Source organism: Nonomuraea sp. NPDC050783 (genome assembly GCF_040802095.1).
Lineage (GTDB): Bacteria > Actinomycetota > Actinomycetes > Streptosporangiales > Streptosporangiaceae > Nonomuraea.
In genome coordinates this window covers 785,102-841,991 of the sequence record NZ_JBFAHK010000001.1, presented here as the reverse complement: position 1 = coordinate 841,991, position 56,890 = coordinate 785,102, and the positions used below count along the sequence as shown (strand labels likewise).

Below are 56,890 nucleotides of genomic sequence, written 5' to 3'. Positions count from 1 at the left end.
CGTCAGTTTGAAACATGAGGATCAAGGCCGCGTATTCCCTGTTCAGAGCGGGTAAGAGGGCATTCGTGATCGGAGAGCACGTGATCGTCGGCTACACCAGCGAGCCGGGCGGCCGGGACGCGCTGGCGCTCGGTGCCGCCATCACGCGGGTGACCGGCGGCGAGCTCACGGTCGCGACGATCTACCCGCCCGGCAGCCCCGGGCTGGCGGTCGAGGCACAGGCCAACCTGGCGCACGCGGCCGAGGAGCTGGGGCCGGTCCCGGCGGAGTACATCACCTACGAGAGCCGGGGCAGCGGGCGCGGCCTGGCGGTGCTGGCCAGCCGGATCAGGGCCGACCTCGTCGTGGTCGGGTCGGCGGACGGCGGGCAGCACGGGCGCATCGCCATCGGCGCCACCTCCGACCACCTGCTCCACCTGTCGCCGGAGGCGGTCATGGTGGCGCCCGCCCGCTACGTCCCGGCCGAGGAGCCCGCCCGGCTCACGCTGGCGTACGTGCACCGGCCGCAGTGCGACGCGGCGGTCGAGCGGGTGGCGCAGGCGGCGCTGCGGCTCGGGGTGCCGTTGCGGCTGATCACGTTCGACCTGCGGACCGAGGACCAGGGCAGGCTGCGTGACGACCTGGCGCTGGCGGTCCGGCTGGCCTGGGAGAGCACCGGCATCGAGGCGGAGCCGGAGGTGGCCGAGGGGCACGACCTCGCCGCGGCGATGTCCGGCGTCGAGTGGCTGCCCGGCGAGCTGCTGGTCTGCGCGGCCAGCGAGGACGCCCAGCCGCACCGGGTGTTCCTGGGCGAGCTGTCGATGAAGCTGCTGCGCGCCTCCCCCTGCCCCGTCACCGTGCTGCCCCGGGGTTTCGCCTAGCGGTGGTCACGGGTCCGGTTCGCGACGGCCTCGGGCCGGGCCGGGAAGCCGACGGCGGAAGGCCGCCCCTGGGATCCCGGGGGCGGCCTTCCTGAGTGGGATCCGGCGGGGTCAGGCCCCGCTGAGGACCTTCTCGTACAGCTCCAGGTACTTCTCCCCCATCACCGACGGCGAGAAGCGGCGGCGGGCCTCGGCCCGACACTCCTCCGGGTCGATCTCGTCGACCCGCAGCAGCCACTCGGCCAGCTCCTCCTCGGTGTCGGCCAGGAAGCCGGTACGGCCGTGGTCGATGATCTCCGGCAGGCAGCCGCGGCGCAGCCCGACCGGCGGCACCCCGAGCGCCAGCGCCTCGACGACGGCGGTGCCGCCCGGCTCGTCCCACTGGATGGGGAAGAGCGCGGCCCGCGCCGAGGCGTAGAGCCGGTCGCGCTCGTCGCCGCCCACCGAGCCGACCCACCTGACCAGGTCCTGGTCCAGGTACGGCGCGACCTCGTCGAGGTGGTAGCGCACGTCCGGGTGGCCGTGCAGCGGGTGGTCGGGGTCCTTGGCCACGGCGTCCAGCTCGGCCTGGCTGTCGCGCCCGCTCACCGGCCCGGCCAGCACCAGCGGCAGCCCGAGCTTCTGGCAGACGCGGGCCGCGATGTGCTGGCCCTTGAGCCCGCAGACCCGGCCCATGACGATCATGTACTCGCCCCGCTCGGCCTCGATCCGCCGGTCGGCCAGCGGGGTGGCCAGGTGGATCGCGCCCAGCGAGGCGGCCCGCAGCGCGTGCGGGGCACGGGCGAGCTGCGAGTCCGAGACCCCGTTGACCTTGATGGAGGAGGGGAACGCGCCGTAGAAGTGGGGATGCTTGCGCAGGTCCCAGTGGAGGGTGTGCAGGACGGGCGGCCCGCCGTACGCCGCCAGCACCGCCGGCCCCACCACCTCCAGGTGGTCGTGGACCAGGTCGATGTCGTCGCGCCGGCGCAGTTCCTCGACCAGCCGCGCCTGGTGCGCGTGCGCGATGCCCATGACCTGGTTGTACGGCTTCTGCAGCTCGCTGAACTGGCCCTCGTCGAAGACGCTGATCAGCTCGTCCACCTCCAGGTCGCTGGCCCCCACGCCGGCCAGGACCACGTGCACCCCGCGCTCGCGCAGCGCGGGGACCAGCGTCGCGACCACGTTCTCGATCCCGCCGTAGCCCGGGGGCGGGACCGTGAGCCACGGCCCGGCGTTCATCAGGACCTTCATGCCGCGTCCCCTTCCAGCACGAGGGAGGCGAGCGGGGGCCGCTCCGCGACGGCCACGTCCACCAGGTCGGCGTCCCCGTCGAGCCCCCATTGCAGCAGCGTGTGCGCCGGCGGCTCCGACGCCATCACGCGTCCCTGGCTTTCTAAGCGGGACCAGGCGGTGAGCATGATCTGGCCGGCCATGCGGCCGAGCGCGGCCATGTCCTGGTGGGTGTGGGTACGGTGGCCCAGGTCCACCTGGGCCATGGCGTCCAGCCCGACGAGGTCGAGCAGGTCCACCAGGAGCCCGAACTCGACGCCGTACTCGGTGACGAAGGGGAGCTGTTCGAGCACGGCGCGGCGGGCGGCGTACTCGCCGCCGAGCGGCTGGGCGAACCCGGCCAGCTCGGGCCAGAACATGTTGATGAGCGGCCGGGCGACCAGCTCGGTGACGCGGCCGCCGCCGCCCCGCTGGGGGACGCCGTCCGAGCCGATGTAGGGCCGCTCGTAGGTGGCCTTGACGAAGTGGATGTCGGCGTCCGCCAGCAGCGGCCCGACCAGTCCCGAGACGTAGTGCGCGCCGAAGCTGCGCAGGTCGGCGTCCACGAACACGACGACGTCCCCGCTGCTCGCGGCCAGGCCCTTCCACAGGGCCTCGCCCTTGCCCGTCATGGGCGGCAGATGGGGCAGGACGTCGTTCTGCGCCACCACGCGCGCGCCGGCCCGGCGAGCCCGTTCCGCGGTGGCATCGGTGGAGTTGGAGTCGACGACGAGGATCTCGTCCACGAGCGGTACCTGCTCGACGAGTTCCCGGCGGATGACGGTGACGATGTCGCCGACCGTGCTCTCCTCGTTACGAGCAGGCAGGACGACGCTTACCGTGGTGTTTCCCTTGGCCAGCATCAGGGCGTCGACGGGCCACTCGGCTGCGGTGCTCGAGTGAGGGCCGTACCACTCCTTTACCCTGGACAAGGCGCGCACATCTGTCTCCATGCAGTCAGCCCCGTTCTCATGAGGTCATCACACTGCCCGATCTATGTGCTTTCGAACATGTTTGTTTGATAGCAACGAGATGTGGCATATGCGAGGTTGTGTCCCCACTGACCCGAGTCGGCATCGTAGGTGCCGGAAATGTCGCTGCTCGCCATGCAGAAGTCCTGTCCGGATTCTCCGACGTCGCGATCGCCGGGATCGCCGACACGGACTTGTCCAAGGCCCAGGCGCTGGCTTCCCAGCATGGCTCCCCCGCCTATGCCAGTCACGCGGACCTGCTGAGTGCCGGTGGTCTCGACGCGGTCTACGTTTGCGTGCCTCCTTTCGCGCACGGTAACCCCGAACTGGATGTTTTGTCCTCCGATCTACCGCTTTTTGTGGAAAAACCGCTGGCTCTGGACCTCCAGACCGCGGAATCCATCGCGACCGAAATAGAACGGCGATCCCTCCCGTCCGCCGTCGGCCACCACTGGCGCTACCTCGACCTCGTCGATCGGGCCAGGGAGCTGCTGGACGGCCGCCCGGTACGCCTCGCCCTCGGCCACTGGCTCGACAAGGTGCCGCCGGTCAGCTGGTGGCTGCGGCGGGACATGTCCGGCGGGCAGATCGTCGAGCAGGCCGTCCACGTCCTGGACCTGGCGCGGGTGCTGGTCGGCGAGGTCCGGATGGTCCACGCCGTGCCGGCCGCCGACCCCGCGGGAGGGGGCGACGAGGGTGAGGTCGACAAGGCCACGGCCGCGGTCATGCGGTTCGACGGCGGCGCGGCCGGGCTGCTGGCCACCTCCTGCCTGCTCACCCACAAGCACCGGGTCGGGCTGGAGGTCTGCGCCGAGGGCATCGCGCTGGAGATCACCGAGACCCGGCTGGTCGTGGACGGCGAGCACGTGATCGAGGACGACGGCCGCGCCAAGACCCGCGTGGACCGCGAGTTCATCGACGCCGTGCAGGGCAAGGACGCGGACGTGCGCGCCACGTACCGCGAAGCCCTGCGCACCCACCGCGTCGCCCTGGCCCTCGCCCGCTCCGCCACCGAGCAGAGACCGGTGATGCTCGATGAATGAAGTGCTCACCATCGAGGCGCCTGGAGAGGTGGCGCTGGTCGAGGAGAAGGTGTCCGAGGTTCCCGAGGGCGGGTTCCTGGTGGCGACGACGCACAGCGGTGTCTCCGCCGGGACCGAGTTGACCTACGTCAAAGGCGACAACCCCTACCTGAACGCCACGTTCGACCGCGACCTGGGCCTGTTCGTCCCGGGGACGCCGTCGATCGAGTACCCGGTGCGCGGCATCGGCTACATGCAGGTCGGCCGGGTGGTGGAGAGCCGGACCGACGCCGTGCGCGAGGGCGCGCTGGTGGCCATGACCTACGGGCACCGCACCGCGTACGTGGCCGACCCGCTGGCCGACCGCTTCGTCGCGCTGCCCGGCGACCTGGACCCGCTGCTCGGGATCTACGTCGCCCACATGGGCCCGATCTGCGCCAACGGCCTGCTGCACGCCGCCCACGACCTGTACGGCCCCGCCGTGCAGCAGCTCGGCGACGGCGTGCGCGGCCGCCGGGTGGTGGTCGTCGGCGCGGGCGTGGTCGGGCTGCTGGTGGCCTGCTTCGCCATGCACGGCGGCGCGGCCGAGGTCGTCGTCGTGGACGAGACCCCGGCCAGGCTGGAGGTCGCCGCCGCGCTGGGCGCGAACGTCCTGGCCGTCCCCGACGCCGGCACCGGCACCGGCACCGGCACCGGCACCGGCGACCCGGCGGTCACCCTCAAGCGCCGCTGGCGGCACGCTCCCCAGGACCGCGGCGCGGACGTGGTGTTCCAGTGCCGCGGCCGCACCAGGGCGCTGGCCCTCGGGCTGCGCCTGCTGCGCCCCCAGGGCACGCTGGTGGACCTGGCCTTCTACACCGAGGGCGCCGGGGAGGTGCGGCTCGGCGAGGAGTTCCACCACAACGGCCTGTCGGTACGCTGCGCCCAGATCGGACGGGTGCCGCGCGGCCTGGCCCACGCCTGGGACCGGGAGCGGCTGTCGTACGAGACGATCGGCCTGCTCCGGGAGTACGGCCCGCTGCTACGCCGGCACGTGATCACCGACCTGGTGGGCTTCGCCGACGCCCCCCGGTTCCTCGCCGATCTTGCCGCCCGGCGCCGCCAGAGCATCCAGGCTGTGCTCTGCCACGACGTCGAGGAGGAGGGCCGCTGACCAGCTGAAGTCGGAGCAGCCGTGGCCGCGCAGCGTGGCGGGGTCGACGTACTCGCGGAACCCGGAGCGGGACACCGCGCGTACCATCCCCTCGGCGAGCAGCGCGGCCAGGTCGGGGCGGCGCTTCTTGAGCCCCTGCCAGACCAGCCAGCTCAGGTTGACCCAGCTCGGCCCGCGCCAGTAGCGGACCGGGTCGTACTCGGGGGCGACCGGCGAGAAGCTGGGCAGCACGCCGTCCTTCAGGGCGAAACGGTCGAGGGCGGTGCCGACCAGCGTCTCGGCGACCTCGGCGGGCAGCCCCGGCAACATCAGCGGGGTCAGCCCGGCGGCGCTGGCGGAGGAGATCGTCGTGCCGGAGACCAGGTCACGGGGCTGGAACAGGGCGCCGTCCCACAGGTGCTCGACCATGGCGGCGGTGACGGCGGCGGCCTCGCGCTCGTGCGGCGCGGGGTCGAGGCCGAGCACCGCCGCGATCTGCGCGAGCACGTGCTCGGCCACCACGTAGGCGGTGTTGAACAGCGGATCCTCGATCTGGAACGCGCCAGGGCGGCGGTAGCCGGAGTCGCGGTAGTCCTGGGCGAGCGCGACGTAACGCTCGTAGTCGCGGTCGGTGGGCCGCTCCTCGGCGCTGACCGTGGCGAGGTCGCGCCGGACGAACCCGGCCGGCCGCTCGTGCACGGCCCGCAGCGGCGCGTCCCAGGCCGGGCTGTTGTCCATACCCGACTCCCAGGGGTGGACGATCGAGATCAGCCCTTCCGGGGAGCGCCGGGCCGCGCGCAGGAACTCCTGCTGGGCCACCAGGCGGGGGTAGATCCGGCGCAGGAACGCCGGGTCGGGCTCGGCCAGGTGCGTCTTCCAGGCGGCCAGCGCGTGGACCGGCGGCTGCACGATGCCCGAGGTCGCACTGCCGGACGGCGCGCGTACCTGCCAGAACTCCGGCCCGGGGAAGTAGGCCCCTTCGGGGACGATGGGGTTGAACACGATGTGCGGCACCCGGCCGTCGTGCCACTGGGCGCCGAACAGGCTGGCCAGCTCGGCCCGGGCGCGGCGCGGGGACCAGCGGGCGTGGCCGATCGCGATGAACGCGGAGTCCCAGCTCCACTGGTGGGGGTAGAGCCGGCGGGAGGGAACCGTGTAGCTGCCGTCCCAGTTGGCCACCAGGACGCGCACGGCGTCGCGAAGGATCATAGGTATTTCCTGACGAAGGCCGCGGTTTGGGGGAGGACCAGCTCGGGCTCGCCACGCAGGCGGCATTCGAGGGCGAGGTAGCCGTCGTAGCCGTAGGCGTCGAGCGTGGCCAGCTGGGCGCCCCAGTCGAGGTGACCGGTGCCGGGCTGGTTCCTGTTGGACTCGCTGATCTGCATGTGCGCGATGTAGGGGGCGGCCTCGGCCAGCGCGCGGCAGGGGTCGTCCTCCTCGATGTTCATGTGGTAGGTGTCGCCGACGATCCTGATGGAGTCCATGGCGCAGTAGGAGACGGCGTCGGCGAGGGTGTTGACCATGTGGTTCTCGTAGCGGTTGAGCGGCTCCAGCATGATCAGCACGCCGTTGCGCTGCGCGTGCTCGCCGAGGACGCCGAGCGCCTCGGCCAGCACCTCGCGGTCCTCGGCCGCGCTGCGCGGCGGCTCGAACGGCGGCAGCCGGAGGGAGAACTGGCCCCAGGAGGCGGGCGTCATGACCCCGACACCGCCGAGCTCGCCGATGACGGACAGCTGCGAGCGGAGCTGCTGGATGGCGTCCTTGCGCTTGGCCGGGTCGAAGTCGCCGATGAAGTGCGGCATGTCCACGCAGACCGTCGGCATGACGACGCCGTCGGCCAGCGCCCGCTTGAGCTCGGTCAGGCGGCCGGCGAAGTGGAAGTCGCCCTTGCCGCGCAGCTCGATGGCGTCGTATCCGGCCTCGACGGCGAAGGCGAACTTCTCCTGCAGCGAACGGCCGGGCAAGAGCTGCTCCTGGACGGCGAGCTTCACGGTCACTCCTCGAAGTGGAAGACGAGCTGGAGCACCTCGGATTGGTGCTTGTCGAGCAGGTCGAACGCCTCGGCGGCCCGCTCGACGGGGACGACGTGGGTGATGAGCCGAGAGACGTCGATCTCGCCCCGGTGCACGAGCTCCATGAAGGTGCGCTGCAGGCGTTCGACGTCCCAGCGGTGGGCCAGCCAGGAGGCGACGCCGCCGATCTGGGAGGAGACGAGCTGGACCTGGTTGTGGTGGAACTCCTCGCCCAGCCGCAGCCCGACGCCGTCGCCCTGGTAGAACCCGGCGGCCACGACCCGGCCGCCCTTGCGGACGGTCCTGATGGCCTCGTGCAGGCCGAGGTGGGTGCCGCTGAGCTCGATGACGGTGTCGGCGCCCTCGACGCGCTTGCGCATGAACTCGGCGACCGAGCCGGCGGCCACGTCGAAGGTCTCGGCCGCGCCGAACCTCCTGGCCAGCTCCAGCCGGTCGGGGATGGCGTCGGCGGCGACCACGCGGGCGCCGCTGAGCACGGCCAGGCGGGTGGCCAGCAGCCCGATGACGCCCTGGCCGAAGATCGCGACCTGGTCGCCGAGGTGCACGTCGGCGGCGTGGACGGCGTTGAGCGCGATGGCGCCGACGCGGGCCATGACGCCGCCGAGCGGGTCGGCGCCGGGGGGCAGCACGTGGCCGACCAGCCTGTCGGCCGGGAGCACGGCCTCGGCCCGATGGCCCCAGATGCCCCAGACGAGGCTGCCGAGCGGCGGGTCGGCGACGTCGGGCGCCGCCTCCACCACCTCGCCGACCTCCTGGTAGCCCCAGCCGCTCAGGGGATAGGCGTGGGTCCGGCCGTCGACGAACAGGCGGCGCTCGGTGTCCCACTTGCGGGTGAGATAGGGGTTGGTTCCGCGATAGGCGGTGAGCTCGGTGCCTGCCGAGACGCCTGAATAGATCGTCCGCACCCGGACGGAGCCGGGGACGATCTGGGCGGGAGTTTCCAGGCCGACGCGGACATGGCCCGGCTCCTCGAAGGTGATGACGCGCATTCCCCACACTTACGCTTAATGATCAAACAGAAGTCGAAGATTTATTGGTTGTTTGCACACGATAGTTGCGCCCGTAACCGTCTTAAGTCTACGGCTTCCGTCGGATGGAACTGATGAAATTGGGGTTTCTGACCGCGTGTCTTGTGGAAAGCGACCTTACCGAAATCAGGGCGTTCCAGAGGTGGCACAGGGAGAGAACAGACCGGTCTCGGTATCGCGAAGCGGACGTTGCGGCAACCCCTCGCGGGGTAAGGGCGGCATATCCCCAACCGGAGGAGCGTGCAATGCCGAAGAAGGTCACCGCCGTCCTCTCCGTCGCACTGCTGGCGACCGCCACGCTGACGGCCTGCGGCGACGACGGCGGCGGCGAGCAGCAGGGCGCCGCCAACAAGATCACCGTGTGGACCGAGGAGAACCTCGAGGACCGCATGGCCGTGCAGAAGCAGATCGTCGCCGAGTTCACCCGGAAGACCGGCATCCAGGTGGAGCTGGTGGGCGTCGCCGAGGACCAGTTCAGCCAGACCATCACCGCCGCGGCCGCCGCCGACGACCTGCCCGACGTCATCGGGGCGCTGCCCCTCTCCTCGGTACGCGAGCTGGAGGCCAACGACCTGCTCGACACCGAGACCCCCGGCCGGATCGTCGACCAGCTCGGCCGCGGCTCGTTCTCCCCGCGGGCGCTGGAGCTGGACACCGCCGGCGGCAAGCTGCTCGGCGTGCCGAGCGACGGATGGGCGCAGCTCATCCTCTACCGCAAGGACCTGTTCGAGAAGGCCGGGCTGCAGCCGCCGGACACCTACGAGGCGCTGCAGGCCGCGGCGCGAAAGCTGAGCACGGGCGGCATGGCGGGCATCACGCTGGCGATCGCGCCGAAGGACTCGTTCACGGCGCAGAGCTTCGAGCACGTGGCGCTGGCCGACGGTTGCCAACTGGTCGACAATTCAGGAAATGTAGTTCTTAATTCGCCACAATGCGTCAAAGCATTCGAGTTCTACGCCGACCTGGCCAAAAACTACTCGGTCAAGGGCAAACAGGACGTTGACACCACCCGGGCTACTTACTTCTCCGGCAAGGCGGCCATGATGATCTGGTCGTCGTTCATCCTGGACGAGCTGGCCGGCCTGCGTAAGGACGCCATGCCGAGCTGCCCCGAGTGCCGGAGGAACCCCGAGTGGCTGGCCGAGAACACCGGCATCGTGACCGCGCTCAAGGGCCCCGACGGCGGCGCCCCCGCCCAGTACGGCGAGATCGTCTCGTGGGTGATCACCCGTGACGCCGCCAAGGACCCGGCCGCCACGTTCGTGTCGTACCTGATGAACGAGGGTTACCCGCGCTGGCTCGGCATGGCCCCCGAGGGCAAGTTCCCGACCAGGACGAACTTCGCCGACCAGTGGGACAAGCTGCCCGCCGGCGTGGACACCAAGAAGCCGCTGTCGGAGGTCTACCCGGCCGACGTGCTCACCGCCCTGCGCAAGAGCCCTGACACCTTCGCCCGCTGGGGCATCCCGCAGGGCCAGGGCAAGCTGGTCGGCGCCACGATGGGCGAGCTGCCGGTGCCCAAGGCGCTCAGCTCGCTGGTGGACGGCTCGCTCACCGCGCAGGCCGCCGCCGACCAGGCCAAGGCCGACGTCGAGTCGATCAAGCGCGGGATCCGGCAGTGACCCGCGCCCCCGCCCGCACGGCCGCTCCCCCGCCACCCCGACAGCGCCCGCGCGGCCGGACGCTGCGGGCGCAGGAGGGGCGGGCCGGGCTGACGCTGATCTCGCCGACGCTGGTCATCACGCTGGTCGTGGTGGTGCTGCCGCTGCTGTGGGCGATCATGCTGGCGTTCCAGGACGCGCGGCTGATCAACATCCGGCGGGTCGGCGTCTTCGGCCACTACACGCTGGAGAACTTCTCCTACGTCATCTCCGAGCCCGGCTTCTGGTCGTCGCTGGTCAACACGCTGATCTACACGGTGCTCGGGACGGGCCTGTCCATCGTGATCGGGCTGGTGGCGGCGCTGGCGCTGCGCGACCGGTTCCGGGGCCGGACGCTGGTGCGGGCCTCGATCCTCATCCCGTACGTGGCGCCGGTCGTGGCGGTGGCGTTCCTGTGGGAGACGATGCTCAACCCGCAGTACGGCATCGTCAACACCTGGCTGAGGGAGCCGATCGCCTTCCTCACCCAGGCCAGGGGCGAGTTCCTGGGCGTCCAGGTGCCGGTGGCGCTGCTCACGGTGATCGCGTTCGAGGCGTGGCGGTACTTCCCGTTCGCGTTCCTGTTCATCCTGGCCCGGCTGCAGGCGCTGCCGGGCGAGCTGGACGAGGCCGCGGTGGTGGACGGGGCCACGCCGTCCCAGCGCTTCCGGTACGTGATCATGCCGCAGCTCTGGCGGACGATCGCGTTGCTGTCGGTGCTGCGTTTCGTGTTCACCTTCACCAAGTTCGACGACGTCTACCTGCTGACCGGCGGCGGGGCCGGCACCGAGGTGGTCAGCGTGCGCGTCTACAACTTCCTGACCTCGCGCGACGACATCGGGGCCGCGGCCGCCCAGGCCATCGTCCTGGCCGTGTTCCTGGTCGTCTTCCTGGCCATCTACCTGCGGTTCTTCGCGGGAGGCGAACGTGAGCAGAGATAGGTTCGAGCGCGGGCTGCTGCGCGTGCTCAAGCCGGTGGTGATCCTGGTGCTCTTCCTGGCCACCGCCTTCCCGTTCCTCTACATGGTGATGTTGTCGGTCCGCGACATCCAGGAGCTCATCCTGGAGCCCGGCTCGCTCTGGCCGCGGAACTTCACCCTCGACACCTACGTCAACGTCCTGACCAAGCAGGGCTTCCTGACGTTCATGCGCAACAGCGCGATCGTCGCCGTCGCCTCGGTGGCGTTCACGCTGCTGATCTCGATCCCCGGCGCGTACGCGGTGGCGCGGCTGCGTTTCTTCGGGCAGCGGCAGGTGCACTTCCTGTTCCTGGCGGTGTACCTGTTCCCGGCGATCGTGCTGGCCATCCCGCTGTTCGTGCTCTTCACGATGCTCGGGCTGCGGGGGTCACTGATCGGCCTGATTCTGGTGTATATCGCGCAAACCGTGCCTGTCACGGTATACATGCTCCGCAACTACTTCGAGACCGTGCCGCAGAGCGTGGAGGAAGCGGCCGCGATCGACGGGTGCACGAGACTGTCGACCATCTGGCGCGTGGTGCTGCCGCTGTCGAAGCCCGCGCTGATGGCCACCGGCCTCTACGCCTTCATGATCGCGTGGAACGAGTTCCTGTTCGCCCTGCTGTTCCTGGTGGAGAAGCGCGAGAGCTGGACGGTCTCCCTCGGGCTCTCGCAGCTCGCGGGAAGCATCGAGATCCCGACGACGGTGCTGATGGCGGGGTCGGTGGTCCTCACACTGCCGATCGTGCTCGTGTTCTTCGCCGGCGAACGCCTGCTGACCGAAGGACTGACGGCAGGAGCAGAGAAGGGGTAGCGCACCATGCTGACGGCAGGTCAGATCCTCCAGCTCATCCGGAACGGCACCTGCCGGACACGCAAGGAACTCATCGAGTTCACCGGCCTGTCCCGGTCGACGATCACCGACCGGCTGGACCGGCTCATCGACGCCGGCTACATCCACGAGTCCGGCGTGGGAGCGTCCGGGGGCGGGCGCCCGCCCTCGGTGCTCGACGTGGACGCCACCAGGCGCCTGATGCTCGTCGCCGACCTCGGCGCCAGCCACGTGCGGGCGGCCCTCACCGACCTGGCCGCCCGCCCGCTGGCCGAGGAGAGCGCGGGCCTGCGCATCGACCGCGGGCCCGAGGCGGTGCTGACGTGGGTGCGCCAGGCGTTCCAGCGGTTACTGGACCGGGCGGGCCGGCCGGCGGGCGAGGTGTGCGGCGTCGGCCTGGACCTGCCCGGCTCCGTCGATCACGTCAGCGGGCGGGTGATCCGCTCCTTCCTCATGCCGGGCTGGGACGACTACCCGGTGGGCGAGGCCGTCGGCGCCGACTACGACGTGCCGATCCTGGTCGAGAACGACGCCAACGCGATGGCGCTCGGCGAGTGGTGGACCTCCTGGCGCGAGACCGACTCGCTGATCCTCATCAAGGTCTCGACCGGCATCGGCACCGGCATCGTGCTGGACGGCCGGATCTACCGCGGCGTCGAGGACGCCGCGGGCAACATCGGGCACGTGCGCATCCGCGAGAGCGACGACCGCGTGTGCACCTGCGGCTCGCGCGGCTGCGTGGCCTCGCTGGCCGGCGGGCACGCCCTGGCCGTCGACCTCGGCCAGGGCTCCAGCCAGGACGTGGTGCGGCTGGTGCAGGCCGGCGACCCCACGGCCATCGCCCGCGTCCAGGAGGCCGGGCGCACGCTCGGCGTGGTGCTGGCCACCGCGGTCAGCCTGCTCAACCCGGGCGTGCTGGTGCTGGCCGGGGACATGGCGGAGACCAGGGAGCACTACCTGACCGGGATCCGGGAGATCGTCTACCGGCGCAGCCTGCCGTACACGACGCGGAACCTGGAGATCGTCACCTCGTCCCTGGGCGACCGGTCGGGGATCGTCGGCATGGCGGTGATCGTGATGGAGCACGTGCTCTCCCCCACCGCCGTGGACGCCGCCCTCCAGGCCAAGGCGGTCAGCTAGGCCGTTCCCAGGTCGCGCGGGAGCGTGCGCGCGGCCTCCAGCAGGGAGGGGCCGTACCAGGTGAGCAGCCGCCCGCTGACCAGGGCGCACTCCAGCCCGGGGAAGCACTCGGGGCCGTCGGTGGCGGAGAAGGCGTAGGGCTCGTCGGGCAGGACCACGAGGTCCGGCCGGCGCGCCACCAGCTCGGCGAGCGGGATCCTGGGGTAGCGCTCGGCGTGGCCGGCGTAGAGGTTGTCCACGCCGAGGCGGCGCAGCACGTCGCCGGTGAAGGTGTCGCGGCCGGCCACCATCCAGGGCCGCCGCCAGATCGGCACGACCGCCGTGCGCCGGCGGGCGGGGGCGGGCCGGCGCCAGGCCGCCTCGGCCGCGTCCAGCCAGGACGGGCGGTCGGTGCGGCAGGCGTGGACGAACATCTGCGCCAGCGAGGCGAACGCCTCCTCCAGCGTCTCGATCCTGGTCACCCAGACCGCGAGGCCGGCGGCGCGCAGGGCGGCCAGGTCGGCCGGGCGGTTCTCCTCGGCGTTGGCGAGGACGACGTCGGGCCCGAGCCGCACGACGGCCTCCAGGTCGGGGTTCTTGGTGCCCCTGACCCTGGTCACGTCCAGGTCGGCGGGGTGCGAGCACCAGTCGGTCGCGCCCACCAGCGCCTCCGGGAGGGTCGCCGCCACGGCCTCGGTCAGGGACGGGACCAGGGAGACGATGCGCCGCACGGGGTCCGGGATCATCACTGGTTCGCCAATGTCATCCATAAAGCTCCTTATTGTCAGCAAATATCCGTAGAATCTGGACTGTTGATGATCAACTCCTGATCGGGGGTATGGCGGTTGGAGCAGGAGTCCCTGGGCTTCGATCCGAACACGCCCAACGTAGCCCGGCTCTACGACTACTATCTCGGCGGCAAGGACCACTTCCCGGCCGACCGCGAGGCGGCCGAGCGCATCCTCGCGGTGGCGCCCGAGGTGCGGGCCGCGGCGCGGGCCAACCGCGCCTTCCTCGGCCGCGCCGTGCGCCACCTCGCCGAAGCCGGCATCCGGCAGTTCCTCGACATCGGCACGGGGCTGCCGACGCAGGAGAGCGTGCACCAGGTCGTGGCCAAGGCCGCGCCCGGCTCCCAGGTGGTCTACGTGGACGTGGACCCGGTGGTGCTGGTGCACGCGCGGGCCTTGTTGTCCGGGCAGCCCGGCACCGCGGTGGTCCAGGGGGACCTGCGCAAGCCCGGCGAGATCCTGCACCATCCCGAGGTCGCGGCGGCGATCGACTTCAGCAGGCCGGTGGGCGTGCTGCTGGTGGCGATCATGCACTTCATCTCCGAGTCCGACCGGCCGCAGGAGATCCTGGCGACCCTGCGCGAGGCCATGGCCCCCGGCAGCTACCTGGTGATGTCCCACGGCACCAGCGACGCCCGCCGGGAGGCGGCCGCCCGCGGCACCGAGGTCTACCGGCGGGCCAACGCGCCGCTCACGCTGCGCAGCCGGCAGCAGATCATGAAGCTGTTCGAGGGGTTCGAGCTGGTGGACCCGGGCCTGGTCTGGCTGCCCGAGTGGCATCCCGAGCCGGCCGACACCGTCGACTTCGCCAGCGGCCCGGAGTCGTCGCTGATCCTGTGCGGCGTGGCCCGGCGGATCTGACGGCGGATCCGGGACGTGGACCTCGGGCTGGCCGTGCCGCAGTACGGCAGGTTCGCCGCGGCGGGCAGCCTGCCCGCCGTGGCGCGCGCGGCGGAGGAGCTGGGCTTCGCGAGCCTGTGGGCCGGTGACCGGCTGATGACGCCGCTGGCCCCCAAGGACCGCTATCCGGGGGGCGACGGCAGCGTCCCGGAGGCCCACCGGGTGTTCCTGGACCCGTTCGCGGTGCTGTCGGTGGCCGCCACGGCCACCACGTCGGCGCGCCTCGGCACCAGCGCGCTCAACGCCTGCTGGTATCCGCCGCCGGTGCTGGCCCGCTCCCTCACCACCCTCGACCACCTGAGCGGCGGCCGGCTCGTGGCGGGCTTCGGGCTCGGCTGGTCCTCCGACGAGTACGCCGCCGCCGGCGTGCCCTGGAAGGACCGCGCGCGGCGCTACGAGGCCACCCTGGACGCGCTGGAGGCCATCTGGCGCGACGACCCCGTGGCGGTCGAGCACGAGCTGTGGACGATCGCCCCCAGCCACATCGAGCCCAAGCCGGCCCGCCGCCCGCCGGTGTACCTGGCCGGCTTCTCCGAGCCCGCGCTGCGCCGCGTCGGCCGCCGGGGCGACGGCTGGCTGACGGCCGCACTGCCGCTGCCCGCGCTGGGCGCGATGTGGGCGGCGGTCCGCGAGAGCGCCGAGCGGGCCGGGCGCGACCCGGACGCGCTCCGCATGGTGCTGCGCTCCAACCCGGTGGTCACCGGGGCAGGCACGCCGCCGCGCAGCGGCACGGTGGGGCAGATCTCGGCGTACCTGGCCGCCGCGGCGGAGGCCGGGGTCCACGAGGTGATCCTGGACCTCCAGCACACCGCCACGAGCGACGGGCACCTGCTGGAGCTGGCGGCGGACTTCCGCGCCCGCCTTACAGCCTGAGTTCCACTGCCTGAGCCCTACTGCTTGAGCGCGGCGAGCGCGGCGTCGTAGTCGGGCTCCTGGGTGATCTCCGGAACCAGCTCGGAGTGGACCACCTTGTTGTCGCCGTCGAGCACGACCACCGCGCGGGCGGCCAGCCCGGCCAGCGGCCCCGACTCCTGCGCCACGCCGTAGTCCTGGAGGAACTCGCGGCCGCGCATGAGCGACAACATCGTCACGTCGGCCAGCCCCTCGGCGCCGCAGAACCGCTTCTGCGCGAACGGCAGGTCGGCCGAGACGCACAGCACCCGCACTCCGGGGTGCTCGGCGGCCACCTGGTTGAAGCGGCGCACCGAGGCCGCGCAGACGCCGGTGTCGACGCTCGGGAAGATGTTGAGCACCTTGGTCGCCTGGCCGAAGTCCGCCAGCGAGCGCTCGCCGAGGTCGGTGTCCACCAGCCGGAAGTCCGGCGCGCTGTCGCCGGGCTCGGGGAAGGTGCCGCCCACGGTGATCGGGTTGCCCTTGAAGGTGACGTCGGACATGAAAGCCTCCTGGATAGCGGTGTTTCCCGACCGCCGATCCTATCGACGGCTCACACGTTGCGCCGGTACTGGCCGCCCGCCTCGAACAGCGCCTCGGTGATCTGGCCGAGCGAGCAGTGCCGGGCCGCCTCCATCAGCACCTCGAACGCGTTCTCCGCCGACATCGCCGCCTCGCGCAGCCGGGCGAGGTGCCGAGGCGCCTCCTCGCGGTTGCGCTCGTGGAAGGCGCGCAGCCGGTCGAGCTGGGAGCGCTTCTCCTCCTCGGTGCCGCGGGCCAGCTCCAGCGTGTGCGGCTCCGGCTCGTCGGACTCCTTCCTGAAGGTGTTGACGCCGACGATCGGCAGCGAGCCGTCGTGCTTGCGCATCTCGTACAGCATGGACTCGTCCTGGATCCGGCCGCGCTGGTAGCCGGTCTCCATCGCGCCGAGCACGCCGCCGCGGTCCGACAGGCGCTCGAACTCGGCCAGCACGGCCTCCTCCACCAGGTCCGTCAGCTCCTCGACGATGAACGCGCCCTGCAACGGGTTCTCGTTCCTGGCCAGGCCCCACTCGCGGTTGATGATGAGCTGGATCGCCATCGCGCGGCGCACCGAGTCGGCCGACGGGGTGGTGACCGCCTCGTCGAAGGCGTTGGTGTGCAGGCTGTTGCAGTTGTCGTAGATGGCGATGAGGGCCTGGAGGGTGGTGCGGATGTCGTTGAAGTTCATCTCCTGGGCGTGCAGGGAGCGGCCCGAGGTCTGGATGTGGTACTTGAGCTTCTGCGAGCGCTCTCCGGCGCCGTAGCGCTCGCGCATGGCGATCGCCCAGACGCGGCGGGCCACCCGGCCGAGCACGCTGTACTCGGGGTCCATGCCGTTGGAGAAGAAGAACGACAGGTTGGGCGCGAAGTCGTCCACCTTCATGCCCCTGGCCAGGTACGCCTCGACGTAGGTGAAGCCGTTGGCCAGGGTGAAGGCGAGCTGGCTGATGGGGTTCGCCCCGGCCTCGGCGATGTGGTAGCCGGAGATCGAGACCGAGTAGAAGTTGCGCACGCCGTTGCGGATGAACCACTCCTGGATGTCGGCCATCATCCGCAGGGAGAACTCGGTGGAGAAGATGCAGGTGTTCTGGCCCTGGTCCTCCTTGAGGATGTCGGCCTGGACCGTGCCGCGCACGGTGGCGAGGGTGCGGGCGGCCAGCTCGCGGTCCTCGCGCTCGTCGGGGTCGCGGCCGTGCTCGGCCCGGAAGCGCTCCCTCACCTGGTCGAGCGCGGTGTTGAGGTAGAAGGCCAGGATGGTCGGGGCGGGGCCGTTGATGGTCATCGAGACCGACGTGTTGGGCGCGGTCAGGTCGAAGCCGTCGTAGAGGACCTTCATGTCGTCGAGCGTGGCGATCGACACGCCCGAGGTGCCCACCTTGCCGTAGATGTCGGGGCGCTGGTCGGGGTCGTGGCCGTAGAGGGTGACCGAGTCGAACGCCGTGGACAGGCGGGTCGCGGGCTGGCCCTCCGAGAGCAGCTTGAAGCGCCGGTTGGTGCGGAACGGGTCGCCCTCGCCGGCGAACATCCGGGTCGGGTCCTCGTCGTCGCGCTTGAACGGGAACACCCCGGCGGTGAACGGGAAGAACCCCGGCAGGTTCTCCGAGCGCAGGAAGCGCAGCAGGTCGCCGTGGTCGGTGTGGCGGGGCAGGGCCACGCGCGGGATGCGGTTGCCCGACAGCGTCTCGCGCCACAGCGGGGTGCGGATCTCCCGGTCGCGGACCTTCACCACCAGCTCGTCGGCGCGGTAGCGCTCCTTGGTCCGCGGCCACTCCTCCAGCAGGGCGCGGCTCTCCTCGCTCAGCTCGCGCTCGGCCCGCTCCTGGAGGGCGGCGAGCCGCTCGTCGTCGCCTTCGAGCAGGTCGCGGACGGCGGCGAGCTGCTGGCGGCGGCGGGCCACCTCGGCCTGGGCCAGGGTCTCGGCGTGGTAGGCGCGGACGGTCTCGGCGATGTCGGCCAGGTAGCGGGCGCGGGCGGGCGGCACGATCGCGGCGGCGACCTGCGAGGTGCGCCCGGAGACCTCCGGCAGCAGCCCGGGGCCGGTGTCCGGCAGCAGCAGGCCCTTGAGGTGGTGGTAGAGGGCGGTGACGCCGGCGTCGTTGTAGCGGGCGGCGATGGTGCCGAAGACCGGCATGTCCTCGGGGCGGGCGGAGAACGCCTCGCGGTTGCGGACGAGCTGGCGGCGCACGTCGCGCAGGGCGTCCTCGGCGCCGCGCCGCTCGTACTTGTTGATCACGACGGCCTCGGCGAAGTCGAGCATGTCGATCTTCTCCAGCTGGGAGGCCGCGCCGAACTCGGGCGTCATCACGTAGATCGGCACGTCCACGTGCGGGACGATGCCGGCGTCGCCCTGGCCGATGCCCGGCGTCTCCACGATCACCAGGTCGTGGCCGGCCGCCCGGCAGGCGGCGATCACGTCGTCGAGGCAGGCGGGGACCTCGTTGGGGGCGCCGCGGGTGGCCAGCGAGCGGAAGTAGACCTGGGGGCCCAGGCTGTTCATGCGGATGCGGTCGCCGAGCAGCGCGCCGCCGCCGCGCCGGCGGGTGGGGTCGATGGCGATGACCGCGATGCGCAGCTTGTCGTCGTTGTCCACGCGGAAGCGGCGCAGCAGCTCGTCGGTGAGCGAGGACTTGCCGGAGCCGCCGGTGCCCGTGATGCCCAGCACCGGGGCGCGCCGCTCGCCCGCGGCGCGCCGGATCGCCTCCACCAGCTCCCCGGGGGCGCGGCCGGCCTCGATCAGGGTGATCGCGCGGGCCAGCGCCGCCTGGTCGCCGGCGAGCACGGCGTCCGGGGCGGGCGGGTCGGCCGGCTCGTGGTCGCAGTCCTCGATCAGCTTGTTGATCATGCCGGGCAGGCCGTAGCGCTGGCCGTCCTCGGGCGAGAAGATGCGGGTGACGCCGCGGGAGTGCAGCAGCTCGATCTCCTCGGGGACGATCACGCCGCCGCCGCCCCCGTACACCTTCACGTGCCCGGCGCCGCGCTCGCGCAGCAGCTCCACGAGGTAGGTGAAGAACTCGACGTGCCCGCCCTGGTACGAGCTGATCGCCACGCCCTGCACGTCCTCCTGGACGGCGGCGGTGACGATCTCGTCGACCGAGCGGTTGTGCCCGAGGTGGATCACCTCGGCGCCTTGCGACTGCAGGATGCGCCGCATGATGTTGATCGCCGCGTCGTGGCCGTCGAACAGGGCCGCGGCGGTCACGAAACGCACGGGGTTCACCGGGACGTGCACGCCTGATCACTCCTTCGTGAGGGCTCTCCTTCCGAAGATACTAGGACGTCCTACTATTTCCCAAGGGCGCACTACCGGCGGCGTACGGGGTAGGGGCCGGTGCAGGGGGTGACGCCGATGCGCGCACTGACGTTCGTGCCGGGGAAGAAGGGGACGCTGGAGGTCCTGGACGTGCCGGAGCCCGCGCCGGGCCCGGGCGACCTGCTGGTCGAGGGGCTGGCACTCGGGATCTGCGGGACCGACAGGGAGCTGGCGGCGGCCGAGTACGGCTGGCCCCCGGCGGGCCGCGACCGGATGGTCATCGGGCACGAGTCGCTCGGGCGCGTCGTGCGGGCGCCGGACGGCTCGCCGTTCGCGCCGGGCGACCTGGTGGTCGGCGTGGTGCGCAGGCCCGACCCGGTGCCGTGCGGGGCCTGCGGGCACGGCGAGTTCGACATGTGCCGCAACGGCCGCTACACCGAGCGCGGCATCAAGGAGCTGGACGGCTACGGCGGCGAGCGCTGGATCGTCGAGACGGGGTACGCCGTGCGCCTGGACCCGTCGCTGGCGAGCGTCGGCATGCTGGTCGAGCCGGCGTCCGTGGTGGCCAAGGCGTGGGAGCAGATCGAGCGCATCGGCGCGCGGGCCTACTTCGAGCCGCACACGCTGCTGGTGACGGGCGCCGGGCCGATCGGGCTGCTGGCCGCGCTGCTGGGGAGCCAGCGCGGCCTGGAGGTGCACGTGCTGGACCGGGCGCCGGCCGGGCTCAAGTCCGACCTGGTGGAGGAGCTGGGCGGGACGTACTACTCCGGCTCGTCGCTGGAGCCGCTGGGGGACGTCCGGCCCGACGTCATCATCGAGTGCACCGGGGCCGGGCAGCTCGTCATCGACGCCATGACGGCCACGGCCGCCAGCGGGATCGTCTGCCTGTGTGGGCTGGCGGCGGGCGGGCGTACGCACCGGGTGGACGCCGGGGTGATCAACCGGGACATCGTCCTGGAGAACGACGTGGTCTTCGGCACCGTCAACGCCAACCAGCGGCACTTCGCGGCCGCGGCCGAGGCGCTGGCCAAGGCGGACGTGGGCTGGCTGGAGCGGCTGATCAGCCGGCGGGTGCCGCTGGAGCGCGCCCTGGAGGCGTTCGAGCCGGCCGAGAACGACGTCAAGGTGGTGATCGAGCTGTCGACCGGGTGACGGCGGTCGAGTGACGGCGGTCGAGTGACGGCGTTGAGGCGGCGGCGTCAGGCGGCGGCCGGGCGGCGGCGTTGAGGCGGCGGCCGGTCAGCGGGGGTCGTAGGGCTTGCGGCGGGCCGGGGGCGCGGGCCGGGTGGCGGTGGCCTGCCCGGAGCCGCCGCCGGCGTGCTCGCCGGCGTGCTCGCCGGACTGGGGCGGCCCGCCGACGCGGACCCTCTCCCGCGGGCGCTCGGGAAGGCGCTCCGGCGGGCGCGGCCGCTCGGGGACCGGGGTGGAGCCGACCCTGGTGAGCCGGTCGCGGAAGGCCGGCGGGATCGGCGCGGGCGGCCGGGCCTCGCGCTCCGGGCCATCCTGCCCGTCCTGCCCGCTCTGCCCCTCCTGCCCGTCCTGCCCGTCCTGCCCGTCCCAGGACCAGGGCCGCGACGGGAGCCACGACCAGGTGAGACGGCGGTGGACGCCGCGGCGGCGGGTGAAGCGTAACGACAGCACGACGGTCGCCAGGACCATGGCGGCCAGCAGGGCGGGCGGCGTGCCCAGGAAGTCCAGCGGCGAGCCGCCGGGCGCGGGCTGCCGGTCGCGGACGAAGGGCTGCTCGGTGCCGCGCAGCTCGCCGGCCCGGTCGGCGTTCTCTTTGACCAGGCGCGGGATGCCGTACCCGACGACCTTGTCGGTCTCTCGGGTCTTGCGCTTGAGCCAGACGCCGTCCACGTTGGCCTCGATGGTGTGGATCTTCTTGCCCTCGACGCGCTCCACCACGCCGACGTGGTCGATGCCCTTGTAGGACTTGCCACCGCGCCAGTCGTAGAAGACCAGCGCGCCGGGCTCGGGTTGCCGGCTCCAGGCGCCCTGCTTCATGAACCAGGCGGCGTGCGAGGGGGTCCAGGCGAACTCACCGACGTACGAGGTGAGGCCCGACTTGTCCGCCGCCCAGGCGAGGAACATGTCGCACCAGGGGGCGTCACGGAACTGGGTGTCTTGGACGTGATCCGCGTACCACTGGCCGAACTTGGTGAACTGGCCGCTCTTCTCCTTATAGCCGAGCTCCTGCCGTACCGTCTCCAGCAGCTTCTCCGCGATCGGGTCCAGGGTGACTCCTCCCAGAAAACCGACAAATCACGATGGACTGTAATAGCGCGGTCGCGGGATTGCGCGGATGACCGGGAAAGTGTCTTGCTATGAGGCGAAATATCAGCTAAGTGACTGCTGTGACAGTTGAGGCAGGAGGGACGTCAGGCCCCCGCGCCGACGCGGTAGACCGCCACGTCGCCCGCGCCCGGCGCGACCACGTCGGCCACGATCACGGTCACGTTGTCGGGGGAGCCGCCCTCGTTGGCCAGGTCGATGAGCCGCTGCACGGCCGCGACCGGGTCGGCCACCGACGTCAGCACCTCGTGCAGCGTCTCCGGGCCGAGCACCGCCGTCAGCCCGTCGGAGCAGAGCAGGTAGCGGTCGTCGGGCTCGGCCTCGCGCAGCGCCATGTCGGGCTCGGCCCGGCCCTCGCTGCCCAGCACCCGCAGCACCATCGAGCGGCGGGGGTGCACGGCGGCCTGGTCCTCCGTGATCCGCCCTTCGTCCACCATCGACTGCACGAGTGTGTGATCCTTGGTCATCTGATACAGAGCACCATCGCGCAGCAGGTAGCCACGGGAGTCACCGAGATGAGCCAGGGCGAAACGGTAGCCGTCGAACAACATGGCGGTCACCGTGGTGCCCATCCCCCGGCGCGCCGGGTCGATGTCGGCCAGCTCGACCAGCCTGCGGCCCGCCTCGGCCACGGCGCTCTCCAGCGCGGCCTCCAGGTCGGCGCCCGTCTCGGGAAGCGTGGCATCCAGCTCGCGCATGACCGCGATCGCGGCCGAGCTGGCCAGCTCGCCCGCCGCGTGCCCGCCCATCCCGTCGGCCACCACGAGCAAACGGCCACTGGCATAGCCGGAGTCCTCGTTCTGCTCCCTGCGGCGGCCCACATCTGATCCGGCGGCATAGCGGATGTTGTGCTTCATACCTAGCAGTAAATCATTGGTTGAAAGACTTCACAAGCAGATGCGCTGAAGACTCTTGTGAACTACTGTGGGGTTCATGAGCCACGACCCGACCGTCAACGCCGGGGACATCGCCCGGCTCGCCGGTGTCGGGCGGGCCGCGGTCAGCAACTGGCGCCGCCGCCACGACGACTTCCCCCAACCGGTGGGCGGGACCGCCAACCAGCCGCTGTTCTCCCTGCCCCAGGTCGAGTCCTGGCTGCGCCGCTATGGGAAGTCCTACCAGGTCTCGCTGGGAGATCGGGTGTGGCAACGCCTGAAAGCCGCGGGTGATTTGCGGCTGGGCGAGCTGGTGGCCCAGGCCGGCGCCCTCCTCACCGCCGGCCGGCGCCCGCCGCTCGACGGCCAGGAGGCCGGGAGCGGTCCACTCGACGGGGAGCTGGCCGGGCTGATCGCCGAGCTGGCCGAGCGGTACGAGCCGCTCACCGCCTACGAGTTCCTGTGCGAGCGCTACCTGGAGGCCCACTCCCGGCAGCTCTCGGTCACCCGCGACGACGTGGCCGAGCTCATGGTCCGCCTGGTCCGTGCCGAGGGCGGCACGCTGCTCGACCCCGCCTGCGGCGTGGGAACGCTCCTGCTGGCCCTCGGCCGCACGCCGGGGCCGGGCGGCGACGCGCCCCGCCGCCCCGCCAGGGTGCTCGGCCAGGAGCTCAGCGCCACCTCGGCCGCCATCGCCGCGGCCCGGCTGCGGCTGCGCGGCCTCGACGCCGAGATCGTGGCCGGCGACGCCATGCGCGCCGACGCCTTCCCCGGGCAGCGGGCCGACGCCGTCGTGTGCGACCCGCCGTTCAACGAGCGGGCCTGGGGCTACGAGGAGCTGACCGGCGACCCGCGCTGGGAGTACGGCCTTCCGCCGCGCGGCGAGCCCGAGCTGGCCTGGGTCCAGCACTGCCTCACGCACGTCAGGCCCGGCGGGCTGGTCGCCATCCTCATGCCCCCGGCCGCCGCCAGCCGCAAGGCGGGCCGCCGCATCCGGGCCAACCTGCTGCGCGCGGGCGCCCTGCGGGCCGTCGTCGCGCTGCCCGGCGCCGACCTGTGGCTGCTGCGCCGCCCGCGGCCGGGCGAGCGGCCCCCGTCCGAGGTGCTCATCCTCGACGCCACCGCCGACCTCGGCCTGGTCGAGCCGGCCTGGCAGTCCTACCTGGAGGAGCGCTCGGAGCAGAGCGTGCGCATCATCGACCTGCTGGCCGACGAGGTCGACATGACCCCGGCCCGCCACCAGCGCCGCGACGACGTGGGGCGGGCCTTCGCCGAGGTCCGCGACCGCTTCCTGGCCGCCACCGCGGTGCCGCCCGACCTGAAGGTGCTGGAGCAGCCGCTCGACCAGCCCGCCATCACGCTCGGCGACCTGATCAAGGAGGGTCTGGTGACCATGATCCAGGCGCCGCCGAAGATGGTCGCCGGCGGCGGCGACGTGCCCGTCCTGACCGCCGACGACGTGCTCAGCGGCGCCCCGCCCTCCGGCTTCACCAGCCTGCAGAAGGGGCTGGTCACGATCCGGCCCGGCGACGTCGTGGCGTCCTACTCCAGCGTGCGCGTGATCGCGGACGGCGGCGCCGTGCTGGGCCCGCACCTGACCCTCTACCGGGTCGACGCCCGCCGGCTCGACCCCGACTTCCTGGCCGGCTACCTGCGGGCCGCGGGCGGGCGGGCCACGACCGGCTCCAGCCGGTTCGACGTGCGCCGCACCCGGCTGCCCCGGCTGCCGCTGAAGGAGCAGAAGGCGTACGGGGAGGCCTTCCGCCAGCTCGCCGTCCTGGAGGACACCATCCGCGAGGCGTCCGCCCTGGGCCACACCCTGATCCGCCTGGCCCTCGACGGCCTCGCCGAGGGTCACCTCCATCCCGCTCCCGGCCTCACCTCGTGAGGCGGGCTCCCGCGCCGGGCTGACGGTGTAGTTTTTGCGGAAAGGTGGTAGGGAGGGACGGATGGTCATCGGCGACCGGTATGTGCTCGACGACCTTCCGCTCGGGACGGGCGGCATGGGCGCGGTGTACGCCGGTCACGACCGCCACCTCGACCGCCGGGTCGCGGTCAAGCTGCTGCGCCTGCCCAGCGGCCCCGACCACGAGCTGGAGCGCCGCTTCATCCGCGAGGCCCGCATCCTGGCCAGGCTGGAGCATCCGGGCGCGCCGGTCCTGTACGACTTCGGCACCCACGAGCAGCGGCTCTACCAGGTGATGCAGTTCATCGAGGGCGTCACCGTGGCCGACGTGGTGAGCGAGCACGGCCCGCTGCCGGTGCCGTGGGCGGCGGGCATCGCGGCCCAGGCGTGCGCGGTGTTGTCGGCGGCCCACGCCCTGGGGATCTGCCATCGCGACCTCAAGCCGACCAACCTCATGCTCTGCCCCGACGGCAGCGTCAAGGTGCTCGACTTCGGCCTGGCCCTGCTGCGGGACACCGACGTCACCACGTTCACCAGGATCGGGCAGATCCTGGGGACGCCGGCGTACATGGCGCCCGAGCAGATCCAGCACGGCGTCGCCGAGCCGCGCAGCGACCTGTACTCCCTGGGCTGCGTGCTGCACGAGATGCTGACCGGCCGCCAGCTCTTCACCGGCCCGACCGACTACGTGGTCTTCGAGAAGCAGGTCAAGGAGCGCCCGCCGGGCGTCCCCGGCATCCCGGACGGGCTGGCCGCGCTGCTGGGGCAGCTCCTGGAGAAGAAGCCGGACGACCGTCCCGCCGACGCGGGCGAGCTGTACGGGCGGCTCGACCCGTTCGCCGTGGACCTGCCGCCGCTGCCCGGTTTCCTGGCTCCCGCCCCCAGCCCGGGCCGCATGTACGCCCGCATGGCCGGCCGCGTCCTCGGCGGCTGAGCCGGGGCCGCGGCGTGAGAACGCGCTCTCTCACATAACAAGGATCGTTATTTAACCCCCGTTGACAGCACGGTGTGAGCGCCGCGAATCTCATGAGAGAGCGCTCTCTCACCTGTCCCCCCATGCACAACCCAGGAGGGTTCCATGACCCCTCGGATGCGTCTCGCCGTCCCCCTGCTCGCCGCGGCCCTGCTCTCGGCCGCGTGCGGCGGCGGCGGAGGGAACACCGCCGCCGCCCCGGCGAGCGCGAAGCCCGGAGAGAAGATCAAGCTCACCGTCGGCCTGTTCGGCGACTTCGGCTTCAAGCCGCTCTACGAGGAGTACAAGAAGACCCACCCGAACATCGAGATCGTCGAGAACGTCACGCAGTTCAACGACCACCACAGCAACCTGGTCAAGCGGCTGGCCACGAACGCGGGCGCGGGGGACGTCGAGGCGGTCGAGGTCGGCTACATCAGCACGTTCACCGCCCAGCCGAACAAGTTCGTCGACCTCAAGCAGTACGGCCTCGACAAGCGCCGGCCGGACTACCTCGACTGGAAGTGGCAGCAGGGCCTCAGCAAGGACGGCGGCCAGCTCCTCGGCCTCGGCACCGACGTCGGCGGCCTGGCCATGTGCTACCGCAAGGACCTGTTCAAGAAGGCCGGCCTGCCCGGCGACCGCGACAAGGTCTCGGCCCTGTGGCCGACGTGGGAGCAGTACATCGAGACCGGCAGGAAGTTCGCCGCGGCGAACGTGGCGGGCGCGAAGTTCACCGACTCCCCCGGCGAGATCTTCCGCGCGATGGTCAACCAGGCCCCGGTCGGCCTGTACGACGCCCAGGACAACATCATCGTCGACTCCAACCCCGACGTGAAGAAGGCCTGGACCCTGTCCAACCAGCTCACCCAGGACGGCCTGACCGCCAAGCTCGCGGCCTTCTCCCCGCCGTGGAACACCGGCTTCGCCAAGGGCTCCTTCGCCACGATCATCTGCCCGGCCTGGATGACCGGCTTCATCCAGGAGCAGGCCAAGGACGCGGCCGGCAAGTGGGACATCGCGACCGTGCCGGGCGGCTCGGGCAACAGCGGCGGCTCCCACCTGATGGTGCCCAGGCAGAGCAAGCACCCGAAGGAGGCCGCCGAGCTGATCGACTTCCTGACCTCCAAGGAGAACCAGGCCAGGGTGTTCAAGGAGGAGGGCACCTTCCCGTCGATCCCGGCCCTGTACGACGACCCGTCGATCCAGAACTTCACCAAGCCGTTCTTCGGCGACGCCCCCATCGGCAAGATCTACTCCGAGGCCGCCAAGGCGCTCAAGCCGCAGCACCTCGGCCCGAAGGAGGCCGACGTGCGGGTCGCCATCGGCAATGGCCTCGGCCGCGTCGAGCAGGGCAAGCAGACGCCGGACGAGGCGTGGGCGCAGGTCCTCGAGGACGTCAAGAAGATCAAATGAGCGCCCTTCCCCTCGCGGTGACGCGGCGGCACCGGCGCAGCGTGCGGCACACCCTCGACCTGAGGGTGTCGCCGTACGCCTACGTCGCGCCCTTCTTCCTGCTGTTCTGCGCCTTCGGCCTGTTCCCGCTGGTCTACACGGCCTGGGTCAGCCTGCACGAGTGGACGCTGCTGTCGGACGTCCAGGAGTTCGTCGGCCTCGGCAACTACACGACGCTGCTGGCCGACGGCTACTTCTGGAACGCCACCTTCAACACGCTGTCGATCGGCGTGCTGTCCACCGTCCCCCAGCTCCTGCTGGCCGTCTGGCTGGCGCACCTGCTCAACCGGCGGCTGCGCTTCCAGACGTTGTTCCGCATCTCGCTGCTGCTGCCGAACGTCACCAGCGTGGTGGCGGTCGTGGTGATCTTCAGCCAGCTCTTCGGCCGCGACTTCGGCATGATCAACTGGATCCTGTCGTGGTTCGGCGTGGGCAACATCGACTGGGCGGCCGGCACGGCCAGCTCGCACGTCGCGCTGTCCGTCATGATCATGTGGCGCTGGACCGGCTACAACGCGTTGATCTTCCTGGCCGCCATGCAGGCCGTGCCGCGCGAGCTGTACGAGGCCGCCACCCTCGACGGCGCCGGCGGCTTCAAGCAGTTGCGCAGCATCACGATCCCGATGATCCGGCCGACGATCATCTTCGTGGTCATCGTCTCCACGATCGGCGCCATGCAGATCATCGCCGAGCCCATGTTGTTCGGGCAGAGCAGCGGCGGCGGGGGCGGCGTCGCCACCGGCGGCCCCGACCGGCAGTTCCAGACCCTGGCGCTGTTCGTCTACGAGCAGGGCTTCGCCAACTCCACGTTCGACTTCGGCTACGCCTCGGCCGCGTCCTGGCTGATGTTCCTGGCCGTGGTGGTGGTCGCCGGGATCAACTTCCTGATCACCCGCAGGGTGAAGGGCGGGATCGTATGAGGCTGCGCTACCTGACCCTGATCGCCGTGGCGTTCTTCTCGGCGTTCCCGCTCTACTACAGCGTCGTCGTCGCCTCCCGGCACAACTCGGCGCTGGCGCAGGTGCCGCCGCCGCTGGTCCCGGGCGGCAACTTCTTCGCCAACGTCGCGCGGGTCTTCGACACCGTGCCGTTCGGGCTGGCGCTGGTCAACTCGGTGATCGTGGCGGGGTCGATCTCGCTCGCGGTGATGTTCTTCTCCACGCTGGCCGGCTTCGCCTTCGCCAAGCTGAAGTTCCGCGGCCGCAACGCCATGCTGGTCATCACGGTGGCCACCATGATGGTGCCGGCGCAGCTCGGCATCATCCCGCTCTACATGCTCATGGTGAAGCTGGAGTGGACCGGCACCACGTACGCGCTGATCGTGCCCGCGCTGGTCAACGCCTTCGGCGTGTTCTTCATGACGCAGTACCTGTCGCGGGCCCTGCCCACCGAGCTGCTGGAGGCCGGGCGGGTGGACGGCTGCTCCACGTGGGGGCTGTTCTGGCACGTCGTGCTGCCCGCCGCCCGGCCCGCGGCGGCCGTGCTCGGCATGCTGACGTTCATGTCGGCCTGGAACGACTACTTCTGGCCGCTGGTGGTGCTGAACCCGGACAACCCGACGGTCCAGGTCGCCCTGTCCACGCTGGCCAGCGGTTACGTCAACGACTACGTGCTCGGCCTGGCCGGGACGGCGATCGGCACGCTGCCGCTGGTGGCCGTCTTCGCGCTGTTCGGCAAGCAGATCATCGGCGGAATCATGCAAGGAGCTGTTAAGGGATGACGTTTCCCGAGGACTTCGTCTGGGGCGCCGCCACGGCCTCCTACCAGATCGAGGGGGCGGTCAAGGAGGACGGGCGGGGCCAGTCCATCTGGGACACCTTCTCGCACGCCCCCGGCAACGTGGCCAACGGCGACACCGGCGACGTGGCCTGCGACCACTACCACCGCTACCGCGACGACATCGCCCTGATGCGGGAGCTGCGCCTGGCGGCCTACCGGTTCTCGATCGCCTGGCCGCGCATCCAGCCGGACGGCTCGGGGCCGGTCAACCCGCGCGGCCTGGCCTTCTACGACCGGCTGGTGGACGAGCTGCTGGCCGCCGGCATCACCCCGTACGTCACCCTCTACCACTGGGACCTGCCCCAGACCCTGGAGGAGCACGGCGGCTGGACCAGCCGTGACACCGCCCACCGCTTCGCCGACTACGCCGAGGCGGTGCACGCCCGGCTCGGCGACCGCGTCACCGACTGGGCCACGCTGAACGAGCCGTGGGTGGCGGCCTACCTCGGCTACGGCAACGGCGTGCACGCGCCGGGCCGCCGCGACCCCGCCGACGCGCTCCGCTCGGCCCACCACCTGCTGCTCGGCCACGGCCTGGCCGCCCGGCGGCTGCGGCCCGGCACGGTGATGCTGGTGGTCAACTCCTCGCCGGTGCTCACCCCGGCGCAGGTCAACGATCCGGCGGCGGTGCCGGGCGAGGCCGACGCGGCCGCCGTGGAGCGCGTCCACGCGCTGCTCACCCGGCAGTTCCTGGACCCGGCGCTGTACGGGACGTACCCGCCGGAGGTGCTGGCGGCGGCCGAGCGCAACGGCGGCACGGACCACATCCGCGACGGCGACCTCGACACGATCAAGGCGCCGATCGACCTGATCGGCGTCAACTACTACAACCCGTGCGTCGTCGAGTCCGGCCCCGGCCTGCCCGCCGACGCCGCCTGGCCGGGCTCGGAGGGCGTGCGCTTCGCCACCGCCGACGCGCCCACGACCGCCATGGGCTGGCCGATCGTCCCGGACGGCCTGTCGCGCCTGCTGGTCCGGCTCTCCCGGGACTACCCGCGGGTCGGCCTCATGGTCACCGAGAACGGCGCGGCCTTCGACGACGTCGTGGAGAACGGCCGGGTCCACGACCGCGACCGGGTGGCGTACCTGGACGGGCACCTGCGCGAGGTGGGCCGGGCCATCGAGGCGGGCGCGGACCTGCGCGGCTATCTGGTGTGGTCGCTGCTGGACAACTTCGAGTGGGCCGAGGGCTACCGGCGGCGCTTCGGCATCGTCCACGTGGACTACGCGACGCAGCGCCGCACGCCCAAGGACAGCGCGCTGTGGTATCGCGACGTGATCGTCAGGAACGGCCTGTAGATTCTTCACGTGCTCTCCCTCTTGGTGCAGTCATGAGACGCCCGACCCTGGAGGCGGTCGCCGCCCGGGCGGGTGTCTCGCGGGCCACCGCCTCCCGCGTCGTCAACGGGCAGACGACGGTGGCGCCCCACATCCGCGACGCCGTGCTGCGGGCCATCGACGAGCTGGGCTACGTCCCCAACTCGGCCGCCCGCAGCCTGGTCACCCAGCGCACCGACTCGATCGCGCTGGTCATCAGCGAGCCGGGCACCCGGGTCTTCTCCGAGGACCCGCTGTTCTCCACGGCCATCAGGTCGGCGATGGTCGAGCTGGAGGCGGCCAACCGGCAGGTCGTGCTCATGCTGGCGTCCAACGCCAAGAGCCACGCCCGGGTGGAGCGTTACATCTCGGGCGGGCACGTGGACGGCGTCATGCTCATCTCCATGCACGGCGCCGACCCGCTGCCGTCCGCGCTGTCGCGGCTGCGCGTGCCCGTGGTCTCCTACGGCCGGCCGGCCGTGCCGGTCGACATCCCGTTCGTCGACAACGACAACGTGGGCGGGGCGGAGGCCGGCGTCCGGCACCTGGTGGAGAGCGGCCGCCGCCGCATCGCCACCATCGCCGGCCCGCAGGACATGATCGCCGGCCAGGACCGGCTGGCCGGCTACCGCAACGTGCTGCGCGACTCCGACCGCCGCTCCATCGTCGCGGTCGGCGACTTCACCCGCGAGTCGGGCGCGATCGCGATGCGCCAGCTCCTCGGCGACGACCCGTCCCTCGACGCCGTCTTCGTGGCCAACGACCTGATGGCGGTGGGCGCGCTGCAGTCGCTGCGCCAGGCCGGCCGCCGGGTGCCCGACGACGTCGCCGTGGTCGGCTTCGACGACATCGAGGCCGCCAAGTACACCGAGCCCCCGCTGACCACGCTGCGCCACCCGGTGGTCGAGCAGGCCGCGGCGATGGTGAGGCTGCTGCTCGGCCTGTTCGAGGGCGGCCCGACCGATCCGGTCATCCTGCCCACCGAGCTGGTGATCCGCGAGTCGGCGTGAGCGCGCCGGAGAGCCGCGCCGTGGCCGCCGCCGTGGCCGCCGCCGTCGCGGTGGCCGGGGAGCACGGGGTGCGGGCGCGGGAGCCCGTGGTGCTCAACGACTCGTTCAACCTGCGCGTGCACCTGCGCCCGGCGCCGGTCGTGGCGCGGGTGCCGACCGTCACCGCGCTCGGGCGGGAGCGGCCGGAGGAGGTGCTGCGGCGGGAGCTGGAGGTCGTGGCCTACCTGCACGGGGCGGGGGCGCCGGTGGTGCCGCCGAGCGGGCTGCTGCCGCCAGGGCCGCACCTGCGCGACGGCTTCGCGGTGTCGTTCTGGGAGCACGTCGAGCACGACCCCGGCCGCGTGATCGCGCCGGAGGAGGCCGGGCCGGCGCTGGCCGCGCTGCACGCGGCCCTGCGCGGCTTCCCCGGCGAGCCGCCCTACCTGTGGCCGGTGCTGGAGGAGCCCGCGCGGCTGCTCGGCCTCCTGGACGGCCGGATCGACCCCGGCGCCCATTCCCGGCTGCGTGACGGGTTCGAGGAGCTGTCCGCCCGGCTGCCCCGGCGCGGCGGCCAGGCCGTGCACGGGGACGCGCATCCGGGCAACCTGCTGGCCACCCCCGCCGGCCTGCTGTGGAACGACTTCGAGGAGTGCATGACCGCGCCCGTGGAGTGGGACCTCGCCGTCCTGCTGCGCACGACCCGGCTGGACGGCCCGGCGGCCGTGCGCGCCTACGGCGCCGACCCCGGCGATCCGGGGCTGGCGCCGTTCCGGGCGGCCCGCGCGTTGCAGGGCACGCTCTGGCTGCTGGTCCGGGGCCTGCGGCTGCCCCGCTACGAGGCGACCGCCCGGCGGGCGCTGGAGGTGTGGCTCCGCGACCCCGGCGGAGCCACCCGCTGAGTCCACCCGCCGAGACGTGCCGGACCGCGGCGTCAGACCAGCCAGGCCGTCGTGTCGGCCGGGAGGGCGCCGTCCTCCAGCGGGCCGCTGGCCAGCAGGACCCTGCCCTCGGGCAGCCGCACCGCCTCCGGCCCCAGGTTGGTGACGCAGGTCAGGCCCGAGTCGCGGCGGAAGGCCAGCACCCCCTCGCCGAGCGGCAGCCAGGTCAGGGTGCCGTCGCCCAGCGACTCGCGCCGCACGCGCAGCGCCTCCCGGTACAGGTTGAGCATCGAGCCCAGGTCGGTGCGCTGCGCCTCGGCGGTCAGCTTGCGCCAGCTCTCCGGCTGGGGCAGCCACGGCGTGCCCGCGCCGAAGCCGAACGGCGGCTCGTCACCCGCCCACGGCAGCGGGACGCGGCAGCCGTCGCGGCCCGGGTTCGTGCCGCCCGACCTGGTGTACATCGGGTCCTGGCGCAGCTCGTCCGGCAGGTCCTCGACCTCGGGCAGGCCCAGCTCCTCGCCCTGGTAGACGTAGACCGAGCCGGGCAGCGCCATCGCCAGCAGCGCCGCCGCCCGCGCCCGCCGGTAGCCCAGCTCCAGGTCGGACGGCGTGCCGTGCAGCCGGCCGCCGTGCTCGAAGGTCGTGTCGGCGCGGCCGTAGCGGGTGACCGGGCGGGTCACGTCGTGGTTGGACAACACCCAGGTCGGCGGCGCGCCGATCGGGGTGTGCGTGGTCAGCGTCAGGTCGATGACGCGGCGCAGCTCGGCGGCCTCCCACGGGCAGGACAGGAAGTCGAAGTTGAACGCCGTGTGCAGCTCGTCGGGGCGCAGGTAGCGGGCGAAGCGCTCCTGGTCGGGCAGCCAGACCTCGCCGATGAGGACGCGCTCGCCGTACTCGTCGGCGATCTCGCGCCAGCGCCGGTAGACGTCGTGGACCCCGTCGAGGTCCTCGTAGCCGGTGTCCGACTTGAACAGCAGCGCCGCCGAGTCGATGCGGAAGCCGTCCACGCCGCGCTCGAACCAGAAGCGCAGCACGTCCTCGAACTCCTGGTGCACCTCCGGGTTGGTCCAGTTGAAGTCCGGCTGCTCCGGGGCGAACAGGTGCAGGTACCACTGGCCGTCGGGCACCTGGCTCCAGGCGGGGCCGCCGAAGATGGACCGCCAGTCGTTGAGCGGCCGGTCGGCGAACCAGAACCGGTCCCGGGCGGCCGGGTCCTCCAGCGCCTGCTTGAACCAGGCGCTCTCGGTGGAGCTGTGGTTCGGCACGACGTCGATGATGACCTTGATGTCGAGCTGGTGCGCCTCCTCGATGAACGCCTCGGCCTCGGCGAGCGTGCCGAAGACCGGCTCGATGTCCCGGTAGTCGGCGACGTCGTAGCCGCCGTCGGCCATCGGCGAGGGGTACCACGGGTTGAGCCAGATGGCATCGATGCCGAGGTCCTTCAGATACGGCAGGCGGGAGCGCAGGCCGGCGAGGTCGCCCACGCCGTCGCCGTTCCCGTCGGCGAAGCTACGCAGGTAGACCTGGTAGATCGCGGCCCCCCGCCACCACGTTTGCGACATGCGCTCATCCCTTGATGCTTCCGGCGGTGAGTCCCGCCATGATGTGCCGTTGGAAGACGAAGAAAACGATGATCATGGGGATGCTGGTGATGACCAGCCCGCCCATGACCTGGTTCTGGGTCACCGCCCCCGCGGTCTGCGACAGGCCCACGCTGACCGTCATCTTCTCGCTGTCGGTCATGACCAGCAGCGGCAGGACGAAGTCCTTGAACGCGGTGACGATCGTGAAGATGGACGTCACGCCGAGGATGGGCCGGGAGACCGGCAGCACGACGGACCACAGCGTGCGCAGCGGCCCGGCGCCGTCGATCTGCGCGGCCTCGATCAGCTCGCGCGGGATGGAGTCGAAGAACCGCTTGAGCAGGAAGATGGTGAAGCCGTTGGCCGCCGCGGGGAACCACAACCCCCAAGGATTGTTCAACAATCCCAGGTCCACGATCGTGACGTAGAGCGGGATGAGGATCACCATCGGCGGGATCATCAGCGTGGCCAGCATCGCGCCGAGGATCACGTTGCCGAACGCCGGGCGCAGCTTCGACAGCGCGTACGCCGCCGCCACGTCCACCGCCATCGAGAACGCCCAGGCCCCGAAGGCGTAGTACGCGGTGTTGGCCAGCAGCGTGCCGATGTCGAACAGGTCCCACGCCTCAAGGAAGTTGCCCAGCGTCGGGTCCTTCGGGACCAGCGTGGGCGGCATCTCGGCGATCTCGTCCGGCGTCTTCATGGCGCCGGTGACCATCCAGTAGAGCGGGAAGACGAAGGCCATCGTGAACAGCACCACGACGGCGACCAGCACCAGCCAGTAGATCCGCCGCCCCCACCTGCTGTTGAGCTGGTGGGGCGAGACGATCGTGCGGAACTGCACCTCCATCGGCCTGGGCCGCGTCCTGGCGCCGCGCCTGCCCTTCCGGGCGGCGGCGCCCGCGCCGACGGAGATCATGCCTGGTCCTCCCGGGTGGTGCGGAGCTGGAGGGCGGCGAAGACGAGCAGCGCGAGCATGAGCATCATGCCGAGCGCGCCGGCCTGGCCGTAGTTCATCTGCGAGAAGGCGAACTGGTACATCAGGTACGCCACGCTCACGGTGGCGTTCTCCGGGCCGCCGCCGGTCAGCATGTACGGCTCGATGAACACCTGCATGGTCGCCACGATCTGCAGCATGAGCATGAGCAGCAGGATCAGCCGGGTCTGCGGGATCGTGACGTGCCGGATGCGCTTGAGGATGCCGGCCCCGTCCAGCTCGGCGGCCTCGTACAGCTCCGGCGGGATGTTCTGCAGCGCGGCCAGGTAGATCAGGGTCGCGCTGCCCATGTTCATCCAGGTCGAGACGAGCACCAGGGAGATCAGCGCCGTGGACGAGCTGTCCAGCCAGGCCAGCGCCGGCAGGTGGAAGAAGCCGAGTATCTGGTTGAACAGCCCGGGCCCCGGATCGTAGAACCACCGGAACAGCAGCACCGCGACGATCGGCGGCAGCATGACCGGCAGGTAGACCACGAACCTGAGGTAGGCCCGGGCGTGGCGCAGCTCGTTCAGCACGAGCGCGACGACGAACGGGACGGCGTAACCGCACAGCAGCGCCAGCGCGGTGAACTCCAGGGTGTTCAGCCACGCCTCCCCGAAGGCCGGGTCGGCGACGGCCGCCTTGAAGTTGTCCAGGCCCACCCACTCGGGCGGGTTGATCAGATCGGTCCTCTGGAAGCTCAGGATGAACTCCCTGACCATCGGATACCAGGCGAACACCGTGAAGCAGAACAGCGCCGCGCAGAGGAACCCGTAGGCCGTCAGGTTGCGCCTGAAGATCCCCATCCAGGTCAGCCCTTGGCCGCCAGCATCGTGTTGGCCTTGGCCTCGGCGTCGGCGAGGAGCTGGTCCACGCTCGCGTCCTTGCGGCTCAGCACGCCCGACATGGGCACGTCGAGGATGGCGTACAGCTCCTGCGCGTGCGGGGGCTCGGCCTTCGGCGGGATGGTCGCGGCGGCGTCCACGTAGGTCTGGTAGTTGGCGACCGGCAGCGAGGCGTTCTTCACCCGGTCCTCCTGGATGGCCTTGCCGGTGGGCGAGTCGCCGTAGACGGCGTTGTCCGGCACGCCGACCGGGTTGCCGATGGCCTTGCCGCGGGCGAAGTCGAAGCGGCCCTTGCCCACGGTGTTGAAGCGGAAGTCGATCCACTCCATGCCGGCCTTGGCCTGCTCCGGCGTGGCCTTCGGGTTGATCATGTACGCCTCGCCGCCGCTCAGCGACGCCTTGGCCTCGGGAAAGCCGGTGATGCCGTAGTCGCCGACGTTGCCCTTGAACTTGGTGACCACGTCGGTGACCACGTCGGGCGCGCCCAGCATCATGCCGACCTTGCCGCTGCCCATCGCCATCATCAGCGACTCCCAGCCGACCAGGAGCTTGCTGCCCATGCTGTTGTCCACCCAGCGCATGTCGTGCAGGTTCTGCAGCACGGCCTTGCCCTCGGGCGAGTTGAAGGCGGCCTTCTTGCCGTCGGGCGTCAGGACGGCGCCGCCGCGGCCGTAGACGGCCTGGGTGAAGTGCCAGCCGCCGGTGTTGCCGCCGGAGTACTCGCCGTAGCCGACGTAGCCGGCGCCGAGACCGGCGATCTTCTTGGCCGCCTCGCGGACCTCGGCCCAGGTCTTGGGCGGGTTGTCGGGGTCGAGGCCGGCCTTGGTGAACAGGGCGCGGTTGTAGACCAGGCCGACGCTGTAGTGGACGTTGGGGACGCCGTAGACCTTGCCGTCCTTGGTGAGCAGCTCGCGGTGGTCGGGGCGCAGGTCGTTCCAGTTCTTGACCAGGCTGGTGTACTGCGTGATGTCGAGGGCCTGGCCCTGCGCGATGACGTCGCCGTAGTTCGTCATGGGCACCACGAAGACGGTCTCCATCTGGCCGCCGGCCAGCTTGGGGCCGAACGTCTTGGGATCGAAGCACGGCTGCTGGTCCGTGCTCTTCACCGTCACGCCGGGGTGCGCCTTCATGAACGCGGCCACGTCGTCGTCCCAGGCCTGCCGGTCCTTGGGGGCGGTCTTGGCGGGCTGGCAGGCGACGGTGATCGTCACGTTCGCGGCGCCGCCCGAGGCCGACGACCGGGGCGACTCGCCGGAGCCACAGGCGGTGGCCGAGATGCCGAGCGCGGTTACGAGCAAGAGTCCGGTGGATCTCCGCATGGTCTGACCCTTCTGGTGCGAGGTGCCCACACCATAGGATCAGCGACACAACTCCGCAATATTCCGACACCCGATTGCAAGATAACGACTGTGTTAAGCAGGGCAGCGGGCGGTGGACGCGCGGACCACCAGCTCCGGCTCGAACAGCAGCTCGTCCGCCGGCACCACCGCCTTGTCGATCTGCGCCACCAGCAGGTCCACCGCGGCCCGGCCCATCGCGTCGATCGGCTGGCGGACCGTGGTCAGCGGCGGCTCGGTGCAGTTCATCAGCGCGGAGTCGTCGAAGCCGATGACCGAGATGTCGGCCGGCACCGCGAGCCCGGCGCGACGGGCGGCCCGCACGGTGCCGAGCGCCAGCAGGTCGCTCGCGCACACCACGCCGGTCACCCCGCGCCGGACCAGGCGGGCGGCGGCCGCGTGCCCGCCCTCCAGGGAGAACATCGTGTGCTCGACCAGCTCGCCGTCGCCGCCCTCGGCCAGGAAGGTCTCCAGTTTGCGCCGCGAGGGCACGTGGTCCTTGGGCCCCAGCACCATGCCGATGCGCTCGTGGCCGAGGGCCCGCAGGTGGGCGACGGCCATCTCGGCGGCCACGGCGTCGTCGCAGGAGACCTGCGGGAAGTCCAGCCGCCGGACGGCGGCGTTGACCAGGACCGTCGGCAGCTTGCGCTCGTGCAGCAGCTCGTAGTGCCCGTGCGCGGCGTCGGCCTGGGCGTACAGGCCGCCGGCGAAGACCACGCCGCTGACCTGCTGCTGGAGCAGGAGGTCCACGTAGTCGGCCTCGGAGACGCCGCCGACCGTGCGGGTGCACAACACCGAGGTGAACCCCTGCTGGGCCAGGGCGCCGCCGACCACCTCGGCGAAGGCGGGGAAGATCGGGTTCTGCAGCTCGGGCAGCACCAGGCCGACCAGCCGGGCCCGGTCGCCGCGGAGCTGGGTGGGGCGTTCGTAGCCGAGCACGTCGAGGGCGGTCAGCACGGCCTCGCGGGTCGCGTCGGAGACCCCCGGCTTGCCGTTGAGCACCCGGCTGACGGTCGCCTCGCTCACCCCGACCTTCTTGGCCACCTCTGCGAGTCGTCGTGTCATGCGCAAACTATACGACCTGGAGCGCAAGCGCTTGCAACGGCTTACGTGGATCGGACGACGCGGCTTGCGTCCTCACTGAACGGGTTTCCGGCTTCCCCTTCCGGGCTTGACCAGCCGCGAAGGCGATCACTTCCCGACTTCTGGCCGTCCACTCTTTGCGAAATACAGTCGAAATATTGCGGCCATCTGCTCGGCATCTTATGGTTCGGCCATCTGCCTCCCCCGAAGGGCCACCCCCATGAGAGCTGTCCTAGCCGCCCTTTCGTTAGCCATCGGACTCCTCGCAGCCCCCGCCGCCGCCCACGCGGCGGCCGACACCAACCTCGCCGCGGGCAAGCCCGCCACCGCCAGCAGCTTCACCGACGTCTACCCGGCCGCCAACGTGACCGACGGCAATCAGGCCACCTACTGGGAGTCGGCCAACAACGCCTTCCCGCAGTGGGTCCAGGTCGATCTCGGCACCGACGCGAGCGTCAACAGGCTCGTGCTCAAGCTGCCGAGCGGCTGGCCCGGCCGCACCCAGACGCTGACCGTCCAGGGCAGCGCGAACGGCTCGTCGTTCACCACCCTCGCCGCCTCGGCCACCTACACCTTCAACCCCACGGCGACCGTCACCCTCACCCCGGCGACCACCCGATACGTGCGCCTGCAGATCACCGCCAACACCGGCTGGCCCGCCGGCCAGCTCGCCGAGCTGGAGGTCTGGGGCACCGCGGACGACGGCCCGCCGCCGACCGGCGCCGACCTGGCGCTGGGCAAGCCGATCACCGAGTCCTCGCACACCCACACCTACGTGGCCGCCAACGCCAACGACGGCAACGTGCAGACCTACTGGGAGAGCGCCTCCTACCCCGGCCAGCTCACGGTCCAGCTCGGCGCCAACGCCGACCTGACCTCGATCACGCTCAAGCTCAACCCGGACGCGGCGTGGGCCAGGCGCACGCAGACGCTCCAGGTCCTCGGCCGCGAGCAGAGCGCCACCTCCTTCACCAGCCTGGTGGCCTCCGCGACCTACACCTTCGACCCGGCGAGCGGCAACTCGGTGACCATCCCGGTGACGGGCAGGGCCGCCGACGTGCGGCTGCAGTTCACCGCCAACTCGGGCGCGCCGGGCGGGCAGGTCGGCGAGTTCCAGATCTTCGGCTCCCCGTCGGCCAACCCCGACCTCACCGTGTCGAACCTGACGGCCAGCCCGTCCGCGCCGGTCGAGACCGACGCCGTCACGCTGTCGGCCACCGTCAGGAACGCGGGCACCGCCGGCTCCGCCGCGACCTCGGTGAGCTTCTACGCGGGCACGGCCAAGGTCGGCACCGCCGGTGTGGGCGCGCTGGCGGCGGGCGCGTCGGCCACCGTGACCGCGGGCATCGGGGCCCGGGACGCCGGGACGTACCAGCTCTCGGCCAAGGTGGACGAGGACGGCAAGGTCGTCGAGCTGAACGAGGCCAACAACACCACCACCGGCACGCTCACCGTCCGGCCCGTGGACACCGCCGACCTGGTCGCCTCCCCCGTGGCCTGGACGCCGGGCAACCCGGCCGCCGGCGCCACGGTGACGTTCACCGTCGCGATCAGGAACCAGGGCACGGTCGCCTCCAGCGCGTCCGCCCACGGCGTCACGCTCACCGTCCTCGACGCCTCCGGCGCGGTCGTGCGCACCCTGACCGGCTCGGCGAGCGGCGCGATCGCGGCCGGCGCGACCACCGCCCCGATCACCCTGGGCACCTGGACCGCGGCCAACGGCAAGTACACGATCAGGACCGTGCTCGCCGCCGACTCCGCCGAACTGCCGGTCAAGCGCGCCAACAACACCAGCGAGCTGCCCCTGTTCGTGGGCCGCGGCGCGAACATGCCCTACGACACCTACGAGGCCGAGGACGCCGTGACCGGCGGCGGCGCGACCCGCGTCGGCCCGAGCAGGGAGGTCGGCACGATCGCCGGCGAGGCGTCCGGGCGGCGCGCGGTCACGCTCGCCCAGACCGGCGCCTACGTCGAGTTCACCACCCGCGCGGACACCAACACCCTGGTCACCCGCTTCTCCATCCCCGACGCGCCGGGCGGCGGCGGCATCGACGCCACGCTGAACGTCTACGTCAACGGCGCCCTGCTCAAGGCCCTCCCGCTGACCTCGCGCCACGCCTGGCTCTACGGCGCCGAGGCGAGCCCGAACAACAACCCCGGCTCCGGCCCGCCCCGCCACATCTACGACGAGGCCAACCTGCTGCTCGGCACCACCGTGCCGAAGGGCAGCAAGATCCGCCTCCAGAAGGACGCCGCCAACACCAGCACCTACGCCATCGACTTCATCGACCTCGAACAGGCCACCCCGGTCGCCAACCCGGACCCGGCCAAGTACGCCGTCCCCGCCGGCTTCACCCACCAGGACGTCCAGAACGCCCTGGACAAGGCCCGCATGGACAGCAGCCTGACCGGCGTCTACCTGCCCGCCGGCGACTACCAGACCTCCTCGAAGTTCCAGGTCTACGGCAAGGCGGTGCGGATCGTCGGCGCGGGCCCGTGGTTCACCCGCTTCCGCTCCCCCGCCGGCCAGGAGAACACCGACGTGGGCTTCCGCACCGAGGCGTCGGCCAACGGCTCGACGTTCCAGGGCTTCGCCTACTTCGGCAACTACACCTCGCGCATCGACGGCCCCGGCAAGGTCTTCGACTTCTCCAACGTGGCGAACATGACGATCGACAACGTCTGGATCGAGCACCAGGTGTGCATGTACTGGGGCACGAACACCGACAACATGACGCTGAGGAACGCGCGCATCCGCGACACCTTCGCCGACGGCCTGAACTTCACCAACGGCAGCACCGGCAACCACGTCGTCAACATCGAGACCCGCGCCACGGGCGACGACAGCTTCGCGCTGTTCTCGGCCACCGACAACAACCCCGGCGAGCAGTACGGCAACGTCTTCGAGAACCTGACCTCGCTGCTCACCTGGCGGGCCGCGGGCCTGGCCGTCTACGGCGGCTACGACAACACCTTCAGGAACATCTACGTGGCCGACACGCTCGTCTACGCGGGCGTGACGATCAGCTCGCTGGACTTCGGCTACCCGATGCACGGCTTCGGGGCGAGCCCGCCCACGGTGTTCGACGACATCTCGCTGGTCAGGGCGGGCGGTCACTTCTGGGGGCAGCAGACGTTCCCGGCGATGTGGCTGTTCTCCTCCTCGAAGGTGTTCCAGGGCATCCGCGTCAGCGACCTGGACATCGTGGACCCGACCTACAGCGGGATCATGTTCCAGACCGGCTACTCGAACCCGTCCACGCCGCTGAACCCGATCAAGGACACGTCCTTCACGAACGTGTCCATCAGCGGGGCGCGGAAGAGCGGTGACGCCTTCGACGCCAAGTCCGGCTTCGGGATCTGGGTGAACGAGCTGCCCGAGCCCGGCCAGGGCCCGGCGGTCGGGTCGGCGACGTTCACCGGCCTGCGCTTCGCCGACAACGCCCAGAACATCAGGAACACGACCTCGACGTTCACGCTCACGATCAACTGACCGCCGCCGGCGACGACTGACCGCCGCTCGCGAGCGGTCACAACACGCCGCTGGCTCCAGCTCGACACGCCACTGGCTCCAGCTCAACACGCCACTGGCTACAGCTCGGCCCTGGTGGGCAACCCCTGCCAGTCGCTGACGTCCGTTACCGCGGCGGCGCTCAACAGCGCCCCGCGGTACAGGCGTTCCTGCGGGGTCAGGCCGTCCAGGGCGGCGCTGATGTAGCCGGCCGCGAACGCCTCCCCCGCGCCCGACGGGTCCACGACCGGCACCTGCCAGCCCTGCACGTCGTAACGCATGCGGTCGGCGCGCACGGCGGCGCCCTTCGCGCCGCGGTCCACGACGACCTCCCGCTCCGGCGTCAGGGCGGGCTTGACGAGGTCCAGCTCGTCCTGGCGCAGGAAGAGCAGGTGCGCGGCGCAGGCCAGCTCGCTCAGCACCTCCTCGGCCTCGCGTACCGACGGCCACAGCTCGGGGACGTACTCGACGGCGAAGGAGATCACCACGCCGGCGTTGCGGGCGGCGCTGACGGCGGCGCGCACGGCGTCCTGGGCGTCGATGCCGAGCGCGGCCGTGACGCCGGTCACGTGGAGCATCCTGGCCGCGCCCACCCGGTCGATGGGGACGTTGCCCGGCGCCAGGCGCGAGCCGGCCGACCCGGCACGGTAGTGGGCCGTGCGCGGCTCGCGGCCGACGCGGCTCTCCCGGAGCACCAGGCCCGTCCGCAGCCCTTCGGACACCCGCATGTCCGCCACGTCCACGCCCTCGCCCCTGAGCACGGTCATGGCCCGCGCGCCCAGCTCGTCGTCGCCCACCTTGCCCAGGTACGCGCAGCGGTGACCGAGCCGGGCCAGGGCCACGGCCAGCGTGAACTCCGGCCCGCAGACGTCCATCCTGGCCTCGGCCTCGTGGCGGACCCGGCCGCTGGAGACGACGCCGAGCGGCTCGCCGAGCGTGTAGACGTCCGTCATGGGGGAGACTGTAGTTGGTCAAGTCATCTCAAAACGGATTTTGGTGCATACGCCCTGGTTAAAGCCGTGATCAAATATTTTTCGTAACTTTAGCCAACCTTTTCCCCATCTAGTGCCTCAAAGTAGTAGAGGGAGTCCGGCACCCCGGGCCGGCTCTGAAGCGATACGGGGAGAGGAATCAGCACCCTCATGAGAAAGATCGCAGTGGGTTTCGTCTCCGCCCTCGTGGGCGGGACCATGATCGTAACCGGGGCGGGGGCCGCCTCCGCCACCACCACCAAGGCGGACACCCGCCTGTACATCCGCAGCGTCACGCCGAACCCGGTGGTCGTGAAGAAGGGCGAGGAGAGCACCGCCTACATTCACGTCCGGGCCGGCAGTGACGTCGAGAAGGTCGAAGTGAGCGTCGCGCCGGTGGACGGCGTCCGCACGTTCGCCGCCAAGAGCGTCAAGCCCCTGGAGAGCTGGCGGTTCTCCGTCGGCTTCACCGACGCCGACCCGGCCGGCAAGTGGAAGGCCACGGCGGTCGCGTTCGACAAGGCCGGCAAGCAGGTCTCGACGGACGACGCCTTCTTCTCGGTCGAGCTCGCCAAGACCAAGGCCGACACGCGCGTCTCGCGCTTCAGCGCCGAGCCGTACAAGGTCCGCAAGGGCAGGTCGATCTCCTTCTCCGGCCGTCTCCAGGTGGATGACCACCGCTGGGAGGGCGTCCGCGGCGAGAAGGTGAACATCTACTACCGGGCCAACGGTCACAGCGGCTGGAAGTGGGTCACCTCCACCACCACGAAGTGGAACGGCAAGTTCTACGCCACGACCAAGGCGTACAGGAGCGGCTGGTTCCGCGCCTCGTTCGCCGGTAACGACGAGCTCAACGGTTCCACGAGCAGCGCCGACTACGTGCGCGTCTACGGTTCCTGGTGGCGCCACTGACCCGCGGGTCAGGCCACTGACGAACACACCCGAGGCCCGGTCCCCGCGAGGGGGCCGGGCCTCCGGCTTCTCCGATCTTCCGCCGGCCGCGAGGTTTAGCGATCACCGGATCGCCGCAGGGTAGGTCTCATTGCCGTGACCGTCCGCCGGAAGGAGCCACCGCATGCCGCATCCCCTCGTCGCCCTGGCCCTGAGCATGGCGAGCACGCTGGGATCGGCCCCCGCGCCCGCCGCCGCCGAGCCGGCCGTGCGCTACGAGCCCGCCGGTTCGCCCGGCGCCGAGCAGGCCAGGCGGCTGCTCCAGGACAGCGGCGCGCTGCGTACCGGGATCAGGCTGCCCGAGCCGGTCGAGGTCGTCGCCCGCGACTGCGGTGAGCCGGCCGCGACCTGGGACGCCGGGCAGCGCCGCATCACGATCTGCTACGCGCTCGTGGACGAGGTGCGCCGCACGCTGGACGGCATCTCCACCACCGAGGAGGCCGACGACCGCACCGCCGAACGCCGCGTCGAGGCCGCGCTGGCCGCGCTCTACCACCACCAGCTCGGCCACGCCCTGGCCACCATGAACGGCCTGCCCGCCGGCGGCGAGGGCCAGGCCGACCAGCTCGCCGCGCTCACGCTCGCCGCCGACCGGCCCGCGGACGCGGTGCCCGCCGCCGAGGCCCGCCACCTGCTCGCCGCCGGGCACGGCGGCCTCGACCACCTGAAGGGCACCGCGGAGTCCGCCACGTTCGGCTGCCTGCTGTACGGCGCCGACCCCGCCGCGAACGCCGCCATCGCGAAGGGCGGCTGGGTCCCCGCCCAGCGGGCGCCCTCGTGCGCCGCCGAGTACGAGCGGGTCAGGGCGGCCGTCGGCTCGCTCGTCGTCAAGGGGCCGTGAAAATCGTGACGTAAGGGGTAGCGTCCCGGTATGGCTGAGGACGATCCGCTGCGTGACTTCGACCCCTTCGACATCTTCGACGCCGAGGCGGCCCGCCTCGATCGTTTCTTCAGCGGCCTGGACGAGAGCGGCTGGGCGCGGCCGTCCCGCTGCGAGGGCTGGAGCGTCCGCGACGTGCTCGCGCACCTGGCGGGCGAGGAGATGTACAACCACGCCTGCCTGGACGGCACCGTGCAGGAGCTGATGGGCCGGCTGTCGGACGAGGGCATCACGGGGTTCAACGACTTCAACGAGTGGTGCGTGCGCCGGCGCCGCGACCTGCCGGTCGAGGAGGTCCTGGCGGAGTGGCGCACCAAGAACGGCGAGACCCGGCGGCGCATGCGCGAGCTGGGCCCTGACGCCACGCTGCAGACCATGGCCGGGCCGTACCCCAACGGGCTCCAGACCTTCCACTACGACTCCGAGTACGCCACCCACGCCGACGACGTCGGGGCTCCGGTGGCGGAGGAGGAGGCCGACGGCAGGACGTTGTGGCGGGTCGCGGTGGGCCGCTTCGCGCTGGGCGAGCGGGACTCCAAGGTGCAGGTCGAGCAGACGGCCGAGCAGGTCTGGGTGGCGGCGGACGGTGCGACGGCGACGCTGTCGTACCCGGAGTTCGTGGCGGCCACGGTGGGGCGCCTGCCCGCCTCGCACGGGCTCGACCCGCGGCTGGCCTCGGCTCTGAGGTGCCTGGCCTGAGCTTCTGCGAAGGGGGCCATCATGTGGTTGCGCGACCGTTCGGGGACGGAGCCGCTGACCGCGCGCAGCCCGCTGCGCGCCCGGCGGGTCCTGTCGCTGGTGGTGCTGGTGCTCGGCGTCGTCGCGGCGGTGTTCTTCGCGATCCGGGCCATGAGCACGGGTGAGGAGGTCTGGCGCTGGGAGGCGGCCGTCGCGGGCGCGGTGGCGATCATCGCCGCCGTCGACCTGCTGGTCCTGCGGCACCGGCGCCGCTCCGGCGAGTAGCCCGGCTCAGGTGTCGAGCACAGCCCGGCTCAGGTGTCGAGCACGGCCCGGCTCAGGTGTTGAGCACGGCGAGCAGCAGCAGGACCATCACCAGGACGGCGCCCACGAGGACCGCCCACGGGTGGGCCAGCGCCCATCCGCGCACGCGGTCGCCGCAGGGACGTTGCGGCAGGCCGTCGCCCGCCTCGATCCTGTTGATGGCCGCCACGCGCCTGGCCAGCTCGGGATCCTCTCGCTCCAGGGCCTGCTCGATCTGGGCGAGGATGCGGCGTTCCCTTCCAGAGAGACCCATCACTCCACCACTGCTGCTGCTCTCACGCCGGTGGAGGACTTTTACCCGCCGGTAGCCCCGGCATGCCCGCTCTTTACCATGCTCTCCGCGCCATACTCTCCGGGTCATGCTCTCCGCGCTCCCCGGCGCGGCGGGCCGCCGCACCGGGGACGGAGGGTCACTTGCGGCCGTAGCGCTGGTTGAAGCGCTCGACGCGGCCGGCGGTGTCGAGGATGCGGCCGCGGCCGGTGTAGAAGGGGTGACTGGCCGACGACACGTCCACGTCGACGACCGGGTAGGTCTTGCCGTCCTCCCACTCGACCGTCCGGTCGCTGGTGAGGGTGGAGCGGGTGAGGAAGGCGAACCCGACGCTGGGGTCGCGGAAGACCACGGGACGGTACGCGGGGTGCAGGTTCTTCTTCATGTCCCTCTCAACCGGATGGCAACGGTTTTCATTCCCGCGCTTCGGGACCGGACCCGGGCATCATCCGGCGGGTCCGGGGAACGATCCGTGGGTGATCACCGGCCCCCGTCCGAGGGCGCTGACCCGCATGGTCGGCGCGCTCGCGATCACCCAGACCGCCGGCTACGGCGTGCTCTACTACGCCTTCTCGGTGTTCATCCCGCCGATGTCGCGCGACCTGGACGCCGGGGTCGCCCAGCTCACCGGCGCGATCACGCTGTCGGTGCTGGTCTCGGGGATGGTGGCGCCGGCCGTCGGGCGCTGGCTGGACCGGCGCGGCGCGCGCGGGCTGATGACGGCCGGCTCGCTGCTGGGTGCGGCGGCCGTGCTGGCGTGGTCGCAGGTGCGCTCGGTGGCGCAGCTCTACCTGGTGTGCGCGGTGCTGGGGGTGGCCTCGGCGGCGGTGCTGTACGAGGCGGCGTTCGCGGTGATCGTCGCCTGGTTCGGGCCGGAACGGCGGGCGCGGGCGCTGCTCGCGGTCGCGGTGGTCGCCGGGTTCGCCTCCACCGTCTTCCTGCCGCTGACCGGCTTCCTCGTCGACCGGTACGGCTGGCGGCAGGCCCTGGTCGTCCTGGCCGTCCTGTACGCGCTGGTCGCCGTGCCCCTCCACGCCCTCACCGTGCGCGACCGGCGCGGGCCCGCGCACGTCCGCCGGGGGGAGATCGTCGGGGCGGCGCTGCGGGAGCGGCCGTTCTGGCTGCTGGCGGCCGGGTTCCTCAGCCAGACCGGGGCGGTGTCGGTCATGGGGGTGCTGCTGGTGACGTACCTGATCGCGCTCGGGCACCCGCCGGTGTTCGCCGCGAGCGTGGCCGGGCTGCTCGGGGTGCTGTCGGTGACGGGCCGGCTGGTCACCACGGGGCTGCAGGCACGCTGGCGGACGGCGATGGTCACGGCGGTCATGTTCGGGCTCCAGGGGCTGGCGGCGGTGCTGCTGCCGCTGGCCGGGCGCAGCGCGGCGGGGGCCGTGGCGGCGGTGGTGCTGTTCGGGCTGGGGTTCGGGGTGGCCACGATCGCCCGGCCCGCGCTCGTGGCCGACCGCTACGGCACGGCCGCGTACGCGTCGCTGAGCGGCGCCCTGGCGCTGCCGATCACCGTGGCCAAGGCCGTCGCGCCGCTCGCGGCGGCCGGGATCGCGGAGGTCGCCGGATTCCCGGCGGTCATGGGGGCGGTGGCGGCGGCCTGCGCGCTCGGAGCGCTGGCGCTGGTGGCCTACGATCGGCAGGGGAACGCGGGCGGCGCGCGCGCCCCTTGACACCGGCGGGCCGGGGGCCCGGCGCATCGGGGGCTCCCGCTCGCCCTCCGCTGAAATCACGAACCGTCCGCCCTCCGACACGTAAGGTAGCCGCATGGATACCCCCATCGAGGTTCTGCACCGCGTGTTCGGCTACGACGCGTTCCGGCCGGGGCAGCAGGAGATCATCGACCACGTCGTGTCGGGCGGCGACGCGCTCGTCCTCATGCCCACCGGCGGCGGCAAGTCGCTCTGCTACCAGATCCCCGCCCTGGTGCGCCCCGGCGTGGGGGTGGTCGTCTCGCCCCTCATCGCGCTGATGCAGGACCAGGTCGACGCGTTGCGCGCGCTCGGCGTCCGGGCCGGTTTCCTCAACTCCACCCAGGATCTCGACGAGCGCCGCCTCGTGGAGGCCGAGTTCCTGTCCGGCGAGCTCGACCTGCTCTACCTCGCCCCCGAGCGGCTGCGCGTCGAGACCACGATGCGGCTGCTGGCCAAGGGCCGGATCTCGGTGTTCGCGATCGACGAGGCCCACTGCGTGGCGCAGTGGGGCCACGACTTCCGCCCCGACTACCTCGCGCTGTCGGAGCTGCACGAGCGCTGGCCGGAGGTGCCGCGCATCGCGCTCACGGCCACCGCCACCCCCGCCACGCACGCCGAGATCTCCTCCCGGCTCGGCCTCGACCAGGCCCGCCACTTCGTGGCCAGCTTCGACCGGCCCAACATCCACTACCGCATCACGTCCAAGGCCGAGCCGAAGAAGCAGCTCCTCGAGTTCCTGCGCGCCGAGCATCCGGGCGAGTCCGGCATCGTCTACTGCCTGTCGCGCTCCTCGGTGGAGAAGATCGCCGAGTTCCTGGTGGAGCACGGCATCGCCGCGGTGCCCTACCACGCGGGGCTCGACGCCCGCACCCGCGCCGCCCACCAGGCCCGCTTCCTGCGCGAGGACGGCCTGATCGTGGTCGCCACCATCGCCTTCGGCATGGGCATCGACAAGCCCGACGTGCGCTTCGTGGCCCACCTCGACCTGCCCAAGTCGGTGGAGGGCTACTACCAGGAGACCGGGCGGGCGGGGCGCGACGGGCTGCCGGCGACGGCGTGGATGGCCTACGGCCTTCAGGACGTCGTCCAGCACCGGCGCATGGCCATGGAGGGCGACGAGGCGCACCGCCGCCGCCAGGTGCTGCACCTCGACGCCATGCTGGCGCTGTGCGAGACCGCGAGCTGCCGCCGGGTGATGCTGCTCGACTACTTCGGCCAGAAGGGCTCCGAGCCGTGCGGCAACTGCGACACCTGCCAGGCGCCGCCCGAGACCTGGGACGGCACCGTCCCGGCCCAGAAGGTGCTCTCGACCGTGCTGCGGCTGGCGAGGGAGCGGCGGCAGAAGTTCGGGGTGGGCCAGATCGTTGACATCCTGCTCGGCAAGAGCACGGCCAAGGTGCTGCAACACGGGCACGACTCGCTGACCGTGTTCGGCATCGGCACCGAGCTGGGCGGCCAGGAGTGGCACGGCGTGGTGCGGCAGTTGCTGGCGCAAGGTCTGCTGGCGGTCGAGTCCGACTACGGGGCGCTGGTCCTCACCGACGCCAGCGCGGCCGTGCTGCGCGGCCAGCGCGAGGTCCTGCTGCGCCGCGACTCCCTCCGGCCGGCCCGCTCCAGAGGCTCCGGTCCGGGGGGCTCCGGGGGCTCCTCGGGCTCGGCCAAGTCCCGGCAGGCGGTCGAGCTGCCCGCCGAGGCCGCCCCGGTCTTCGAGCGCCTCCGCGCCTGGCGCGCCGCCGTCGCCAAGGAGCAGGGCATTCCGGCGTACGTCATCTTCCACGACGCCACCCTCCGCGAGATCGCCACCCACGCCCCGGCCACGCTGGCCGAGCTGAGCACGATCAACGGCGTCGGCGAGAGCAAGCTGGCCAAATACGGCGACCAAGTGCTCCAGCTCCTCCCGGACCCCGCATGACCTCCCCCTCTCCCTCCCCTTCCGTCCCCGCCCCTGAATCCGGCTCCGGTTCCGGCTCCGGTTCCGGCGCGGAGGGGGTGTGGGATCCGTTCGGCACGTTGCGGCGGGCCCTGTGGATCGGTGGCGGGCAGTGGGCCGGCAAGTCGACGGTCGCCCGGCTGCTCGCCGTCCGCCACGGCCTGACCGTCTACCACTACGACTTCCACGACGCCCGCGCCCACGACGATCGCCGCGTCGCCCGCCGCGTGCGCCTCGGCCGGTCCCCCGAGCCACCCGACCCCGACGACGCCTGGGTCAGGACCACCCCTGAGGAGATGGCCGCCAGGTCGCTCGACGACTTCGCCGTCCGCTTCGAATGGGTCCTGGACGACCTGCGGGCCCTGGTCTCCGGCCGCCCCGTCCTCGCCGAGGGCTGGGGCCTGCGTCCCGACCTGGTCGCCCCGCTGCTCCCGGAGCCCAGCCGGATGATCGTCATGGTGCCGACCGACGCCTTCAGGAAACGGCAGCTCGACGTCCTTCCGCGAGCCAGGTCCGTCTCCCACCGGGTCAGCGACCCCGAGCGGGCGCAGCGCAACCGGGTCGAACGCGACCGCCTCCTCGCGGCCGACGCCGTACGGGCGGCCCGGCGGCTGGGCATGCGCGTGATCGAGGTCGACGGCTCCCTCGACGCCGAGGGCATCGCCGACCTCGTCACCGACCACTTCCGTCCGCACCTGAGTCCCTGACGACCTCGACCTCGACCTCGCCGAAGCTCAGCGCCGAAAAGGATGAATCGATCGCTCAATTGACTGGTAGCGTCTGCCCGATGGTGCTTTCCCATGATGTGGGCGGTGATGGCCCGGCCGTGCTGCTCCTGCACGCCGGGGTGTGCGACCGGCGAATGTGGGACGACCAGTGGCGGCCTCTGATCGATGCCGGGTTCCAGGTGATCCGCTGTGACCTGCCCGGCTTCGGGCAGAGCCCGTTGCCCGCTGGGCCGTACACCGACTCCGGCGAGGTGCTGGCTCTCCTTGACACCCTGGGCATCCGCCGGGTGTCGCTGGTCGGCTCCTCCTACGGCGGGAAGGTGGCGCTGGAGGTCGCCGCGAGGCGTCCCGAGCGGGTGGAGGCGCTGGTGCTGCTCGCCGCCGCCCTGCCCGGACACTCGCCGAGCGCCGAGCTGCGCGCGCTCGGAGAGCGCGAGGACGCGTTGATCGAGGCGGGGGATCTGGCCGGGGGCGCGCGGCTGATGGCCGAGAGCTGGCTGGGCCCCGAAGCCGGCGAGTCGGCCGCGCAGGCGGTGTACGAGATGCAACTACGCGCCTACGAGCTCCAGCTCGCCGCCCAGACCACGGAGCCGGTCGAGGGCGAGCCGGTCGAGGGCGCGGTTGAGCTGGCGGCGCTCACGATGCCGTGCCTGGCCGTTTCGGGGGCGTACGACTTGGCCGACTTCCGGCACCCCGAGACCGCCCTGCCCGCCACCGCCCGGCACATCGAGCTGCCGTGGGCGGGCCACTTGCCGAGCATGGAACGTCCCGCCGAGGTCACCGAACTGATCGTCACGTTCCTGCACGAGGTCACGAACGAGTAGCCACCGGGATCAGGCAAAGCCGAACCGGCGGGTCTGATCGCGACGGCCCCTGATCGCGTCGGCGCCTGATCGGCACGGACCCGGATCGGCACGGACCCGGATCGGCACGGACCCGGATCGGGACAGACCCGGATTGAGGCGAGGCCGATTCGGGGCCGGTTCGAGGCGGGGCCGGTTCCAGGCAGGGACCGGTTCCAGGCGGCGCGATTAGACCCGGGGCGGGGTCGGAGCGGGCCGGCTACGCCGGAGTGGGGGCCGGATCGGAGCGGACCCGACCAGGGTGGACCTGACCGAGGCGACCCCGACCGGAGCCAACCCCACCCAGACCGGCCCGACCCGATCCAGGCCAGCCCAACCCGACCCAGCCCAACCCGACCCAGACCGACCCCCCAGACCGATCCGATCGGAGCCGCCCGGATCCAGACCTGCCCGACCGGAGCCGACCCGACCCAAACCGACCCGGCCCAAACCGACCCCACCCAGACCGGCCCAAACCGGCCCCACCCAGACCGGTCCCACCCAGATCGGCCCAGGCCGGTCCCACCCAGACCGGCCCAGGCCGATCCGACCCAGGCCGGCCCCACCCAGGCCGATCCGACTGGGGTGGCGGGGTTGTTCAGGGGGTGGTTTCAGGGGTGAGGTGGGGGCGGCCGGGTGAGGTGGTGGTGGCGACGGCCGCACGAAGAACGGTCGTCGCCACCACGTTGGGCGGCCTGGGTCCGGCGCTCGTGCCGTCGCTGGACCGGCCGGACGTGTTTTCGGCCCGGAACGATGGGTGTGCCCACTTCGATCTTCTCATCGGATCACCCGGACCGGTGCCGGTTTCGCGGGATCGCCCCTGGTTCGCCTGTTCTGCCGTACAGGGCGATCGTACGGCGTCGGCGCGCGACACGCTGGCCCGGGATGCGTTTACTGCCCTGCTGGGAAGGCCCGGCGCCGGGCGAGGTCAGCGGGAGCGGGACGGCCAGGCCGGATCGCGTCCCAGGTAGGCCAGCAGGCGGTCCTCGGCGGGCGCGGCCTCGGGGACGGGGAACGGCGCGGCGAACCGGTACGGCCGGTCGGCCGGCGTCACGAACAGGTGCGCCAGGTCCAGCAGCTCGTCGGCCAGCAGCGGCGGGATCGGATGGCACTCGCCGCAGGCCCGGGCGATGTCCCAGCCGTGCGCGGCGATCTCGATCGCGCCCACGGCGGCCACCATCGGGCTGGTCAGGTGGCGGTCGTCGATGGAGATCAGTTCGCTGGTGAGCGTGCCGGCCCAGGTGCCGAGGAGCTCGGTGGCGTCGTCCCTGACGAACAGGGCCGGGTTGCCGCCGCGGGTGAGCCGCCTGGCGGTGCGCAGGTGGTCGAGCGCCTTCGTGCCGAGGGAGACCTCGCCGGTGGCGGCCTCGTTCAGGGTGCGGAGGGAGTCGGTGACGTGGGTCAGGAGCCGCTCCAGCGGCCAGCCGGCGCACGGCGTGGCGCGGCAGAGCGCGGCCGGTGTCACCACGCGCAGGCTGCCGAGTGTGTAGTCGATCGCCCGTTCCAGCAGGGCCACCCCCGCCGTCAGAGCCCGTTCTCGTTCGCCGTTCATGTCGCCTCCTCCTTCGTACAGACACCAAGAACGGAGGAAAGTCATCGGTGGCACGGGCGGACTGGAGATCGGCGCCCGGGCGGGGCGCCGCCTCTTCTCCGGAGGAGAGCCGCCGGTGGTCGTGCCGGGCTGGATGTCTGAGCTGGTCGCGGGGGTTTTCGCGGCGTCCGTGCTCGCGCTGTTCGGAGTGGCGCTGTTCGGAGTGGCGCTGTTCGGAGTGGCGCTGTTCGGAGTGGCGCTGTTCGGAGTGGCGCTGTCCGGGAGGATGGCGGTGTTGGGGATCCTGTCGGGGGGCGCGATCTTCTTCGACCAGTGGGCGCCGAGGCGGCTCGGGGGCGTTCCGCTGCTCGTGCTGGGGTTCGCGCAGGCGCCCTGGTGGGCGTGCTGCTCCTCAGGAGGCCGGCCGGCCCGTCCGGAAGGCCGGGGACGGGCCGTCCGGGAGGCCGGGGGACGGCCGGGAGGCCGGGAATGGAGGGCGGGCCTGGGCGGTCAGCTTCCCGAGGGTGCGAAGCGTTCGGTGAAGGCGGCTCGGTTCGCCGAGTCCGGCTTCCGGTCCCAGACAGCGAACGTCACGCGCTCGAACGCCCCCGCGAAGCCCCCGCCGTCGCCCAGGTGGGTGTGGAAGGCCGCGGCGACCTCGCGCGGGTCGTTGCGGAACACGCCGCAGCCCCACGCTCCCAGCACCAGCGTGCGGGCGCCGTGGTGCGCCGCCACGGCCAGCACGCGCCCGGCCCGCTCGCGCAGCGCCTGCCGGACGCGCTCGCCCGCGCCCGGGTCGCGGCGCAGCACCTGACCGGCGTTGGGCGCCGGCGAGGTGAGGAACGCCACCAGGTACGGCTCGGCCAGCAGCCGGCCGTCCTCGTCGCGGTGCACCGGCACGCCGGGCGACCAGATGACGCGGTGGCTGTAGAGCAGGTCGGGCGAGGCCCGGTGCGCGGCGTAGTAGTCGGGCGCCCGGAGCAGGCTCGGGTAGAGGAGGGCGTGGCGGCACAGGTCCTCCTCCTGGGCCTTGGCGCCGCCCAGGTAGCCGCCGCCCGGGTTGCGGGCGGAGGCGAAGTTGAGCACGGCGATGCCCGCCGCCCCCTCCTGGTGCAGCCGCCGCGCCGCCCGCAGGCTGCTCTCGCCGGTGACCTCGAAGACCGTGCGGTACGCGCCGGCCTTCGGCTGATCCAGCGCGGTGCCGGGGGGATGGCTGACGGTCGCCGCGGTCATGGCTCGCAGCGCGTCGCACAGGTCCACCACGGTGCCGTCGGCGGCGGAGTAGCGGCCCTCGGCGACGATCCGCTCGTTCTCGGCCGCGACCTCGCGCAGTCTTCCGCTCATGCGTCACCAGCGTAGGCCGTGACCGCCGTCCGGGCGGAACGGTTTTCCGCCGCTCTCCCCCTGCCGCCGGTCAGCGGCGCAACGCGACCAGCTCACCCTTGCCGACGTTGATGGTGGTGACGGTGAGGCGGGACTCCTGCCGGAGCAGGTCGCGCAGCGGGGCGATCTCCTCGGGGTGGGACAGGGCGTTGTCGGCGACGAGGACGCCTCCCTGGCGCAGCACCCGGTAGGGGTGCGGCCACCAGGACGGGTACTCGGGGCGTTCGGCGTCGAGGAAGAGCAGGTCAACCGCGCCGTCCGGCATGCTGGCGAGCGCCGCGCCGCCGTCGGCGACGCGGAACTCCACGTGGTCCTCCAGGCCCGCCTCGGCCACCGTGCGCCGGGCCTGCGCCTGGGCCTCGGCGTCGATGTCCAGGCTCAGGACGTGCCCGCCGACCGCGCGGGCGGCGTCGGCCAGCCACAACGTGGACGCGCCTCGGGAGGTGCCGATCTCCACGACGATCCGCGCGGTGATCGACTGCGCCAGGAACCACAGGAACCGCCCCGCGTCGGGCTCCAGCACCCGCCACCGGTCCAGCCGGTCGTGCTGGGCGGCGTCGTGCCGGGCCGCGGCCTCGTTCAGGTCCTCGATCGTCTTGCGTACCGTCGCGTCCACGGGTAGCAGTCTGCCCTACCGGGACGGAAGCGGGCACGCGGGTCAGCGGCTGAACGCCTCCTCCCGGCGCAGCGGCCCGACGCCGGAGCGGCGACCGGGCTCGCGCGCCGCGTGGCGCTGCCCGGGACCGGGGCCGCCGCGCGCGGCGAGGGCGTCGGCGACGGCGCCGGTGACCAGGCCGTAGACCGACTTGTGCAGAACGTCCACCGCCAGCTCGCGTCTCGGCCAGGTCTGGGGCGGGGCGCCCACGCCGGTGGCGTTCTCCAGGATCTGGTCGCTGGTCAGCCGGACCACGGTGAACATCAGCGAGGACCACGGGCCGCGCAGGCCCGCGTACGCCATGGTCGAGCGCAGCACGCCGACCACGGCGCCCTGGCCGACGTGCATGGCCAGGTTCGTGGCCCGTGAGGCCCGCCCGCGGTGCTCGTCCATGCCGGTCAGCCGTTCGAGCACGCGGGCGGGGACGTAGGAGTCGGGGCGGCCGGTCAGGCGTTGTTCGAGCTTCTCACCGACGGTCATCGCCACCGCCCCCGCCGCGCCGGCGAGCAGCCCTTGCCACAGTACGCGTCTCATCATGACGCCCGGCTACCCGCGGCTCCCCGCGTCACACCGGCGCCCCCGCCCGGCGCCGGCCACCACCGATCGGTCTCGATCACTGCCGATCGGTGCCGATCAGTGCCGCTCGCGCGCCAGGCTCGGGACCGGGTGCTCGCCCTCGGTCTGGAGCCGGTACTCCTCGCCCGACTTGCTGCGGTTCTCCTCGATGACCCGCTCGGAGGGGGCCTTCTCGCCGCCCATGACCGCTTCCTGCATCTTCTCGAAGCGCTCGTGGGCGTCCTGGACGTAGCCGGTGCCGAGGGTCGTGTAGTCGATCTGGGTGGCGATCAGCTCGCGCAGGTACGCCTTGTTCGGCTCGAAGGTCACCGGCTGGGGCAGCTCGGGCGCGCAGACCTGTTCCGGGTCGCGGCCGTCGTGCCGCTTGAACAGCTCGGCCGCCAGCCGCAGGTGCTCCAGCTCCATGTTGAGGTGCAGCTCCCAGATGGCCTTCACCTTGGGGTCGGACTCGGTCTCCATGAACGAGTGGTACAGGTAGCACTCGTTGTACTCGTGGTTGAGCAGCATCTCCCACCAGCTCTCGCCCGGGTCCACCAGGGACTCGTAGTGGGTGACGTGCTCCTCCTCGATCATCCCGATCTCCTGGTAGAGCTGGCGGGCGATCGGCTCCATGTACGTCGGGCCGACGTTCATGTAGAAGTTCATGGTCTGCTGCTCCGCCGCCATGATCGTCAGCGCGTGCAGCTTGCTGAGCGGGGCGGCGGCGCTCTTGTCGTAGGGCTCGCGCACGTTGTCCACCGGGTTGCGGTGGTGCAGGTACGTCGGCCGGCCGGGCATGACCTCGGTGAGCTGGTCGACGATCTTCTCGGCCTTGCGGTGCTCGATCATCTCGTACAGGTTGGAGTACCGGTAGAGGTGGTCGAAGTCCTCCAGCACGCCGAACTGGTACGCCTGCTTGAGGTAGGGGTCGGGCTCCATCCTGGCCACCCAGGCGGTCAGGTCCACGGCCACCTGCTCGTAGGCGATGGTGGTCTCCAGCACCGACGCCAGGCCGGGCAGCAGCCAGTTGACCGCCTTCTGCTGCTGGGCCTCGATGTAGCGGGTGCGGGCGAGCTGCTGCTTGAGCTCGACGTCCGGGCAGTGGCGGGCGAGCTGGTGGCTGAACATGATCGCCTCGACCTCGATGCCGTTCATCGCGATGATGCGGCAGCGCGTGTACGGGTCGGAGTGGTCGGGGTCGATGGGGGTGACATTCAGCTCGCGCCAATTCCTGAGCTGCTTGTCCAGCGGGATTCCCCGCTCTTGGAGGGGGTTGAAGGTCATGGGCGTGCGCTCCTTCGTCCTGGTCGTATGTACCGGTTGGCACGCTGTCCGCCCGCCCTACCCTTTGCGTCCTGACTAAACCCCTTTGCCGGGATCAACAGGGATCGGCCGTCGTTTGACCAGCCCGGCGACGGGCACGCGTTGACCATGGGTACCGAGCTTCCCTTCGTCCCGCCGGACCGCCTGCTTCCACCGGCGAAGCTGCAGCAGGTCGCCCGCGCGGTCGCCGGCCGTCCGGCGCTGTGGCGGGACGGCCTCGACAGGGAGGCCGACCGGCGCACGTACGTCGAGGTGTTCACCAGCGACCACCTGGGCGTCTGGGCGATCTCCTGGATGGCCGACGACCACGACACCGGTTTCCACGACCACGACCGCTCGTGCGGCGCGGTCCACGTCGCGCAGGGCACGATCCGCCACGAGCACCTGCGGCTGGGCGAGCGGCCGGTCGGCGTGGCGGTGCCCGCGGGCGAGGGGTTCTGCTTCGACGAGACGTTCATCCACCGCATGCGCCGTGACCCCGGGGCGGGGCCGACCGTCACCGTCCACGCCTACGCGCCGCCCCTGACCCGCACCGGCCAGTACGGCGAGGCCCACGACGGCCTGCTGCACCGCGTGCCCACCTCCTCCGAGGCCCACCTCTCCCCCAAGGGCGCGCAGGGCACCCCGACATGACGCCGGCCGCGCGGCCGGGTCTTCCGCGCGCGGACCGGTTCCCGAATAGTGGACTCCTGGAGGGAGCACGATGGCACGGCACCGGATGATCCCTCCCGGGAGAGGCGGCACGGCATGCTCGATGACGATCTCGCCGTCAAGCTGAGCGAGCTCGCACGCAGCCTGCGGGAGGAGAACGGTGCCCAGGAGACGCTGGACGCCATCGTGAGCGCGGCCGTGGGCACCGTGCCCGGCGCGCAGTACGCGGGGCTGACAGTCGTCCGGCACCGCAGCGCGCTGGACACCCGCGCCGCCACCGACGAGGTGGTCCGCCAGGTGGACCGCGCCCAGTACGAGACGGGCGAGGGCCCCTGCCTGGACGCCGCCCTCCGCGAGGAGCGGACGGTGCGGATGCCGGACGTGACCACCGAGAAGCGCTGGCCCGCCTTCACCCGGCGGGCCGGCGGCCTCGGCGTGCGCAGCATGCTGTCGTTCCGGCTCTACGTCCAGGACGACAGCCTCGGCGCGCTCAACCTGTACGCCCGCGACCGCGACGCCTTCGGCGACGAGTCCGAACACGTGG

Annotated in this window: 51 protein-coding genes (1 of these 51 only partly in view); 29 read left to right on the top strand and 22 right to left on the bottom strand. The window is 71.7% G+C overall.

Translation table 11 applies throughout. The features are described from left to right. Positions 1-65: 65 nt before the first annotated feature. On the top strand, positions 66-860 hold the full coding sequence (locus AB0H75_RS03890; RefSeq protein ID WP_367789837.1) for a universal stress protein: 795 nt from the start codon (positions 66-68) through the stop codon (positions 858-860). A 111-nt stretch (positions 861-971) separates the two neighbouring features. On the opposite strand, the gene AB0H75_RS03885 is transcribed toward AB0H75_RS03890, so the two are convergent. Continuing rightward, a complete protein-coding gene (locus tag AB0H75_RS03885; protein WP_367789835.1) occupies positions 972-2,090 on the bottom strand; it encodes a glycosyltransferase in 1,119 nt (372 codons plus the stop codon). Continuing rightward, positions 2,087-3,061, bottom strand: coding sequence for a glucosyl-3-phosphoglycerate synthase (locus tag AB0H75_RS03880; protein ID WP_367789832.1), 975 nt, complete (start codon positions 3,059-3,061; stop codon positions 2,087-2,089). Before AB0H75_RS03880 ends, AB0H75_RS03885 begins: the two co-directional genes overlap by 4 nt. A 98-nt stretch (positions 3,062-3,159) precedes the next feature. Here AB0H75_RS03880 and AB0H75_RS03875 point away from each other — a divergent pair, with 98 nt between their 5' ends. Next, the gene (locus AB0H75_RS03875; RefSeq protein WP_367789829.1) at positions 3,160-4,122 is read left to right on the top strand and encodes a Gfo/Idh/MocA family protein; all 963 of its coding nucleotides are present in this window, start codon (positions 3,160-3,162) and stop codon (positions 4,120-4,122) included. Beyond that, complete coding sequence (locus AB0H75_RS03870) at positions 4,115-5,254, top strand: zinc-binding dehydrogenase (RefSeq protein WP_367789826.1); 1,140 nt, start codon at positions 4,115-4,117, stop codon at positions 5,252-5,254. The genes AB0H75_RS03875 and AB0H75_RS03870 overlap by 8 nt, the downstream gene beginning before the upstream one ends. A gap of 1,184 nt (positions 5,255-6,438) precedes the next feature. Here AB0H75_RS03870 and AB0H75_RS03865 read toward each other — a convergent pair. Both AB0H75_RS03865 and AB0H75_RS03860 read right to left on the bottom strand, forming a co-directional pair. Continuing rightward, positions 6,439-7,224 (bottom strand): sugar phosphate isomerase/epimerase family protein, encoded by a 786-nt coding sequence (locus AB0H75_RS03865; protein WP_367789822.1) that lies wholly within the window; start codon positions 7,222-7,224, stop codon positions 6,439-6,441. Positions 7,225-7,226: 2 nt separating this feature from the next. Continuing rightward, entirely contained in the window at positions 7,227-8,255 is a 1,029-nt protein-coding gene (locus AB0H75_RS03860) for a zinc-binding alcohol dehydrogenase (protein WP_367789819.1), read from the bottom strand. A 284-nt stretch (positions 8,256-8,539) separates the two neighbouring features. Between AB0H75_RS03860 and AB0H75_RS03855 the strand changes: the two genes are divergently transcribed. The 4 genes from AB0H75_RS03855 to AB0H75_RS03840 are packed head-to-tail and all read left to right on the top strand — an operon-like array spanning position 8,540 to position 12,865. Next, positions 8,540-9,916 (top strand): ABC transporter substrate-binding protein, encoded by a 1,377-nt coding sequence (locus AB0H75_RS03855; RefSeq protein WP_367789816.1) that lies wholly within the window; start codon positions 8,540-8,542, stop codon positions 9,914-9,916. After that, positions 9,913-10,875, top strand: a complete 963-nt coding sequence (locus AB0H75_RS03850; RefSeq protein ID WP_367789813.1) for a carbohydrate ABC transporter permease — start codon at positions 9,913-9,915, stop codon at positions 10,873-10,875. The genes AB0H75_RS03855 and AB0H75_RS03850 overlap by 4 nt, the downstream gene beginning before the upstream one ends. Next, entirely contained in the window at positions 10,862-11,707 is an 846-nt protein-coding gene (locus AB0H75_RS03845; RefSeq protein WP_367789810.1) for a carbohydrate ABC transporter permease, read from the top strand. The genes AB0H75_RS03850 and AB0H75_RS03845 overlap by 14 nt, the downstream gene beginning before the upstream one ends. A gap of 6 nt (positions 11,708-11,713) precedes the next feature. Continuing rightward, the gene (locus AB0H75_RS03840) at positions 11,714-12,865 is read left to right on the top strand and encodes an ROK family transcriptional regulator (protein ID WP_367789807.1); all 1,152 of its coding nucleotides are present in this window, start codon (positions 11,714-11,716) and stop codon (positions 12,863-12,865) included. On the opposite strand, the gene AB0H75_RS03835 is transcribed toward AB0H75_RS03840, so the two are convergent. After that, positions 12,862-13,614: a helical backbone metal receptor gene (locus AB0H75_RS03835; RefSeq protein ID WP_367789804.1), complete on the bottom strand. Its 753-nt coding sequence runs from the start codon at positions 13,612-13,614 to the stop codon at positions 12,862-12,864. The genes AB0H75_RS03840 and AB0H75_RS03835 overlap by 4 nt on opposite strands. 75 nt (positions 13,615-13,689) lie before the next feature. Between AB0H75_RS03835 and AB0H75_RS03830 the strand changes: the two genes are divergently transcribed. Beyond that, positions 13,690-14,493, top strand: a complete 804-nt coding sequence (locus AB0H75_RS03830; protein ID WP_367789802.1) for an SAM-dependent methyltransferase — start codon at positions 13,690-13,692, stop codon at positions 14,491-14,493. A gap of 15 nt (positions 14,494-14,508) precedes the next feature. Next, positions 14,509-15,405 (top strand): TIGR03619 family F420-dependent LLM class oxidoreductase, encoded by an 897-nt coding sequence (locus AB0H75_RS03825; RefSeq protein WP_367789800.1) that lies wholly within the window; start codon positions 14,509-14,511, stop codon positions 15,403-15,405. A 17-nt stretch (positions 15,406-15,422) separates the two neighbouring features. Here AB0H75_RS03825 and tpx read toward each other — a convergent pair whose 3' ends face one another. Together tpx and icmF are read right to left on the bottom strand one after the other, a co-directional pair. Continuing rightward, positions 15,423-15,926 (bottom strand): thiol peroxidase, encoded by a 504-nt coding sequence (gene tpx / locus AB0H75_RS03820; RefSeq protein WP_367789797.1) that lies wholly within the window; start codon positions 15,924-15,926, stop codon positions 15,423-15,425. Between the two features lie 50 nt (positions 15,927-15,976). Next, on the bottom strand, positions 15,977-19,174 hold the full coding sequence (gene icmF, locus AB0H75_RS03815) for a fused isobutyryl-CoA mutase/GTPase IcmF (protein ID WP_367789794.1): 3,198 nt from the start codon (positions 19,172-19,174) through the stop codon (positions 15,977-15,979). 117 nt (positions 19,175-19,291) lie between these two features. Between icmF and AB0H75_RS03810 the strand changes: the two genes are divergently transcribed. Next, a complete protein-coding gene (locus tag AB0H75_RS03810; protein ID WP_367789791.1) occupies positions 19,292-20,347 on the top strand; it encodes a glucose 1-dehydrogenase in 1,056 nt (351 codons plus the stop codon). A gap of 87 nt (positions 20,348-20,434) precedes the next feature. Here the strand turns inward: AB0H75_RS03810 and AB0H75_RS03805 are convergent, their stop codons facing one another. Both AB0H75_RS03805 and AB0H75_RS03800 read right to left on the bottom strand, forming a co-directional pair. Continuing rightward, positions 20,435-21,409 (bottom strand): CHAP domain-containing protein, encoded by a 975-nt coding sequence (locus AB0H75_RS03805; RefSeq protein ID WP_367790479.1) that lies wholly within the window; start codon positions 21,407-21,409, stop codon positions 20,435-20,437. Positions 21,410-21,576: 167 nt separating this feature from the next. After that, positions 21,577-22,347: a PP2C family serine/threonine-protein phosphatase gene (locus AB0H75_RS03800; RefSeq protein ID WP_367789788.1), complete on the bottom strand. Its 771-nt coding sequence runs from the start codon at positions 22,345-22,347 to the stop codon at positions 21,577-21,579. 76 nt (positions 22,348-22,423) lie between these two features. Between AB0H75_RS03800 and AB0H75_RS03795 the strand changes: the two genes are divergently transcribed. The 8 genes from AB0H75_RS03795 to AB0H75_RS03760 all read left to right on the top strand — a co-directional run bounded on the left by AB0H75_RS03795 (position 22,424) and on the right by AB0H75_RS03760 (position 31,662). After that, entirely contained in the window at positions 22,424-24,253 is a 1,830-nt protein-coding gene (locus tag AB0H75_RS03795) for an N-6 DNA methylase (RefSeq protein ID WP_367789784.1), read from the top strand. A gap of 61 nt (positions 24,254-24,314) precedes the next feature. Beyond that, positions 24,315-25,205 (top strand): serine/threonine-protein kinase, encoded by an 891-nt coding sequence (locus AB0H75_RS03790; protein WP_367789781.1) that lies wholly within the window; start codon positions 24,315-24,317, stop codon positions 25,203-25,205. Positions 25,206-25,349: 144 nt separating this feature from the next. Beyond that, positions 25,350-26,639: an extracellular solute-binding protein gene (locus tag AB0H75_RS03785; RefSeq protein ID WP_367789778.1), complete on the top strand. Its 1,290-nt coding sequence runs from the start codon at positions 25,350-25,352 to the stop codon at positions 26,637-26,639. Next, a complete protein-coding gene (locus AB0H75_RS03780; RefSeq protein WP_367789775.1) occupies positions 26,636-27,598 on the top strand; it encodes a carbohydrate ABC transporter permease in 963 nt (320 codons plus the stop codon). Before AB0H75_RS03785 ends, AB0H75_RS03780 begins: the two co-directional genes overlap by 4 nt. Then, positions 27,595-28,398 carry a carbohydrate ABC transporter permease gene (locus tag AB0H75_RS03775; protein ID WP_367789772.1) on the top strand — a complete coding sequence of 268 codons (804 nt, stop codon included), beginning with the start codon at positions 27,595-27,597 and terminating at the stop codon, positions 28,396-28,398. The genes AB0H75_RS03780 and AB0H75_RS03775 overlap by 4 nt, the downstream gene beginning before the upstream one ends. Next, positions 28,395-29,756 carry a GH1 family beta-glucosidase gene (locus AB0H75_RS03770; RefSeq protein ID WP_367789769.1) on the top strand — a complete coding sequence of 454 codons (1,362 nt, stop codon included), beginning with the start codon at positions 28,395-28,397 and terminating at the stop codon, positions 29,754-29,756. The genes AB0H75_RS03775 and AB0H75_RS03770 overlap by 4 nt, the downstream gene beginning before the upstream one ends. A gap of 32 nt (positions 29,757-29,788) precedes the next feature. Then, positions 29,789-30,784: a LacI family DNA-binding transcriptional regulator gene (locus AB0H75_RS03765; protein ID WP_367789766.1), complete on the top strand. Its 996-nt coding sequence runs from the start codon at positions 29,789-29,791 to the stop codon at positions 30,782-30,784. Continuing rightward, positions 30,781-31,662 (top strand): phosphotransferase family protein, encoded by an 882-nt coding sequence (locus AB0H75_RS03760; protein ID WP_367789763.1) that lies wholly within the window; start codon positions 30,781-30,783, stop codon positions 31,660-31,662. The genes AB0H75_RS03765 and AB0H75_RS03760 overlap by 4 nt, the downstream gene beginning before the upstream one ends. A 32-nt stretch (positions 31,663-31,694) precedes the next feature. Here AB0H75_RS03760 and AB0H75_RS03755 read toward each other — a convergent pair whose 3' ends face one another. The 5 genes from AB0H75_RS03755 to AB0H75_RS03735 all read right to left on the bottom strand — a co-directional run bounded on the left by AB0H75_RS03755 (position 31,695) and on the right by AB0H75_RS03735 (position 37,474). Next, positions 31,695-33,203, bottom strand: a complete 1,509-nt coding sequence (locus AB0H75_RS03755) for a glycoside hydrolase family 13 protein (RefSeq protein ID WP_367789760.1) — start codon at positions 33,201-33,203, stop codon at positions 31,695-31,697. A gap of 4 nt (positions 33,204-33,207) precedes the next feature. Beyond that, positions 33,208-34,143: a carbohydrate ABC transporter permease gene (locus AB0H75_RS03750; RefSeq protein WP_367789757.1), complete on the bottom strand. Its 936-nt coding sequence runs from the start codon at positions 34,141-34,143 to the stop codon at positions 33,208-33,210. Then, positions 34,140-35,006, bottom strand: coding sequence for a carbohydrate ABC transporter permease (locus AB0H75_RS03745; RefSeq protein WP_367789753.1), 867 nt, complete (start codon positions 35,004-35,006; stop codon positions 34,140-34,142). Before AB0H75_RS03745 ends, AB0H75_RS03750 begins: the two co-directional genes overlap by 4 nt. A gap of 5 nt (positions 35,007-35,011) precedes the next feature. After that, positions 35,012-36,343, bottom strand: coding sequence for an ABC transporter substrate-binding protein (locus tag AB0H75_RS03740; protein WP_367789749.1), 1,332 nt, complete (start codon positions 36,341-36,343; stop codon positions 35,012-35,014). A 114-nt stretch (positions 36,344-36,457) separates the two neighbouring features. After that, positions 36,458-37,474, bottom strand: coding sequence for a LacI family DNA-binding transcriptional regulator (locus tag AB0H75_RS03735; protein WP_367789745.1), 1,017 nt, complete (start codon positions 37,472-37,474; stop codon positions 36,458-36,460). A 211-nt stretch (positions 37,475-37,685) separates the two neighbouring features. Here AB0H75_RS03735 and AB0H75_RS03730 point away from each other — a divergent pair, with 211 nt between their 5' ends. Then, positions 37,686-40,958, top strand: a complete 3,273-nt coding sequence (locus AB0H75_RS03730; RefSeq protein WP_367789742.1) for a discoidin domain-containing protein — start codon at positions 37,686-37,688, stop codon at positions 40,956-40,958. A gap of 98 nt (positions 40,959-41,056) precedes the next feature. On the opposite strand, the gene AB0H75_RS03725 is transcribed toward AB0H75_RS03730, so the two are convergent. Then, complete coding sequence (locus tag AB0H75_RS03725; RefSeq protein ID WP_367789738.1) at positions 41,057-41,929, bottom strand: sugar kinase; 873 nt, start codon at positions 41,927-41,929, stop codon at positions 41,057-41,059. A gap of 189 nt (positions 41,930-42,118) precedes the next feature. On the opposite strand from AB0H75_RS03725, the gene AB0H75_RS03720 reads away from it, so the two are divergent. The 4 genes from AB0H75_RS03720 (at position 42,119) to AB0H75_RS03705 (ending at position 44,741) form a co-directional block, all read left to right on the top strand. Then, the gene (locus AB0H75_RS03720) at positions 42,119-42,859 is read left to right on the top strand and encodes a hypothetical protein (RefSeq protein ID WP_367789735.1); all 741 of its coding nucleotides are present in this window, start codon (positions 42,119-42,121) and stop codon (positions 42,857-42,859) included. Positions 42,860-43,022: 163 nt separating this feature from the next. Next, positions 43,023-43,739, top strand: a complete 717-nt coding sequence (locus AB0H75_RS03715) for a DUF4344 domain-containing metallopeptidase (RefSeq protein ID WP_367789732.1) — start codon at positions 43,023-43,025, stop codon at positions 43,737-43,739. Positions 43,740-43,769: 30 nt separating this feature from the next. Continuing rightward, positions 43,770-44,477 carry a maleylpyruvate isomerase family mycothiol-dependent enzyme gene (locus tag AB0H75_RS03710; protein WP_367789729.1) on the top strand — a complete coding sequence of 236 codons (708 nt, stop codon included), beginning with the start codon at positions 43,770-43,772 and terminating at the stop codon, positions 44,475-44,477. 21 nt (positions 44,478-44,498) lie between these two features. After that, a complete protein-coding gene (locus AB0H75_RS03705) occupies positions 44,499-44,741 on the top strand; it encodes a DUF6343 family protein (protein ID WP_367789726.1) in 243 nt (80 codons plus the stop codon). Between the two features lie 52 nt (positions 44,742-44,793). Here the strand turns inward: AB0H75_RS03705 and AB0H75_RS03700 are convergent, their stop codons facing one another. Next, positions 44,794-45,033 (bottom strand): DUF3040 domain-containing protein, encoded by a 240-nt coding sequence (locus AB0H75_RS03700; RefSeq protein WP_367789723.1) that lies wholly within the window; start codon positions 45,031-45,033, stop codon positions 44,794-44,796. 157 nt (positions 45,034-45,190) lie between these two features. Continuing rightward, complete coding sequence (locus AB0H75_RS03695) at positions 45,191-45,436, bottom strand: type B 50S ribosomal protein L31 (RefSeq protein WP_367789719.1); 246 nt, start codon at positions 45,434-45,436, stop codon at positions 45,191-45,193. Between the two features lie 91 nt (positions 45,437-45,527). Here AB0H75_RS03695 and AB0H75_RS03690 point away from each other — a divergent pair, with 91 nt between their 5' ends. From AB0H75_RS03690 to AB0H75_RS03675, 4 genes are all read left to right on the top strand, one after another. After that, a complete protein-coding gene (locus tag AB0H75_RS03690; protein WP_367789715.1) occupies positions 45,528-46,727 on the top strand; it encodes an MFS transporter in 1,200 nt (399 codons plus the stop codon). Between the two features lie 94 nt (positions 46,728-46,821). After that, a complete protein-coding gene (gene recQ / locus AB0H75_RS03685) occupies positions 46,822-48,660 on the top strand; it encodes a DNA helicase RecQ (RefSeq protein ID WP_367789712.1) in 1,839 nt (612 codons plus the stop codon). A 77-nt stretch (positions 48,661-48,737) separates the two neighbouring features. Beyond that, a complete protein-coding gene (locus AB0H75_RS03680) occupies positions 48,738-49,385 on the top strand; it encodes a hypothetical protein (RefSeq protein WP_367789709.1) in 648 nt (215 codons plus the stop codon). Between the two features lie 80 nt (positions 49,386-49,465). Then, on the top strand, positions 49,466-50,230 hold the full coding sequence (locus AB0H75_RS03675) for an alpha/beta fold hydrolase (RefSeq protein WP_367789706.1): 765 nt from the start codon (positions 49,466-49,468) through the stop codon (positions 50,228-50,230). A gap of 946 nt (positions 50,231-51,176) precedes the next feature. Here AB0H75_RS03675 and AB0H75_RS03670 read toward each other — a convergent pair. From AB0H75_RS03670 to AB0H75_RS03650, 5 genes are all read right to left on the bottom strand, one after another. Beyond that, the gene (locus tag AB0H75_RS03670; protein WP_367789703.1) at positions 51,177-51,800 is read right to left on the bottom strand and encodes a TIGR03086 family metal-binding protein; all 624 of its coding nucleotides are present in this window, start codon (positions 51,798-51,800) and stop codon (positions 51,177-51,179) included. A gap of 489 nt (positions 51,801-52,289) precedes the next feature. Beyond that, positions 52,290-53,123 carry a TIGR02452 family protein gene (locus AB0H75_RS03665; protein ID WP_367789700.1) on the bottom strand — a complete coding sequence of 278 codons (834 nt, stop codon included), beginning with the start codon at positions 53,121-53,123 and terminating at the stop codon, positions 52,290-52,292. A gap of 70 nt (positions 53,124-53,193) precedes the next feature. After that, positions 53,194-53,778: an O-methyltransferase gene (locus AB0H75_RS03660; RefSeq protein ID WP_367789697.1), complete on the bottom strand. Its 585-nt coding sequence runs from the start codon at positions 53,776-53,778 to the stop codon at positions 53,194-53,196. A 42-nt stretch (positions 53,779-53,820) separates the two neighbouring features. Next, positions 53,821-54,354, bottom strand: a complete 534-nt coding sequence (locus tag AB0H75_RS03655) for a hypothetical protein (protein ID WP_367789694.1) — start codon at positions 54,352-54,354, stop codon at positions 53,821-53,823. Between the two features lie 96 nt (positions 54,355-54,450). Next, positions 54,451-55,656 (bottom strand): hypothetical protein, encoded by a 1,206-nt coding sequence (locus AB0H75_RS03650; RefSeq protein WP_367789690.1) that lies wholly within the window; start codon positions 55,654-55,656, stop codon positions 54,451-54,453. A 147-nt stretch (positions 55,657-55,803) separates the two neighbouring features. Here AB0H75_RS03650 and AB0H75_RS03645 point away from each other — a divergent pair, with 147 nt between their 5' ends. Beyond that, complete coding sequence (locus tag AB0H75_RS03645) at positions 55,804-56,328, top strand: hypothetical protein (protein WP_367789688.1); 525 nt, start codon at positions 55,804-55,806, stop codon at positions 56,326-56,328. 114 nt (positions 56,329-56,442) lie between these two features. Continuing rightward, positions 56,443-56,890, top strand: the 5' portion of a protein-coding gene (locus AB0H75_RS03640; protein ID WP_367789685.1) for a GAF and ANTAR domain-containing protein. 248 nt of this gene lie beyond the right edge of the window; the window shows 448 of its 696 coding nt (coding positions 1-448); its start codon is at positions 56,443-56,445; its stop codon lies beyond the right edge, outside the window.

Coding starts and splice junctions, on each gene's coding strand:
- AB0H75_RS03885 (WP_367789835.1), bottom strand. CDS start 2,090: ATGAAGGTCCTGATGAACGCCGGGCCGTGGCTCACGGTCCCGCCCCCG.
- AB0H75_RS03880 (WP_367789832.1), bottom strand. CDS start 3,061: ATGGAGACAGATGTGCGCGCCTTGTCCAGGGTAAAGGAGTGGTACGGC.
- AB0H75_RS03870 (WP_367789826.1), top strand. CDS start 4,115: ATGAATGAAGTGCTCACCATCGAGGCGCCTGGAGAGGTGGCGCTGGTC.
- AB0H75_RS03860 (WP_367789819.1), bottom strand. CDS start 8,255: ATGCGCGTCATCACCTTCGAGGAGCCGGGCCATGTCCGCGTCGGCCTG.
- AB0H75_RS03855 (WP_367789816.1), top strand. CDS start 8,540: ATGCCGAAGAAGGTCACCGCCGTCCTCTCCGTCGCACTGCTGGCGACC.
- AB0H75_RS03840 (WP_367789807.1), top strand. CDS start 11,714: ATGCTGACGGCAGGTCAGATCCTCCAGCTCATCCGGAACGGCACCTGC.
- AB0H75_RS03835 (WP_367789804.1), bottom strand. CDS start 13,614: ATGGATGACATTGGCGAACCAGTGATGATCCCGGACCCCGTGCGGCGC.
- tpx (WP_367789797.1), bottom strand. CDS start 15,926: ATGTCCGACGTCACCTTCAAGGGCAACCCGATCACCGTGGGCGGCACC.
- AB0H75_RS03810 (WP_367789791.1), top strand. CDS start 19,292: ATGCGCGCACTGACGTTCGTGCCGGGGAAGAAGGGGACGCTGGAGGTC.
- AB0H75_RS03800 (WP_367789788.1), bottom strand. CDS start 22,347: ATGAAGCACAACATCCGCTATGCCGCCGGATCAGATGTGGGCCGCCGC.
- AB0H75_RS03795 (WP_367789784.1), top strand. CDS start 22,424: ATGAGCCACGACCCGACCGTCAACGCCGGGGACATCGCCCGGCTCGCC.
- AB0H75_RS03790 (WP_367789781.1), top strand. CDS start 24,315: ATGGTCATCGGCGACCGGTATGTGCTCGACGACCTTCCGCTCGGGACG.
- AB0H75_RS03785 (WP_367789778.1), top strand. CDS start 25,350: ATGACCCCTCGGATGCGTCTCGCCGTCCCCCTGCTCGCCGCGGCCCTG.
- AB0H75_RS03780 (WP_367789775.1), top strand. CDS start 26,636: ATGAGCGCCCTTCCCCTCGCGGTGACGCGGCGGCACCGGCGCAGCGTG.
- AB0H75_RS03775 (WP_367789772.1), top strand. CDS start 27,595: ATGAGGCTGCGCTACCTGACCCTGATCGCCGTGGCGTTCTTCTCGGCG.
- AB0H75_RS03770 (WP_367789769.1), top strand. CDS start 28,395: ATGACGTTTCCCGAGGACTTCGTCTGGGGCGCCGCCACGGCCTCCTAC.
- AB0H75_RS03765 (WP_367789766.1), top strand. CDS start 29,789: ATGAGACGCCCGACCCTGGAGGCGGTCGCCGCCCGGGCGGGTGTCTCG.
- AB0H75_RS03755 (WP_367789760.1), bottom strand. CDS start 33,203: ATGTCGCAAACGTGGTGGCGGGGGGCCGCGATCTACCAGGTCTACCTG.
- AB0H75_RS03750 (WP_367789757.1), bottom strand. CDS start 34,143: ATGATCTCCGTCGGCGCGGGCGCCGCCGCCCGGAAGGGCAGGCGCGGC.
- AB0H75_RS03745 (WP_367789753.1), bottom strand. CDS start 35,006: ATGGGGATCTTCAGGCGCAACCTGACGGCCTACGGGTTCCTCTGCGCG.
- AB0H75_RS03730 (WP_367789742.1), top strand. CDS start 37,686: ATGAGAGCTGTCCTAGCCGCCCTTTCGTTAGCCATCGGACTCCTCGCA.
- AB0H75_RS03725 (WP_367789738.1), bottom strand. CDS start 41,929: ATGACGGACGTCTACACGCTCGGCGAGCCGCTCGGCGTCGTCTCCAGC.
- AB0H75_RS03720 (WP_367789735.1), top strand. CDS start 42,119: ATGAGAAAGATCGCAGTGGGTTTCGTCTCCGCCCTCGTGGGCGGGACC.
- AB0H75_RS03715 (WP_367789732.1), top strand. CDS start 43,023: ATGCCGCATCCCCTCGTCGCCCTGGCCCTGAGCATGGCGAGCACGCTG.
- AB0H75_RS03710 (WP_367789729.1), top strand. CDS start 43,770: ATGGCTGAGGACGATCCGCTGCGTGACTTCGACCCCTTCGACATCTTC.
- AB0H75_RS03705 (WP_367789726.1), top strand. CDS start 44,499: ATGTGGTTGCGCGACCGTTCGGGGACGGAGCCGCTGACCGCGCGCAGC.
- AB0H75_RS03700 (WP_367789723.1), bottom strand. CDS start 45,033: ATGGGTCTCTCTGGAAGGGAACGCCGCATCCTCGCCCAGATCGAGCAG.
- AB0H75_RS03695 (WP_367789719.1), bottom strand. CDS start 45,436: ATGAAGAAGAACCTGCACCCCGCGTACCGTCCCGTGGTCTTCCGCGAC.
- recQ (WP_367789712.1), top strand. CDS start 46,822: ATGGATACCCCCATCGAGGTTCTGCACCGCGTGTTCGGCTACGACGCG.
- AB0H75_RS03675 (WP_367789706.1), top strand. CDS start 49,466: ATGGTGCTTTCCCATGATGTGGGCGGTGATGGCCCGGCCGTGCTGCTC.
- AB0H75_RS03670 (WP_367789703.1), bottom strand. CDS start 51,800: ATGAACGGCGAACGAGAACGGGCTCTGACGGCGGGGGTGGCCCTGCTG.
- AB0H75_RS03665 (WP_367789700.1), bottom strand. CDS start 53,123: ATGAGCGGAAGACTGCGCGAGGTCGCGGCCGAGAACGAGCGGATCGTC.
- AB0H75_RS03655 (WP_367789694.1), bottom strand. CDS start 54,354: ATGATGAGACGCGTACTGTGGCAAGGGCTGCTCGCCGGCGCGGCGGGG.
- AB0H75_RS03650 (WP_367789690.1), bottom strand. CDS start 55,656: ATGACCTTCAACCCCCTCCAAGAGCGGGGAATCCCGCTGGACAAGCAG.
- AB0H75_RS03645 (WP_367789688.1), top strand. CDS start 55,804: ATGGGTACCGAGCTTCCCTTCGTCCCGCCGGACCGCCTGCTTCCACCG.